This is a genomic window from Bradyrhizobium sp. ORS 278, assembly GCF_000026145.1.
GTDB lineage: Bacteria > Pseudomonadota > Alphaproteobacteria > Rhizobiales > Xanthobacteraceae > Bradyrhizobium.
The window spans coordinates 453,715-510,049 of sequence record NC_009445.1 but is presented as its reverse complement, the minus strand read 5'-3'; the positions used below and the strand labels follow the sequence as shown (position 1 = coordinate 510,049).

52 protein-coding genes, 2 tRNA genes and 3 pseudogenes (1 of these 57 cut by a window edge) are annotated in these 56,335 nt (G+C 62.5%); 24 read left to right on the top strand and 33 right to left on the bottom strand.

Going from position 1 to position 56,335, the window contains the following annotated elements; genetic code table 11:
• Nucleotides 1-22 precede the first annotated feature (22 nt).
• Nucleotides 23-1,399: a cytochrome P450 gene (locus tag BRADO_RS02365; RefSeq protein ID WP_041756024.1), complete on the top strand. Its 1,377-nt coding sequence runs from the start codon at nt 23-25 to the stop codon at nt 1,397-1,399.
• A gap of 149 nt (nt 1,400-1,548) precedes the next feature.
• Here BRADO_RS02365 and BRADO_RS02360 read toward each other — a convergent pair whose 3' ends face one another.
• Entirely contained in the window at nt 1,549-2,391 is an 843-nt protein-coding gene (locus BRADO_RS02360) for an SDR family NAD(P)-dependent oxidoreductase (RefSeq protein ID WP_011923714.1), read from the bottom strand.
• 178 nt (nt 2,392-2,569) lie between these two features.
• Between BRADO_RS02360 and BRADO_RS02355 the strand changes: the two genes are divergently transcribed.
• From BRADO_RS02355 to BRADO_RS02310, 10 genes are all read left to right on the top strand, one after another.
• Nucleotides 2,570-3,538, top strand: coding sequence for a sensor histidine kinase (locus BRADO_RS02355; RefSeq protein WP_011923713.1), 969 nt, complete (start codon nt 2,570-2,572; stop codon nt 3,536-3,538).
• A 191-nt stretch (nt 3,539-3,729) separates the two neighbouring features.
• On the top strand, nt 3,730-5,508 hold the full coding sequence (locus BRADO_RS02350; protein ID WP_011923712.1) for a bifunctional diguanylate cyclase/phosphodiesterase: 1,779 nt from the start codon (nt 3,730-3,732) through the stop codon (nt 5,506-5,508).
• A gap of 142 nt (nt 5,509-5,650) precedes the next feature.
• Entirely contained in the window at nt 5,651-6,859 is a 1,209-nt protein-coding gene (locus BRADO_RS02345; RefSeq protein WP_011923711.1) for a substrate-binding domain-containing protein, read from the top strand.
• Between the two features lie 78 nt (nt 6,860-6,937).
• A complete protein-coding gene (locus BRADO_RS02340) occupies nt 6,938-7,702 on the top strand; it encodes an ABC transporter ATP-binding protein (RefSeq protein WP_041756023.1) in 765 nt (254 codons plus the stop codon).
• Nucleotides 7,699-8,421, top strand: coding sequence for an ABC transporter ATP-binding protein (locus BRADO_RS02335; protein WP_011923709.1), 723 nt, complete (start codon nt 7,699-7,701; stop codon nt 8,419-8,421). Before BRADO_RS02340 ends, BRADO_RS02335 begins: the two co-directional genes overlap by 4 nt.
• Complete coding sequence (locus tag BRADO_RS02330) at nt 8,418-9,428, top strand: branched-chain amino acid ABC transporter permease (protein WP_041756022.1); 1,011 nt, start codon at nt 8,418-8,420, stop codon at nt 9,426-9,428. Before BRADO_RS02335 ends, BRADO_RS02330 begins: the two co-directional genes overlap by 4 nt.
• Entirely contained in the window at nt 9,425-10,495 is a 1,071-nt protein-coding gene (locus BRADO_RS02325) for a branched-chain amino acid ABC transporter permease (RefSeq protein WP_011923707.1), read from the top strand. The genes BRADO_RS02330 and BRADO_RS02325 overlap by 4 nt, the downstream gene beginning before the upstream one ends.
• A gap of 198 nt (nt 10,496-10,693) precedes the next feature.
• The gene (locus tag BRADO_RS02320; protein ID WP_050780941.1) at nt 10,694-13,798 is read left to right on the top strand and encodes an EAL domain-containing protein; all 3,105 of its coding nucleotides are present in this window, start codon (nt 10,694-10,696) and stop codon (nt 13,796-13,798) included.
• A 384-nt stretch (nt 13,799-14,182) separates the two neighbouring features.
• Nucleotides 14,183-14,587: a YccF domain-containing protein gene (locus BRADO_RS02315; RefSeq protein ID WP_041756021.1), complete on the top strand. Its 405-nt coding sequence runs from the start codon at nt 14,183-14,185 to the stop codon at nt 14,585-14,587.
• Between the two features lie 119 nt (nt 14,588-14,706).
• Nucleotides 14,707-14,783: transfer RNA gene (locus tag BRADO_RS02310), tRNA-Arg, on the top strand.
• Between the two features lie 322 nt (nt 14,784-15,105).
• Here the strand turns inward: BRADO_RS02310 and BRADO_RS35670 are convergent.
• A pseudogene (locus tag BRADO_RS35670) lies at nt 15,106-15,308 on the bottom strand (DUF2285 domain-containing protein); the annotation flags it as partial.
• Between BRADO_RS35670 and BRADO_RS35665 the strand changes: the two are divergent.
• The 4 genes and pseudogenes from BRADO_RS35665 to BRADO_RS02290 form a co-directional block, all read left to right on the top strand.
• Nucleotides 15,307-15,637: pseudogene (locus tag BRADO_RS35665) on the top strand (SOS response-associated peptidase family protein); the annotation flags it as partial. The pseudogenes BRADO_RS35670 and BRADO_RS35665 overlap by 2 nt on opposite strands.
• A gap of 229 nt (nt 15,638-15,866) precedes the next feature.
• Nucleotides 15,867-17,498 carry a recombinase family protein gene (locus BRADO_RS02300; protein ID WP_011923701.1) on the top strand — a complete coding sequence of 544 codons (1,632 nt, stop codon included), beginning with the start codon at nt 15,867-15,869 and terminating at the stop codon, nt 17,496-17,498.
• A gap of 246 nt (nt 17,499-17,744) precedes the next feature.
• Nucleotides 17,745-18,716, top strand: coding sequence for an aldo/keto reductase (locus tag BRADO_RS02295; protein WP_157872500.1), 972 nt, complete (start codon nt 17,745-17,747; stop codon nt 18,714-18,716).
• A gap of 57 nt (nt 18,717-18,773) precedes the next feature.
• A complete protein-coding gene (locus BRADO_RS02290; RefSeq protein WP_041757274.1) occupies nt 18,774-19,499 on the top strand; it encodes an FkbM family methyltransferase in 726 nt (241 codons plus the stop codon).
• A 149-nt stretch (nt 19,500-19,648) separates the two neighbouring features.
• On the opposite strand, the gene BRADO_RS02285 is transcribed toward BRADO_RS02290, so the two are convergent.
• Nucleotides 19,649-20,422, bottom strand: a complete 774-nt coding sequence (locus tag BRADO_RS02285) for a hypothetical protein (RefSeq protein WP_011923698.1) — start codon at nt 20,420-20,422, stop codon at nt 19,649-19,651.
• 375 nt (nt 20,423-20,797) lie between these two features.
• On the opposite strand from BRADO_RS02285, the gene BRADO_RS02280 reads away from it, so the two are divergent.
• Nucleotides 20,798-21,556, top strand: coding sequence for an SOS response-associated peptidase (locus BRADO_RS02280; protein WP_011923697.1), 759 nt, complete (start codon nt 20,798-20,800; stop codon nt 21,554-21,556).
• A 794-nt stretch (nt 21,557-22,350) separates the two neighbouring features.
• Here the strand turns inward: BRADO_RS02280 and BRADO_RS33620 are convergent.
• The 3 genes from BRADO_RS33620 to BRADO_RS02265 form a co-directional block, all read right to left on the bottom strand.
• Nucleotides 22,351-22,764 (bottom strand): HNH endonuclease, encoded by a 414-nt coding sequence (locus tag BRADO_RS33620; protein WP_083794809.1) that lies wholly within the window; start codon nt 22,762-22,764, stop codon nt 22,351-22,353.
• A gap of 168 nt (nt 22,765-22,932) precedes the next feature.
• A complete protein-coding gene (locus BRADO_RS34880) occupies nt 22,933-23,334 on the bottom strand; it encodes a hypothetical protein (RefSeq protein WP_011923695.1) in 402 nt (133 codons plus the stop codon).
• Between the two features lie 19 nt (nt 23,335-23,353).
• Nucleotides 23,354-23,698: a hypothetical protein gene (locus tag BRADO_RS02265; protein ID WP_041756016.1), complete on the bottom strand. Its 345-nt coding sequence runs from the start codon at nt 23,696-23,698 to the stop codon at nt 23,354-23,356.
• Between the two features lie 77 nt (nt 23,699-23,775).
• Between BRADO_RS02265 and BRADO_RS02260 the strand changes: the two genes are divergently transcribed.
• Nucleotides 23,776-24,021: a helix-turn-helix transcriptional regulator gene (locus BRADO_RS02260; RefSeq protein WP_011923693.1), complete on the top strand. Its 246-nt coding sequence runs from the start codon at nt 23,776-23,778 to the stop codon at nt 24,019-24,021.
• 70 nt (nt 24,022-24,091) lie between these two features.
• A complete protein-coding gene (locus BRADO_RS02255) occupies nt 24,092-24,340 on the top strand; it encodes a hypothetical protein (protein ID WP_041756015.1) in 249 nt (82 codons plus the stop codon).
• A gap of 45 nt (nt 24,341-24,385) precedes the next feature.
• On the opposite strand, the gene BRADO_RS34875 is transcribed toward BRADO_RS02255, so the two are convergent.
• Nucleotides 24,386-25,330, bottom strand: coding sequence for a hypothetical protein (locus BRADO_RS34875; protein ID WP_011923691.1), 945 nt, complete (start codon nt 25,328-25,330; stop codon nt 24,386-24,388).
• A gap of 72 nt (nt 25,331-25,402) precedes the next feature.
• Nucleotides 25,403-25,624, bottom strand: a complete 222-nt coding sequence (locus BRADO_RS02245) for a hypothetical protein (RefSeq protein WP_041757272.1) — start codon at nt 25,622-25,624, stop codon at nt 25,403-25,405.
• Between the two features lie 177 nt (nt 25,625-25,801).
• Here BRADO_RS02245 and BRADO_RS02240 point away from each other — a divergent pair, with 177 nt between their 5' ends.
• Nucleotides 25,802-26,515, top strand: a complete 714-nt coding sequence (locus BRADO_RS02240) for a hypothetical protein (protein ID WP_041756013.1) — start codon at nt 25,802-25,804, stop codon at nt 26,513-26,515.
• A 934-nt stretch (nt 26,516-27,449) separates the two neighbouring features.
• On the opposite strand, the gene BRADO_RS34870 is transcribed toward BRADO_RS02240, so the two are convergent.
• The 10 genes from BRADO_RS34870 to BRADO_RS02185 all read right to left on the bottom strand — a co-directional run bounded on the left by BRADO_RS34870 (nt 27,450) and on the right by BRADO_RS02185 (nt 38,394).
• Nucleotides 27,450-30,476: a hypothetical protein gene (locus BRADO_RS34870; protein ID WP_011923686.1), complete on the bottom strand. Its 3,027-nt coding sequence runs from the start codon at nt 30,474-30,476 to the stop codon at nt 27,450-27,452.
• Nucleotides 30,477-30,494: 18 nt separating this feature from the next.
• Nucleotides 30,495-31,859: a hypothetical protein gene (locus BRADO_RS34865; protein WP_011923685.1), complete on the bottom strand. Its 1,365-nt coding sequence runs from the start codon at nt 31,857-31,859 to the stop codon at nt 30,495-30,497.
• 401 nt (nt 31,860-32,260) lie between these two features.
• Entirely contained in the window at nt 32,261-32,431 is a 171-nt protein-coding gene (locus BRADO_RS35330; RefSeq protein WP_173363477.1) for a hypothetical protein, read from the bottom strand.
• Nucleotides 32,432-32,739: 308 nt separating this feature from the next.
• On the bottom strand, nt 32,740-33,114 hold the full coding sequence (locus BRADO_RS34860; RefSeq protein WP_011923683.1) for a helix-turn-helix domain-containing protein: 375 nt from the start codon (nt 33,112-33,114) through the stop codon (nt 32,740-32,742).
• A gap of 308 nt (nt 33,115-33,422) precedes the next feature.
• Nucleotides 33,423-34,592, bottom strand: a complete 1,170-nt coding sequence (locus tag BRADO_RS02210) for an AAA family ATPase (RefSeq protein WP_011923682.1) — start codon at nt 34,590-34,592, stop codon at nt 33,423-33,425.
• Entirely contained in the window at nt 34,574-35,020 is a 447-nt protein-coding gene (locus BRADO_RS02205; RefSeq protein WP_011923681.1) for a hypothetical protein, read from the bottom strand. Before BRADO_RS02205 ends, BRADO_RS02210 begins: the two co-directional genes overlap by 19 nt.
• Nucleotides 35,017-35,295 carry a hypothetical protein gene (locus BRADO_RS02200; RefSeq protein WP_011923680.1) on the bottom strand — a complete coding sequence of 93 codons (279 nt, stop codon included), beginning with the start codon at nt 35,293-35,295 and terminating at the stop codon, nt 35,017-35,019. Before BRADO_RS02200 ends, BRADO_RS02205 begins: the two co-directional genes overlap by 4 nt.
• Nucleotides 35,292-35,654 carry a hypothetical protein gene (locus BRADO_RS02195; protein WP_011923679.1) on the bottom strand — a complete coding sequence of 121 codons (363 nt, stop codon included), beginning with the start codon at nt 35,652-35,654 and terminating at the stop codon, nt 35,292-35,294. The genes BRADO_RS02200 and BRADO_RS02195 overlap by 4 nt, the downstream gene beginning before the upstream one ends.
• A 574-nt stretch (nt 35,655-36,228) precedes the next feature.
• Complete coding sequence (locus BRADO_RS02190) at nt 36,229-37,032, bottom strand: hypothetical protein (RefSeq protein ID WP_011923678.1); 804 nt, start codon at nt 37,030-37,032, stop codon at nt 36,229-36,231.
• 90 nt (nt 37,033-37,122) lie between these two features.
• Entirely contained in the window at nt 37,123-38,394 is a 1,272-nt protein-coding gene (locus BRADO_RS02185) for an integrase family protein (protein WP_041756006.1), read from the bottom strand.
• A 118-nt stretch (nt 38,395-38,512) separates the two neighbouring features.
• On the opposite strand from BRADO_RS02185, the gene BRADO_RS34855 reads away from it, so the two are divergent.
• Nucleotides 38,513-38,597 (top strand) — tRNA-Ser (locus tag BRADO_RS34855).
• Nucleotides 38,598-39,014: 417 nt separating this feature from the next.
• On the opposite strand, the gene BRADO_RS35965 is transcribed toward BRADO_RS34855, so the two are convergent.
• The 7 genes and pseudogenes from BRADO_RS35965 to BRADO_RS02160 all read right to left on the bottom strand — a co-directional run bounded on the left by BRADO_RS35965 (nt 39,015) and on the right by BRADO_RS02160 (nt 44,953).
• Nucleotides 39,015-39,755 carry a recombinase family protein gene (locus BRADO_RS35965; protein WP_371259349.1) on the bottom strand — a complete coding sequence of 247 codons (741 nt, stop codon included), beginning with the start codon at nt 39,753-39,755 and terminating at the stop codon, nt 39,015-39,017.
• 46 nt (nt 39,756-39,801) lie between these two features.
• Nucleotides 39,802-40,203 (bottom strand): annotated as a pseudogene (locus BRADO_RS35960) (recombinase family protein); the annotation flags it as partial.
• A gap of 18 nt (nt 40,204-40,221) precedes the next feature.
• Nucleotides 40,222-40,569 carry a hypothetical protein gene (locus BRADO_RS02175; protein WP_157872499.1) on the bottom strand — a complete coding sequence of 116 codons (348 nt, stop codon included), beginning with the start codon at nt 40,567-40,569 and terminating at the stop codon, nt 40,222-40,224.
• A gap of 467 nt (nt 40,570-41,036) precedes the next feature.
• On the bottom strand, nt 41,037-42,368 hold the full coding sequence (locus tag BRADO_RS02170) for a hypothetical protein (RefSeq protein ID WP_011923675.1): 1,332 nt from the start codon (nt 42,366-42,368) through the stop codon (nt 41,037-41,039).
• A 413-nt stretch (nt 42,369-42,781) separates the two neighbouring features.
• Nucleotides 42,782-43,009 carry a DUF2892 domain-containing protein gene (locus BRADO_RS33605; RefSeq protein WP_085972762.1) on the bottom strand — a complete coding sequence of 76 codons (228 nt, stop codon included), beginning with the start codon at nt 43,007-43,009 and terminating at the stop codon, nt 42,782-42,784.
• 137 nt (nt 43,010-43,146) lie between these two features.
• Complete coding sequence (locus BRADO_RS02165; protein WP_041756004.1) at nt 43,147-44,049, bottom strand: HNH endonuclease; 903 nt, start codon at nt 44,047-44,049, stop codon at nt 43,147-43,149.
• Between the two features lie 109 nt (nt 44,050-44,158).
• Nucleotides 44,159-44,953, bottom strand: coding sequence for an SDR family oxidoreductase (locus tag BRADO_RS02160; protein WP_011923673.1), 795 nt, complete (start codon nt 44,951-44,953; stop codon nt 44,159-44,161).
• 122 nt (nt 44,954-45,075) lie between these two features.
• Between BRADO_RS02160 and BRADO_RS02155 the strand changes: the two genes are divergently transcribed.
• Nucleotides 45,076-46,044, top strand: coding sequence for a GlxA family transcriptional regulator (locus BRADO_RS02155; protein WP_011923672.1), 969 nt, complete (start codon nt 45,076-45,078; stop codon nt 46,042-46,044).
• 78 nt (nt 46,045-46,122) lie between these two features.
• Nucleotides 46,123-46,941: an alpha/beta fold hydrolase gene (locus tag BRADO_RS02150; RefSeq protein ID WP_011923671.1), complete on the top strand. Its 819-nt coding sequence runs from the start codon at nt 46,123-46,125 to the stop codon at nt 46,939-46,941.
• Between the two features lie 42 nt (nt 46,942-46,983).
• Here BRADO_RS02150 and BRADO_RS02145 read toward each other — a convergent pair whose 3' ends face one another.
• The 4 genes from BRADO_RS02145 to BRADO_RS02130 form a co-directional block, all read right to left on the bottom strand.
• Nucleotides 46,984-49,221: a molybdopterin cofactor-binding domain-containing protein gene (locus BRADO_RS02145; RefSeq protein ID WP_011923670.1), complete on the bottom strand. Its 2,238-nt coding sequence runs from the start codon at nt 49,219-49,221 to the stop codon at nt 46,984-46,986.
• A gap of 12 nt (nt 49,222-49,233) precedes the next feature.
• Nucleotides 49,234-49,683, bottom strand: a complete 450-nt coding sequence (locus tag BRADO_RS02140; RefSeq protein ID WP_041756003.1) for a (2Fe-2S)-binding protein — start codon at nt 49,681-49,683, stop codon at nt 49,234-49,236.
• A gap of 96 nt (nt 49,684-49,779) precedes the next feature.
• A complete protein-coding gene (locus tag BRADO_RS02135; protein ID WP_011923668.1) occupies nt 49,780-50,352 on the bottom strand; it encodes a GNAT family N-acetyltransferase in 573 nt (190 codons plus the stop codon).
• 94 nt (nt 50,353-50,446) lie between these two features.
• Nucleotides 50,447-51,193, bottom strand: coding sequence for a DUF2786 domain-containing protein (locus tag BRADO_RS02130; RefSeq protein WP_011923667.1), 747 nt, complete (start codon nt 51,191-51,193; stop codon nt 50,447-50,449).
• Between the two features lie 299 nt (nt 51,194-51,492).
• Here BRADO_RS02130 and BRADO_RS02125 point away from each other — a divergent pair, with 299 nt between their 5' ends.
• Both BRADO_RS02125 and BRADO_RS02120 read left to right on the top strand, forming a co-directional pair.
• Nucleotides 51,493-52,548, top strand: coding sequence for a sugar phosphate isomerase/epimerase (locus BRADO_RS02125; protein WP_011923666.1), 1,056 nt, complete (start codon nt 51,493-51,495; stop codon nt 52,546-52,548).
• A 12-nt stretch (nt 52,549-52,560) separates the two neighbouring features.
• Entirely contained in the window at nt 52,561-53,736 is a 1,176-nt protein-coding gene (locus BRADO_RS02120) for a Gfo/Idh/MocA family protein (RefSeq protein ID WP_011923665.1), read from the top strand.
• An 89-nt stretch (nt 53,737-53,825) separates the two neighbouring features.
• Here the strand turns inward: BRADO_RS02120 and BRADO_RS35570 are convergent, their stop codons facing one another.
• The 4 genes from BRADO_RS35570 to BRADO_RS02100 form a co-directional block, all read right to left on the bottom strand.
• Entirely contained in the window at nt 53,826-54,245 is a 420-nt protein-coding gene (locus BRADO_RS35570; protein ID WP_244422955.1) for a hypothetical protein, read from the bottom strand.
• A gap of 6 nt (nt 54,246-54,251) precedes the next feature.
• Nucleotides 54,252-54,779 (bottom strand): FAD-dependent oxidoreductase, encoded by a 528-nt coding sequence (locus BRADO_RS35565; protein ID WP_011923663.1) that lies wholly within the window; start codon nt 54,777-54,779, stop codon nt 54,252-54,254.
• A gap of 154 nt (nt 54,780-54,933) precedes the next feature.
• Nucleotides 54,934-56,154, bottom strand: coding sequence for an FAD-binding domain-containing protein (locus BRADO_RS02105; protein WP_011923662.1), 1,221 nt, complete (start codon nt 56,152-56,154; stop codon nt 54,934-54,936).
• Nucleotides 56,151-56,335, bottom strand: the 3' end of a protein-coding gene (locus BRADO_RS02100) for an AarF/ABC1/UbiB kinase family protein (RefSeq protein WP_011923661.1). The gene runs 1,147 nt beyond the window's last position; the window shows 185 of its 1,332 coding nt (coding positions 1,148-1,332); its start codon lies beyond the right edge, outside the window — the gene reads right to left on this strand; the stop codon is at nt 56,151-56,153. Before BRADO_RS02100 ends, BRADO_RS02105 begins: the two co-directional genes overlap by 4 nt.

The following is a 56,335-nucleotide window of genomic DNA, read 5'->3' as shown; positions in this document are numbered from 1 at the left end:
TCAGACGAGAGGAAACCCCACGATGTCGATGCAGCATGTGGTCTCTGAACCGATCAGGCTGACGTCCCCCCGGCGCAACTCGCTGACCCACATTCCCGGCGACGAAGGCTGGCCGATCATCGGCAAGACCTTCGAGGTGCTCGCCGACCCCAAGGGGCATGTCGAGCGCAACGCCAGGAAGTACGGTCCGGTCTACCGCAGCCACATGTTCGGCGAGGTCAACGTCGTGCTGCTCGGGCCGGAGGCCAACGAACTGGTTCTGTTCGACCAGGCCAAGCTGTTCTCATCGGCGCACGGCTGGGGCCACATTCTCAATTTGCTGTTTCCGCGGGGTCTGATGCTGCTCGACTTCGAGGAGCACCGCATGCATCGCAAGGCACTGTCGGTGGCCTTCAAGGCCGGACCGATGAAATCCTATCTCAGCGGGCTCGATCACGGCATCGCCGCGCGCATCGCGCAGTGGCGCGAGAGACCCGGCGAGATGCTGTTCTATCCGGCGATCAAGCAGCTCACGCTCGACCTGGCCGCGACGTCCTTCCTGGGCACCGAGATCGGCCCGGAGGTCGACACCATCAACCGCGCCTTCATCGACATGGTCGCTGCCGCGGTCGCGCCGATCCGCAAGCCGCTGCCGGGCACGCAGATGGCCCGCGGCGTCAAGGGCCGGCAACGCATCGTTGCCTATTTCTCCGAGCAGATCCCGTTGCGCCGCGCGAGGAGCGACGGCGATGACCTGTTCTCGCATCTGTGCCGCGCCACCGACGACGAGGGGGCGCTGCTGTCGACGCAGGATATCGTCGACCACATGAGCTTTCTGATGATGGCGGCGCACGACACCCTGACCTCGTCGCTCACCTCGTTCGTTGCCCAGCTCGCGGCCAATCCGGCGTGGCAGCAGAAGCTGCGCGCCGAGGTCTACAGCCTCGGCCTCGCCAAGGATGAGCCGATGACCTCGGAGCACCTGGAGAAGATGAAGCTGACTGAAATGGCGTTCCAGGAGACGTTGCGGCTGATGCCGCCGGTGCCGTCGCTGCCGCGCCGTCCCGTGCGCGACTTCACCTTCAAGGGGTTCAAGATTCCCGCCGGCACCGGCGTCGGCGTCAATCCGATGTACACCCACCATATGCCGGAGATCTGGCCGGAGCCGCAGCGGTTCGACCCGTTGCGCTTCACCGACGAGGCGCAGCGCGGCCGCCACCGCTTCGCCTGGGTGCCGTTCGGCGGCGGCGCCCACATGTGCCTCGGCCTGCACTTCGCCTACATGCAGGCGAAGTGCTTCGCGCGGCATTTCCTGTCCAACGTCGAGGTCTCACTGGCGCCGGGCTATCAACCAAGCTGGCAGGTGTGGCCAATCCCCAAGCCGCGCGACGGGCTGAAGGTGCAGCTGAAGGCAGTGTGATCGCAATGTGCTGACCGCAGGAACACCAGCGCACGCCGATAGAACTGGATCGCTTCGCTTACGCTCGCGATGACGGAGGTTAGACCACGGCTTTCTCATCACGTCATTGCGAGCGAAGCGAAGCAATCCAGGGTGACGGAGTCCAGGTCCTACTCCACCGCGTCCCCGAGCAGCTTGCGCATGGCGGCATAGCCCTGCTGCTGCTGGCTCCAATTGCGGCCGCCAGTGATGGCGCCGTCGATCACGAGATCATGGCCGTTGATGAAGCTCGACTCGTCGCTGGCGAGGAACAACGCCGCGTGAGCGATGTCGTCCGGCAGGCCGGCGCGCGGAATTGGCTGTGCGGTGGCGTAGGCGTTGCGGATCGTCTCCGGGGTCTTCTCCGCCGCCTCGGTCGACAGGCCCAGCGCCTTTCCGAAGATGCCGGTCGCGATCAGTCCGGGCGAGATCGAGTTGACGCGCACGCCGGATTCGCCGAGCTCCATCGCGACGCATTTCGTCAGGTGGATCACCGCCGCCTTCGCCGTGCTGTACACCACCGACGTCGAATAGCCGGCGAGCCGTCCGGCGATCGAGCCGTTGTTGATGATGCTGCCGCCGCCCTGCTTCTTCATGTGAGGCGCGGCATACTTCATGCCGAGCATTACGCTGCGCACCAGCACCGCCATGGCCTGGTCGAAGCGATCGGCGTCGAGCCTCTCGATGCCGCCGGTCTGCGCCGGGCCGCCCGCATTGTTGAACAGACAGTCGATGCGGCCGAAGCGCTCGACGGCGACATCGATCAACGCGCGCATCTGTGCGTCGACGGTGACGTCCGTTTGACGGAATATGCACGCCGCACCGAGACGGCGAGCCAGCGCCTCGCCTTCGGCGCTGCGCCGGCCGGCTGCGATCACCGTGGCACCCTCGGCGACGAAGATCTCCGCCGTGCGCAAGCCGATGCCGCTGGTCGCACCGGTGATCACCGCAATCTTCCCGTCCAACCGTCCCATTGCCAGATCCTCCCCACCATGTCTGTTACTTGTTGCCGCCCGACGAACCGCGCGCACAGTTCCACCACGGAACCAGCATCGAGCGGACCGAATTACAACATACGCGCGGCAACTTCCATCAACCGGACAAATTACCGCCACGCTGGCCTTAATTTGGTTGCGCGCTTGAGGCTCATGGATGTCCATGACGCGACTCATCGAGGACATCAAGCAAGTCTGGCGCGGCGAGCAGCAGCCATCTCTGGTCTGGAGCTGCAGCTTCGCAGCCGCCTGCCTGCTCATCGCAACCGCAATCCGCTACGGCCTGGCTCACCTGCGGCCCGACGTGTTCTTCACGCCCTACATGCCCGCGGTGTTCTTCGCGACAGCGATGGGCGGCTCCGGCGTCGGCCTGGCGACGGCCATCCTTGGTGCGGGGCTGGGGCTCGCGCTCGACTTCAACCATGGCCCGGTCGATGGCGCGCGGCTGGCGCTGATGGCGATGTATCTCGTCGTGGCGGGGCTGGTGATCTGGGGCGTCAATCACTATCGCGGCCTGGCCGCCAAGCAGCGCGAGATCGCGCGGCGCCTGATCGAGGAGGAGCAGTATCGCAAGCTGCTGGTGGACGAGCTGCACCACCGGCTCAAGAACAAGACGTCCACCATCCACGCCGTTCTGCATCAGGTGCTGCATGACCAGCCGCAGGTCTGGGGCCGCATCGATCAGCGCATCCGAGCGCTCGCGACCGCCGACGATCTCATCGCGCGCGCCGACGGACAGGGCTGCGACCTCAAGGATCTCTTGATGTCGGAGCTCGGGCCTTACGGCCATGTGCGCTTCGAGCTCAACGGCGATTCGCTGTTCCTGCCGGCCAAGCTCGCGGTCAGCCTGGCGCTGATCTTCCACGAGCTGGCGACGAACGCGGGCAAATACGGCGCCTTCGCCTCGCCGCGCGGCTTCCTGCAGGTGTCGTGGACGATGCAGGACGACCGGCTCAAGCTGACCTGGGACGAGGCCGAAGGTCCGGCTCTCGGCGAGATCGGCAAGCCCGGTTTCGGCACCAAGCTGCTCAAGGCCGCGCTGTCGTCGTTCGATGGCAGGACCGAGACCACCTATCTCGCGACGGGTATTCACTGCACCATGCAGTGCCGCGTGCCACCAAGCTGAGGCGGCGGCGACCGGCAAATTTTGCCTACATCTTTCGACGGGGGCGGGCTGCCGGTGTCATCGGTCAAATTGAGGATCCGTTAATGACGCCGCGGCACAAAGCTCTGCTTTTCCCGCGACTTGGCTTCGGCGTTCCGTGTTTCTACGTAGCGCTTAACTAAAATGAAGCGGGAACTTCTCACAATCGGCGCATGTACAGCAGTGACCGATTCAACTTTTCTCCCGACACGAACGACGGGCTGGGCTCGCCCGAGGCCGAACTGCGCTTCCTGCGCGGCGTCCTCAGCCAGCTGCCGGCCGGCGTCACCGTCCAGGACGAGCAAGGCCGGTTTCTGCTCGTCAACGAAGCCGCGGCCGCTCAGCTGGGCACCGCCGCCGACAGCGCCGACCGCATGCCGGCGCCGCATCTCGACGGCCGGCGCCTGGCCTGCCTCGAGACCATCGGCCGGGGGCGCACCGTGATCGCCGAGGAAAAGGTCGTCGGAGGACAGGGCACGCAGACGCTGCTGACCGCGCACCGGCCGGTCCACATCGGCGACCGGCAGTTGGTCATCTCGAGCTCGGCGGACATCACCGAGCAGAAGGAGTTCGAGGATCAGCTGTTCCGCGCCGCCTATTACGACGAGCTCACCGGCCTGCCCTTGCGCCGCGTGGCTCAGCATCGCGCGGATAATCTGGTGCGCCGCGGCCGCGTCGAGGGCCGCTTCGCGCTGGCCTTCCTCGATCTCGACAATTTCAAATACATCAACGACTACTACGGCCACGCCACCGGCGATGCGCTGCTGGTGGAGTTCGCCAAGCGGATCAGCCGCGACCTGCGTGACACGGACCTGCTGTCGCGCATCAGCGGCGACGAATTCCTGCTGCTGCTGCACCCGATCGAGCGGGCCGAGGAGATCGCCGAGTTTCTGCACGCCTTGCTCGATCGCCTCAGCGCGCCGTTCTTCATCGGCGGCGCCGAGGTGTTCGCCTCCGCGTCGGTCGGCGTCAGCCTGTATCCCGAGCACGGCGCGAGCTACGACGTGCTGCGCCAGAATGCCGACCTCGCGATGTATCGCGTCAAGAACAGCGGCAAGGGCACGCTCGCCTTCTTCTCCAGCGCAATGGAGCACGAAGCGCTGGCGCGCATGAAGGTCGAGCAGTCGCTGCGGCTCGCCATTCTCGAGAAGCGCTTCTGCTGCGCGTTCCAGGCCAAGGTCGACATCCGTACCGAGGAGATCAAGGGCATCGAGGCGCTGGTGCGGCTGCGCGACAACGAGGACGTGATCCAGGCGCCCGGAGCATTCATCAATCTCGCGGTCGAGCTCGGCCTGATCGACGAGCTGACGCATCTCGTGCTCGACGAGATCGTCAAGTCAATCGATCTGATCAACGCCACGTTCGGGCCCGACGCGACGATCAGCATCAATGTCGCCGCCAAGCAGGCGTCGAACCCTGAATTCATGCAGCCGTTCGCCAGGGCGCTCGAGGCGACCGGATTCCCGAAGCGCTTCATGGTCGAGGTCACCGAGGATGCCTTCGTGACCCGCAGCCATTTCCAGGACGAGATCGTGCCGCTGCTGCGCGGAATCGGCGTCGGCATCTCGATCGACGATTTCGGCATCGGCTATTCGTCGCTGTCGGCGCTCGCCGACATCACCGCCGACGAGATCAAGATCGACCGCTCCTTCATCACGGACATCCACAAGCGGCCGCGCAGCCAGGGCATCCTCCGCGCGATCGAATCGCTGAGCGAGGCGCTCGGCATGACCGTCATCGCCGAGGGCATCGAGTCCTTCGAGGAGCTTGCCTATCTGCAGGCCGCGACCAAGATCCGCTACGCCCAGGGCTACTACTTCTCGCGCCCGATCTTTCTGGAGGAGCTGAAGCCCGCGGCTCCCTATGCAAGCGAAGCGCGTATCAGCATGGCCAGTCGCGCTGTGCAGGAAAACCGCCAGTCTTACGCACGCAGCAGCCGCTATCGGCGCTGAATTCGGACGGAGCAACGGAGGCCGATTCATCAGCACAAAGTATGAGCCATCCCGAAGCGCCTGCGAAAGCGCCTTGACCCGGCCCGAACCTGCACACTATCAGTTGCAGACAACAGCCGCCGGTAGCTGGGAGGAAGGCTTCGTGAGAACGTCACAAATAGTCAAAAGCCCTATTTTCAAAGGTTTCATTTCAACATTCGCCGCGGCCCTGCTGGCCACCGCCGCCCGGGCCGACGATCTGAAAATCGCTCTCATCTATGGCAAGACCGGCCCGCTCGAGGCCTATGCCAAGCAGACCGAAGCAGGCCTCCGCCTCGGCTTCGAATATGCCACCAAGGGCACCAACATGATCGACGGTCGCAAGATCGTCATCATCACCAAGGACGACCAGGGCAAGCCCGATCTCTCCAAGGCCGCCTTGTCCGAGGCCTATCAGGATGACGGCGCCGACATCGCGATCGGCACGACCTCCTCGGCCGCGGCGCTCGCCGACCTGCCGGTTGCCGAGGAGAACAAGAAGATCCTGATCGTCGAGCCCGCGGTCGCCGACCAGATCACCGGCGAAAAGTGGAACCGCTACATCTTTCGCACCGGCCGCAACTCCTCGCAGGACGCGATCTCCAACGCGGTGGCGATCGGCAAGCCGGACGTCACTGTCGCGACGCTGGCGCAGGACTACGCCTTCGGCCGCGACGGCGTCGCGGCCTTCAAGGAGGCGCTCGCCAAGACCGGCGCGACGCTGGGCGCGGAGGAATATGTTCCGACCAACACCACCGACTTCACCGCCGTGGGCCAGCGCCTGTTCGACGCGCTGAAGGACAAGCCGGGTAAGAAGATCATCTGGGTGATCTGGGCCGGCGCCGGCGATCCCCTGACCAAGCTGCAGGACATGGACCCGAAGCGCTATGGCATCGAGCTGTCGACCGGCGGCAATATCCTGCCGGCGCTCGCCGCCTACAAGCGGCTGCCGGGCATGGAAGGCGCGACCTATTATTACTATGACATCCCCAAGAACCCCGTGAACGACTGGCTGGTGGCCGAGCACCAGAAGCGCTTCAATGCACCGCCGGACTTCTTCACCGCCGGCGGATTCTCCGCGGCGATGGCGGTCGTCAGCGCGGTGACCAAGGCGAAGTCGACCGATACCGAGAAGCTGATCGCGGCTATGGAAGGCATGGAGTTCGAAACACCGAAGGGCAAGATGATCTTCCGGAAAGAAGATCACCAGGCGCTGCAAAGCATGTATCACTTCCGCGTCAAGGTCGATCCGAACCTCGCCTGGGCCGTCAACGAGCCGGTGCGCGAGATCAAGATCGACGAAATGACGATCCCGATCCGCAACAAGCGGTAACAAGAATATCCGTGCCCGGCCCTCGCGCCGGGCACGTCAACTTTGGAAGCAATACTGAGAAGTCATCCAGCTGACGCCATGTCCATCACCCTCGAAACCCGCGACCTGACCATCCGCTTCGGCGGCCATGTCGCGGTCAACAGCGTCAGCTGCAGCTTCCGCCCGGGCGAGCTGACCGCGATCGTCGGTCCCAACGGCGCCGGCAAGACCACCTATTTCAACCTGATCTCCGGCCAGCTGACAGCCTCCTCCGGCTCCATCCTGTTCGATGGCCTCGACATCACCGGCCTCTCCGCGCCGCTGCGCTCCCGCGCCGGCCTCGGCCGCGCCTTCCAGCTCACCAACCTGTTCCCCAATCTCAGCGTCGAGGAGAACGTCCGCCTCGCGGTGCAGGCGCAGAGCGGCACCCATTACGATCTGCTGCGTCCCTGGATGGCGCGCCGCGACCTGATCGCGCGCGCCGATGCAATCCTCGACCAGGTCGCGCTCGGCGGCCGCCGCAGCGTCACCGCAACCACCCTCTCGCATGGCGACCAGCGCAAGCTCGAGGTCGCGCTGATGATGGCGCTGGAGCCGAAAGTCTTCATGTTCGACGAGCCCACCGCGGGCATGAGCATCGACGAGGTGCCGGTCGTGCTCGATCTCATCGCCAGGCTGAAGCAGGACACGAGCAAGATCATCCTGCTCGTCGAGCACAAGATGGACGTGGTCCGCTCGCTCGCCGACCGCATCATCGTGCTGCATAACGGGCAGCTCGTCGCCGACGGCAAGCCGGCCGAGGTCATCGCCTCGCCCATCGTGCAGGAAGCCTATCTCGGCGTGGCGCCGCGGAGCGCCGCATGAACGCGCTGCTGAAGCTTGCTGATGTCGAGACCTATATCGGCCGTTATCACATCCTGCAGGGCGTCGACTTCGAGGTGCCCGAGGGCCAGACCACGATGCTGCTCGGCCGCAATGGCGCCGGCAAGACCACGACCCTGCGGACCATCATGGGCCTGTGGCAGGCCAGGACGGGCACCATCTCGCTGACGGGAGAGCCGATCGAAAAGCTGTCGACACCGGACATCGCCCAGCGCGGCGTCGGCTACGTGCCGGAGAGCATGGCGGTGTTCTCCGACCTCACCGTCAAGGAAAACCTGGTGCTGGCGGCGCGCAACGGTCCGCTCGATGATGCCCAGCTCGCCTGGATCTTCGGCTTCTTCCCGGCCCTGAAGAAGTTCTGGCTGTCGCGCGCCGGCAGCCTGTCGGGCGGCCAGAAGCAGATGCTGTCGATCGCGCGCGCGATCGTCGAGCCGCGCAAGCTGCTCCTGATCGACGAGCCGACCAAGGGGCTGGCGCCCGCGATCGTGATGTCGCTGATCGAGTGCCTGAAGGAGATCAAGCGCCGGGGCGCCACCATTCTCCTGGTCGAGCAGAACTTCCATGCCGCGCGCGAGCTCGGCGACCAGGTGCTGGTGATGGACAACGGCACCATCGTCCATCGCGGCGAGATGGCCGCGCTCGCCGCCGACGTGCCGCTGCAGGAACGCCTGCTCGGCCTCAGCCTGGAGGCGCATCAATGAGCGACATCGCGGCTATCGACACGTTGCCCAAGCCGAAGCGCGACATCGCGCCGTTGCTGCTGCCGGTCGTGCTGGCACTGTTGATGATCCCGCTCGTTGGATCGACGAGTTCTTGGGTCACCCTGACGGTCGCGAGCCTGGCGATGGGGATGATGATCTTCATCATGGCCTCCGGCTTGACGCTCGTCTTTGGCCTGATGGACGTTCTGAACTTCGGCCACGGCGCGTTCATTGCCGTCGGCGCGTATGTCGCCACGCTGGTTCTGCTGCCGCTGGCGAGCTGGGCGCAGGCCGATTCGCTGCTGACCAACCTCGCCGTGCTCGTTCCGGCCGCGCTGCTGTCGATGGGCGTCACCGGCGCACTCGGCCTCGTGGTCGAACGCGTGCTGGTGCTGCCGGTCTACGGCCAGCACCTCAAGCAGATCCTGATGACAACCGGTGGCCTGATCGTCGCCGAGCAGACGCTGTATGCGCTGTTCGGCCCGCAGATCATCCCCATGCCGCTGCCGGCGGCGCTGCGCGGCTCGTTCATCCTCGGCGATGTCGCGATCTCGAAGTACCGGCTGCTGGCGCTGCTCATCGGCCTCGTGATCTTCGTCGCCATCGAGCTGGTGCTGAACCGCACCAAGATCGGGCTCCTGATCCGCGCTGGCGTCGAGAATCGGGAGATGGTCGAGGCGCTCGGCTATCGCATCCGCCGCCTGTTCCTTGGCGTCTTCATGACCGGCTCGGCGCTGGCCGGCCTCGGCGGCGTGATGTGGGGCCTCTACCGCGAGCAGGTCCATGCCTCGATCGGCGACGAGCTCACCGTGCTGGTCTTCATCGTCGTCATCATCGGCGGACTTGGCTCGATCACAGGCTGCTTCATCGGCGCGATCCTGGTCGCGATGGTTGCCAATTACGGCGGCTTCCTGGTGCCCAAGCTCGCCCTCGTCTCCAACATCCTGCTGATGGTCGCCGTGCTGATGTGGCGGCCGCGCGGCCTCTATGCGGTGACCAGCCGATGATGATCCTGTCCGGCGATCCGCCCCGCAGCCGCGCGCTGTCGATCCTGCTCGTCGTCATCGTGCTGGCGCTGCTGGCGACGCCCTTCATCTTCCCCGGAGCCAAGGCGCTCAACGTCGCCGCCAAGATCTGCATCTTCGCGGCGCTGGTCGCCTCCTATGACCTGCTGCTCGGCTACACCGGGTCGGTGTCGTTCGCGCATACGATGTTCTATGGCATCGGCTCCTACGCGATCGCGATCGCGCTGTATGGACTCGGCCCCAATTGGACCTCCGTGGCGGTCGCGGTCGCCGCAGGGCTGCCGCTCGCCTTGCTGCTGGCGCTCGCGATCGGGCTGTTCTCGCTGCGCGTCGAGGCGATCTTCTTCGCCATGATCACGCTCGCGATCGCCTCCGCCTTCCTCGTGCTGGCCTCGCAGCTGTCGTGGTTGACGGGCGGCGAGGACGGCCGCAGCTTCCAGCTGCCCGAGCTGCTGCGCCCCTCCACCGTGTTCATCGGCAAGGAGTGGTTCGGCTTTCCCATCAATGGCCGCATCCTGACCTATTATCTGGTGCTGTCGGCCTGCGCCTTGATGATCCTGGCGCTGCTGCGTGTCGTGAACTCGCCGTTCGGCCGCGTGCTGCAGGCGATCCGCGAAAACCGCTTCCGCGCCGAGGCGCTGGGCTATCGCACCGTCTTCCATCTCACCTATGCCAACTGCATCGCGGCGGTGATCGCGGCCTGCGCCGGCATGCTGAACGCGCTGTGGCTGCGCTATGCCGGGCCTGACACATCGCTGGCGTTCTCGATCATGCTCGACATTCTGCTGATGGTCGTGATCGGCGGCATGGGCACGATCTACGGCGCGATCATCGGCGCCGCGATCTTCATCCTGGCGCAGAACTATCTCCAGGCGCTGATGGGTATCGCCTCGAGCGCCGCCGCGGACGCCGGGCTTCCGCTGCTGCCCGGACTTCTACACCCCGACCGCTGGCTGCTGTGGCTCGGTCTGCTGTTCATCGCCAGCGTCTATTTCTTTCCCACGGGGGTGGTCGGCCGCCTTCGCAACACGCCTGGCAGCCCGCGCTGAGCTGCAATTACCCTTAAAACTCTCCGCAATCTGGCGATCATCGCCGCCCTGATGCGGTACTCGAATGTAGAAATCACTGGCTCCGACGACCTTTCGCGATTGGCTTAAGCCGCGGATAACCTCGTTTCCTAACCGCTCCGGTACCAGTGCCTTGTAGCCTCATTGGAACAGGTCATTTCGTTCCGGGTCGATCAAGGCATGCAAGGCGCAGCAGACACGTCAGAGGCCGGCGGTACCGCGCCGGAACGGATCGCTACGGCCCTTTGGCGTGGCCCGGTGCTGGGGCTGATCGCCTGCTGCACGCTGTTGATCGCCGCGATTGTCGTCGGCACCATCGTCATGGCCAACGGCTTCCGCGCGCGCACGATCGACAACCATCAGCGCGAGCTCGAGAACACGGTGCTGCTGCTGACCCGGCATTTCGCCCAGCAGTTCGAGGACGCCGAGACCGCCGTCGCACATGCCATCCAGCGCATGCAGCTCGGATCAATCTCCTCTCCGGACGCGCTCCGGGCCCGAGTGACGCAGGACGACATCCGCGAAATATTGCAGTCGCAGGTCAATGGCCTGTCCTACATGGGCGATCTCACGATCATCGATGCCGACGGCAACTTCGTGAGCTGGTCGTCCAGCGATCCCCTGCCGTCCGTCAACGTCAGCGACAGGCCTTACTTCAAGGAGCTCAAGACGGCCTCGCAGCCGAACGCCTTCGTGATCGCACCCGTGGTGAGCCGCGTGACCAGCGGCTGGGCCACCATCGTCGCTCATCGCCTCAGCGGCGCGAACGGGGAATTCCTCGGTCTGCTGACCCGCCGTGTCGATCCGCGCACCTATGAAACCTTCATGGAGTCGATCGCGCTCGGCAACAACGCGGCGATCACTCTGTTCCATGCCGACGGCACCGTGCTGGCGCGCTATCCACATATCGCATCCGTGATGGGACGCCGGATCATCACCGGGAATTTACACGAGTCCGTCGCCGACGGCGGCGTTCGCACGGGCGTGGTGAAGAGCCCGGTCGACGATATCGACAAGATCGTCGCGGCAGCCCGGATCAGCCGCTTTCCGCTGACCATGACCGTGACCAAGACCATCGACGATGCGCTGGCAGATTGGCGATCGCAGATGGTGCTGCTGGTCGGGGCCGCCGTGCTCGCCGTGTTCGTCATCGCCGTGATGTTCAGCCTGATGATCCGTCAGATCGTGCAGCAGAACCAGGTCGCGAGGAGCAGGCTGGAAAACGAGAAGCAGCGCGTCGAAACCGCGCTCGACAACATGACTCAGGGCCTGATCTCGTTCGATGAACACGCCTGCGTCGTGATGTTCAATCAGCGCTTCATCGACCTGCTCGGACTCTCCGCTGACGCCATCAGGCCCGGCCTTCACCTGAGCGAGGTCGTTGCCCATTGCAAAGCAAGCGGAGCCTTCGTTGGCGATGTCGCGAGCTTCTGTTCCGGCGTGATCGAAAGAGCCACGGGCCGTGACACCTCGCAGATGATCGCGGAGGGAAGCTCAGGCCGCTTCTTCAACGTCATCGACAAGCCCCTTGCATCCGGCGGCTGGGTCACGACAATCGAGGACATCAGCGAGCAACGCAGGCTCGAGCAGGAGCGCGATCGCAATTACGCGTTCCTGAACGAGATCATCGATCACATCCCCTCTCATATCATCGTCAAGGATGTGCGCGATCGCCGCTATGTGCTGATCAACCGATCCTCCGAGCAGGGTTTTGGCCTGCCGCGCCAGGATATTGTCGGCAAGACGGTCTTCGACCTGATGCCCAGACCGTCCGCCGAAAAGATCACGGCCGACGACGACCGCGCGCTGGAACAGCCGGACGGGTTGTTTCTCGGCGAACACGCCTGGCAGACGCCGGGTCTCGGCCTGCGCTATATCACCTCGCGACGCATCACCATCGAAGACGAGGCGCAGCGGCCGCGCTACCTCATCAACGTGATGGAGGACACGACCGAGCGGCGGCTCGCGGACGAGAAGATCGCCCATCTCGCGCATTTCGACGCGCTGACGGAGCTGCCGAACCGCGTGCTGTTCCGCGAGCGCATCGACGAGGAGATCGAGCGCGTCCGTCATGGCACCTTTTTCGCCCTGCTATACATCGACGTCGACGAGTTCAAGGGCATCAACGATTCGCTCGGACACCATGTCGGTGACGAGCTCCTCAAAACCATCGCGCGGCGGATCGAGAGCTGTCTCGGCCCCGAGGACATGGTGGCGCGGCTCGGCGGCGACGAGTTCGCCGTCCTGCTCACCACCGCCGCGGACCAGGACGAGGTCGTCGTCGTGGTGACGGAGATCCTGGACACGATCCGCAAGCCGTATCGCTGTCTCGGCCACCAGCTGTCGACCGATGCGAGCATCGGCATCGCGCTCGCGCCGCGGGACGGCACCGAGCGCGACCAGCTGACCAAGCATGCCGATCTCGCGATGTACGCAGCCAAGGCGGGCGGCCGGCGCACATTCCGCTTCTTCGAGCCATCGATGGACGAAAACGCGCGCGCCAGGCTGCAGTTGCAGCAGGATCTGCGCCGCGCGATCGTGGAGAACCAGTTCGAGCTGCACTATCAGCCGCTGCTCGGCTTTACCCAGAATGTGATGACCGGGTGCGAGGCGCTGCTGCGCTGGCGCCATCCGGAGCGCGGCATGGTTCCGCCGCTCGACTTCATTCCGCTGGCCGAGGATACCGGCCTCATCAACGAGATCGGCGACTGGGTGATGCGCACCGCCTGCGCCGAGGCGGCGAACTGGCCCGCCGATATTCGCGTTGCCGTGAACGTGTCCCCGGTACAGCTGAAATCGCCGACTCTGGCGCTGCGTATTGCGGCGGCCTTGTCGGCCGCGGGCCTCCCGCCTCAGCGGCTGGAGATCGAGATCACCGAGGCCGTCCTGATCAGCGACGACGATGTTGCGCTCAACGTGCTGCATCAATTGCACGATATGGGCGTGCGGATCGCGCTCGACGATTTCGGCACCGGCTACTCCTCGCTGAGCTACTTGAAGCGCTTCCCGTTCGACAAGATCAAGATCGACCGCTGCTTTGTCAGCGATCTCAATGTCGGCAGCTCATCCGCGATCGTCCAGGCGGTGGTCAGCATTGCCGCAGCGAGCAACATGACCACGACCGCCGAGGGGGTCGAGACCGGCGCGCAGCAGTCGGCGTTGCGTCAGCTCGGCTGTACCGAGATGCAGGGCTATCTGTTCAGCGCGCCGAAGCCGGCCGCCGAGTTGCGCAAGCTGTTCGCGCCCGAGACGGGGACGGACGAGGACCTTCAGGCCGCCGGCTGACACGGGGCAGCCGGCGATCCGAACCGCGCCCCATAAGGCGATCACCGGCCGAACGCCGGATGGCGCGAATTGCACGCGATGTTGATCGAGTCGTGGACTTCGCGGTCGTTCCTGTACTGCGGCAAGAGCTGCGCGTTGACTTCGTTGACACACTTTTTGTAGCGCAGGTTCATGCAGTCGAGGAAGCTGAGATCGATCGCAGCCGCCGTCTGACCAGACCCGATCAGTCATGCACCACGCGCCTTTTCGTGACAGACGTCACAGCAGACGACCTGTTCCCGGCCGCCTCTGCGTCATCTCGATCCACCGCCGTTCCGCGTGCCTGCCTTGAGCTGGACGGAAGGCAACCTATGTAGACGGCGTCGGAACCCGCGCAGGTGGCCCATGCAGCCCATCTCATTGCTCCTCAATATCCTCTGGATCGTCTTTGGCGGCGCTTACATGGCGTTCGGCTGGCTGGTGGCGTCGGTGGTCATGGCGATCACCATCGTCGGGCTGCCCTGGGCGCGCGCCGCCTTCAACATCGCCGCCTATACGCTGCTGCCGTTCGGCTCCCGTGCCGTCCGCCGCGACGAGGTCACCGGCATGGAGGACGTGGGCACTGGACCGCTGGGCCTGCTCGGCAACATCATCTGGTTCGTCCTGGCTGGCTGGTGGCTCGCACTCGGCCACCTGCTGACAGCGGTGTTTCTGGCCGTATCCATCATCGGCCTGCCGTTCGCCTGGGTCCACCTGAAGCTCGCCGGACTGGCGGCGTGGCCGATCGGCAAGACCATCGTGCCGGCCTGAGCCCGCCTGGCGCCCCTGGATCGGGCCAGGGATCCTACTGCCCCCCTCAGAACGACCCTCGCCGGCAACCGGTCAAGGCCGTTGCCGACCACGAGCCGATCGGCTAAACGAAGTCGCACGCACCCGTAGCTCAGCTGGATAGAGCGTTGCCCTCCGAAGGCAAAGGTCACACGTTCGAATCGTGTCGGGTGCGCCAAGGAAATCAATAGCTTGGCTAGTTTGGAGCTTTGTTAAAAAGCTCTTGGGTAAGCAGGGGGTAAGCACCCGTTCCGCTGAGATTTCCTGCCCGCTCGCCGGTGCGGCAAGCCTGCTTCCAGATCCGTCCGATAAGCACGGGCCGCCTGACAAAGAGCCGGCCTACACTCCACCTAGAGAACCGAAGATCGGCGAAGTTTGTCCGCGGTGCGGCTACATCCTGACGATCGTCATGCTCTACACCTGCTCGGATAAGCAATGTCCGTACCCTGACTTTCCAGGAAGGGAGTAGTCGCGAGGCGCGGCTTGCTCAGCTTCAGGCAGCCTCGCAAAGGCGGCAGATGCCCAACCTCTGAGAGCCATTTTCCCTCGCTAAGTGGCTGTCAAAGGCCTGCCGAGCTTTGTCCGGCTCCGCATCTGGGTCACGATGAAGCACGATGCGAGACACCTCTCGCCAGTCGGCTCCCTCCTTGGCGGCATCTAGCAGCCGAAGGTACGTGACGAGATGCTCCTCATCATACTCGGTCCCGGAGCCGAATCCGGAGACGAAGAAAAAGGACGTCGTCTGGTTCGCGCTATCGGACGATCGGCCGTTGACCTGCTTCGCCGGCATCTGGACCGAGTTCAAGGGCGATCGCGGCACCAAGTCAAAGCCTGTGACGGGACCTCATCTGGTCTATGGGTTCTTGACGACAGAGCCCAATGCCGTTCTCACACCGCTTTCTCGGGAGGCAATGCCGGTTATCCTGACGACGGACGAGGAGAGAGGTCTGGCTGCGCGCGCCGTGGGATGAGGCTAGAGCGCTGCAGCGGCCCCTGGCGAACGATGCGTTCAAGATCGTGACCCGGATCTGACAAGGACGACAAGCCTACGGCCTAGCCTTCTACGGCGGGCGGGAACCAATCGCCCCCCCCCGAATGACCCGTATCGGCTTGAGCGCGTTTACCTGGGCAAAATGCCCATTGGGTCTATGAGCCTCATCCAGACCAGTTCCTGCCGGGTTGCGCGAAACACCGGCAGCCGTTCTGAAGAGGGAACGACCCGCGCGGTCGCTGGACCGCAACGCTCAATGAGGACGGAAAGATGATCAAAGCCAGACAAGCCGTCATTACGACTAAGGTGCAACGAGCTGCACAGTACCTGCGTGTGTCCACGGAGTCTCAAAAATATTCAATTGAAAACCAAGCTGCAGCACTTGCTGCATACGCTGCTCGTCGCGGGATTGAGATCATCGAGACCTATGCCGACCGAGGTCGCAGCGGACTTAGTATATCTGGCCGAGAAGCACTGAAAAGCCTGATCAAGGATGTCGAGCTCTCGCGCGCCCTCTTCGATTGTATTCTCGTCTTTGACGTAACCCGTTGGGGCCGCTTTCAAGATGTCGATGAAAGCGCCTACTACGAATTCATCTGTAAACGAGCCGGCATTCAGATCCACTACTGTGCAGACGAGTTCGAAAACGACGGAAGCCTTGCCTCAGTGGTTTTGAAAAACATAAAACGGGTTGCGGCTGCGGACTACAGCCGTCAGCTATCGAAGAAAGTCTTTCTTGGCCAAAGTCGTGTCGCGAGCGAAGGCTTTTGGCGGGGTGGGCCAGCACCTTTTGGTCTGCGACGACTGCTGGTCGACGAACGGGGCCGGGTCAAAACGGTGCTCCAGATAGGAGAACGAAAAAACCTCAAGAGCGAACGAACGATACTTGGCCCCGGCCCTAAGCACGAGATCGCAATTGTTCGGCGCATCTTCGAGCATTTTGCGACACGAACGAAGACCCGCACCGAAATCGCAGCTGACCTTAACGCGAAGCGTTTCCGAAACGCTCAAGGAAAGCTATGGACTATGCTGACCATCAGCAACGTCCTTAGGAACGAAGCCTACCTGGGTCATATCGTTTATAATCGACGGTCCATGAAATTGGGCGAGCGAAACGTCCGAAACCCGCCCGAAATGTGGATCCGGCACCAGAACGCGTTTAAGCCGATCATCGCACCGGCCCTGTTCCTCAAAGCGCAAAACGTGATGGCTGAGCTGGAATCTGGGCGCACGCGTACTGACAAGGAGCTGCTTGAACTCCTGAAGGGCTTGTTGCTGCGTGACGGTCGTTTGACGATGAAGAGCATCACCCTGGCCAAAGACATGCCGAACGCTTCTGTCTTTACGAAACGATTCGGGTCGCTCGATGAAGCCTACAGGCTCATCGGCTACCGGCCGGCGGCGCGGTACAGGTTCAAAGAGGTTCGGGCGAACATCGATCAGATCATTCGCTCGGTTGCCGATAAAGTCAGCACCGACTTAGAAAGACGAGGTCGGCGCGTATCTTTCCTGCCTGAACTCTATCTTTTGACGATTAATGGCGCTGTGACTTTGACGATCGCCGTGTCGCGCGCAGTCAAAGATGGGACGAATGGGGCTCGGCCAGCCCGCCGCTGGGAACTGCGAAAGACGCGCTTTGCGCGATCCGATCTCACCCTTGTAGTTAGAATGAATGCCATCAATACGATGATACAAGACTATTTTTTGCTTCCAACCAGTAGCCTGCCGGCGTCAACAGGTGAGAGCCGCGTTAGAATCTCGGAACGATACTTCGGCGACTTCCGTTGTTCGGACCTTGCGGAAGTTACGGCGCTTCTGCACAGCCGTTTCCAAGAACAATTTACCACTGGAGACGACGTGCCTAGCGAACGCGCGGCCCGCCGCGCCAGTTCTGTCCGCTGATCTGGCGACAGTCGGCAGACAACCTCGACCGTCTTCGAATGAGGTTTTGCGCCACCAATAGACCAGCGGACACCTCAGATCCCGGTGAGCGTGGCTTGCAGCCTACGGCTGACATTAGCGGCAAGGCGGGCGCCCAGTCCGGCGAGGTTGCAGAGGCCATCAGATGCATCCACCCGGCATTTGGCTCTTGCCGATCGCGAGGTTGCGTGATTTTTGTTTCAGGATACTTCAATTGGTGTCTACAAAATGAAATATCGGATGATTGGCGACTTGAGCGTTTCAGAAATCGGGCTGGGGTGCTCCGGTTTTTGGGGGAATCGACGTTACGGTGAACGTCAGGCCGTCCAGATTGTGCATGAGGCCTTCGATCTTGGCGTGAATCTTTTCGACACTGGGCACAATTATTGCGATTTCAACGCGGAGCCCCGGCTTGGTCGAGCTTTAGTCGACATCCTAAAGCGCTGTGATCGCTCAAAACTCGTCGTATCGACAAAAGCGGGCACATTACGGAGTAAGCCGCTGCTGCCCGGCACGAAGGCGAAAACTCAAGATCACAGCCCTGATTACATCGAGCGAGCCTGCGCGCAGGCGATCAAGAACCTTGGGACTGGCTATATCGACATATTTTATCTTCACAACTTTGGGCCCGCTTCCCTCACCGACGAGCTTCTCTCCAAACTCGACGCGATGCGCCGGAGGGGCATGTTCCGGCTACTCGGTATCAATACTCATTCGGAAACCCATATGAGATACATCGCCGACCTCGATGGGGTTTTTGATGTTGCACTGATCGATTTCAACGTTGCTCAGTTGGATCGCCTTCCGGTCGTCGAATATTTGCACAACGCCGGTGTCGCAGTGGTGGCTGGAACCGTCTTAGCGCAAGGTCACCTTATCCAGGGAAAACTCAGCCATATCAGACGTCAGGCAGACGTCTGGTACTTGGCGCGGGCAGTCTTGAAGCCAGACTCAAGACGGCTTGCGAGAGCCGCTCACAGCATGCGTGCGGCACTGACCGGTGTAGAGGGGATGTCTTCCGCACAGGCCGCAATGGCCTATGTTTTGGCTGTCCCGCAGATCGCGTCATGCATCTTCGGTACCACGAGCCTGACGAATCTTCGCGAGATCTGTGAGTCCCCTCACAAATCGCTATCTCCTCTTGATTCGGAGCAAATACTCTATGCTTTCAAAGAGAGCGCGCGGAGCATCAGCTCTTAGAATTGCCTTGAGATTTGATTTCTGAGTTTCACGTTGAACGAGAATGAGGGAAATAGGATGTCTGCACGTGACTCTTCTCGGTTCGTTATTCGCGTCCTAAGATCAAGGCTTCGAGACCATAAGGTCGAACTTTCAGAACTGCGGCGCTACATTCGACCTGGCGATATCGTCTGTGACATCGGCGCCAACAAGGGGAGCTTTCTTTACTGGCTAGCGCGCTGGGCGAAGCCCGGGAGGGTTGTGGCATTCGAGCCCCAGCCGCAGCTAGCTAAACAACTGGCCGGTCTATGCGCCACTTTTTCGATCGACAATGTCACCGTCGAACAGGCCGCAGTCTTCTCTTCGAGTGACAGACGAAACCTATTCATTCCGGACGGACATCAACCGGCCGCCTCGCTGCTCAAGCCAGACGGGCCATTCGAAGCCGTGAGCACGCGAACGATTGCGCTCGATGACTACTTCACCGAGGCCGACAAGGTGGCGGCCATCAAAATTGACGTCGAGGGTGCGGAGTTGGACGTCCTTCAAGGTGCGAGGCGAACCCTCGCTCGCTGCATGCCTCTGGTCGTCTGTGAGTGCGACCGACACAACAGTTCGCTCGACCGCATCAATGCCACGTTCTCGTTCTTTTCCGATCTCGGATACGCCGGACGCTTCGTAAGCGGCTCGACGCTTCTTCCGCTATCCGAGTTTCGGGCCGATATTCACCAAAACACTCACGGCGAATGGTTCTGGAAAAAAAAGGGATATTGCAACAATTTTATATTCCGGATGCCCACCTGATCCTTGTCGCTACCACGTGATCAATTCCGCTTTGGCCATAGTATTAGCTCCAGCACTAGTCCAATGGCTTCAACAAGCGTCAGCTCCGGCGCAAGGCGCCGTCGCCCGAGGCTTACGCTTCAACAGGCGAGCTGGTATTTATGCAAGCTCTAGTTTTCTGGCTGCCCGATCTTTGCAGTCAGCTCCGCGATCCTCTTTTTATCGTTCGCCTTAATCGCCTTACGAAGCTCTTTCAGATCGTTTTGATCAAACTTCCGACTCCTGCTTTTTTGTGGAGCGGGAGCAACATCCATTTTTAACTTAGTCGGTAAGCTATCTTGCCTTTCGGGAGGTGAAGTTGGCGAAACACGCTTACTGCCCTTGGCCGGAGCAGGAGCCGAGTTGCGCTGCTCAGCCCAGAACTTCCTCAGGTGTGCATCGTGCGCTTCGTTGTAGGTCCGCAAGCCGTCGTGAAACTCCCGGTCACCAGCACTCTGTTGAGTCGCTTGTCCAAGCATTTCCGACGCTACGATTTGAAGCACTCCGCGATAAATTGTGTGCTCAGCGTCCATCATTTCGAACGAACCATCGCGGGTCCATCGATCGAACGAGGCTTGGTCAAGATGGCCTTCGCGCAGGCGACGATTCCACATCTCCGCCTCGCTTTCCAAATGCAAGACTTTGGCTAGAACGTCTTGGGGCCAATAGCCATGAACCTCGTGAAAGCTGAGAGACGTGCGGATCACTTCTTGCATTTGGCGAACAAGATAAAATGGACTCCCCGCACCGCGGATAATCCTCAGCATATTTGCGGCGCACTCTCTCAGGGCATAGGAGAATTCGGCTTCGGCCTGTTCGCGCTCCCAGGCCTTCTGCCGCTCCTTTTCGACTCGTTCGCGGTCTTCCTTATCAGGCCCGCCACCATCGATAACCTTGAAGGACATAGCTCCTCCGTCAGTTTGGCGGCCAGCCTGCCGCTCCTAGCCCGATTTTACCACTGGGGAATTTGTTGCCGGGTAATATTGGAACTCTTGACTTCTCTCGCGCTCCCCTTTGGGTCTTCGGCCCCGTTTGCTCCGAAACAGTACAAAAACATCGGTGCTCGTCTGGACGTCCCAACTTCTCTCCGAATCTTCTGCTGACCGCGGCCTCCCGCTCGGATCCAAGCCGGCAAGCCATTCGTCCAGCCGAGTGCGCAGTAGCACAGGCCTTAGCCGCCTCGGCTCTGGCGCAGCCTGGTGTGTGGCGGGCAATCGCCGGACGCGAGCGACGCTGTTACAGTTCGCGCATCATCACCGCTAGGCCGCTCCGGAGCCACTATGTGCAATCTCTACTCGATGACCAAGAATGCCGACGCCATCCGGCGGCTGTTCCGAGTAGAGCCCGAAAACGACCGGACCGGCAATTTGCCTTCCATGCCGGGCATCTTCCCGGATTATCCGGCACCAATCGTGCGCACCGGCGCCGATGGCCGCGAACTCGTCCTGGCGCGGTGGGGGATGCCATCGTCACAAAAGGCGCTAATGGACGCGACGAGGCGCCGCGCTGCCAAGCTCGAAGAGAAGGGCAAGCCGGTCGACTTCAAAGAGCTTCTGCGGCTCGAGCCCGACAGCGGCACGACCAACATCCGCAACGTCAACAGCACTCATTGGAAGCGCTGGTTGATGCCGGCGAACCGCTGCCTGGTGCCGTTCACCTCGTTCAGCGAATACCACACCATCGACGGCAAGAAGGTGCCGGTTTGGTTCGCTGCCGACGAGAGCCGGCCCCTGCTCTGTTTCGCCGGCCTGTGGACCAACTGGACCTGTGTCCGCAAGGTCAAAGAAGGCGAGATCACCTGCAACCTCTACGGCTTCCTGACCACCGAGCCGAACGCCGTCGTGGCGCCAATCCATCCCAAGGCCATGCCGGTGATCCTGAGGACCGTCGATGAGTACGAAGTCTGGCTGCGCGCGCCTTGGGATGAGGCGAAGTTGCTACAGCGGCCACTACCTGACGATGTACTAAGCATCGTCGCCAGAGGATCGAAGGAAGACAAGGGCGCACGCTGCGGGAGTACCTGCCAGATGAGCGCTTGAGGCTGACCGACGTCCGAAACCTGATGGATGCAATGATCGAGGGTCTGAACTTTTAGGTTGTTTTTTCCGTTGACATACCCTCTGATGGTATTAAGATGCCTTCATCAGACGGGCCGAATGAGATTGAGGTCAGCCCAGAGCAAAGGGCGTCAAAGAGATACATTCGAGGTCGCATCCCGGCGCCAGCGTAAACCCCGCCCTCACTTGGCGGGGTTTTCCAGTTAGATCAACAGCAGCTCGCGTGCGACCGGTAGCGGTTGGCTCGACGGTCCCATCACCACGATCTCGGCGACCTCGGTTTGCTGAACGATTGGCCCCGCGGGCTCTCAGGCCGGCCGAATTGGCTGAGAATAGCTTGGACCTAGGATACCTTGGGCGGTTCGCGGTGGTATGATGCGTACCACACAACTAACCCGCCGCGACGTCGCTCCAGAACCCGGGGCGACCAAGCGTCCACTGGAACAGAGATGCAGACACGTTGCCCCAACTGCAGCACGATCGTGAGGACGCTGGAAGGCGAGGATTGGGTGGTATTGGGCGGCCCCTGCCCCGAACTGTCCGGTACGCGTTGGGCGGACAAGGCGGAGTTCTGTCCGACTCTCTCTCAGGTAACACGGCCTGACGTCGTCCTTCCCGGTGTCACAGAACGACAGGCGGTTCTGACCGAAATTCAACACGTCCGCGAGCGGCGTGCCGTCCTTCGTAGAGTGTGAGTCCATTTGAGCCGGAAATCAGGCCCGGAGTTTTTCCCGAAGCCCCATCGGGCCATAGACAGCGGCGTCGCCCCGCCACGGTCATGTGCCCGCGATCTTCGCTTGTCTGTCCAATACCAGTTGTCCAACGACGGAAGCACGGCAGTCACCCGACCTCTGCAGCCAAACGAGCCACGAAGCGAGCGAACGGCTGCCTTTGTCCATATTGCAGCGTTCGCATACGATCGCCTTGTTGCCAGGCTCCAGCTTGCCGCCCTTTGATCGGGAGCGATGCACATGGTCCCGGGTCGGGTTTTCCATCGGCTTTCCACAGTAGAGACAGGGCAAGCCGATGGAACCGACCAATTCCGGCCGCTGGACGAGGTAACCTGAACTCAACCCAACCAGCGGCTCACGCATCATTCGCACGCTCCCCCCTGTATCGGGCGTAATACCGATCGCGGAAATCGTTCGCCGTTTTGACAGATAGCTGCGCAAGCAAAGCAGCGTGGCCATGCGCTCGGGTGTCTTGAAGATCGGAGAGCGCCCCCATGACGTGCATGAACACCAGTTCGGCCATCCGCGCCAAGTCGCAAACCTCGCTCTCCATGTCACGAAATGCGGCGGCGTGGGCTTGATCTGCGGTCGACTCGGGCTTGGAGCGGGGGAATTCTACAACCTCGCTCATGCCAGCCCCCGCACATTCGCGACGCCTTGAGACAGAGACAGCACAAGGGTGCGGTTCATATGGTGGTCGTCCAGCGTCCAGCTGTCGAGGCGCTGAAGCGTGAGGATCAACGCAAAAAGCCCTTCAAGCGTTGTGGGGGGTGTTGCGATAAGATCGGTCGCGCGGTCCAATTCGTCCGAGGAAAGCTCGTCGTCGAGATCCTCGCCAGTCCCCTTGATGCGGGCCATCTCAGCATCGAGCGCAATGCGCGCCTCCTGCCACAGGTCTATAGCCCGCCATACCGGGTCCGGAGCTGCCGACGCGCTAGATGCCAGAGCCGGGGCTGCACATGAGCCGGTAAGCGCTGCAAGAGGAAGAGCCGCAAGGGATTTCAGGGCTGCTCTACGATTGGTGGTCATGAATCTAGCTCCTTCGAGTTTAGATGGCGGTTTCGAGTTGACGGATTTCGTCGCGATACGCGGTGACGGTGCGGCGCCATGCCGGGCCGCTATCGATGAAGCCAGCGCGTTCAATGAGCGCGTTGAGGCAGGAAATGCAGTCCTGGCGCTCCTGCGCGGGAATGGCGCTCAGACGTGCCGCCTCGCGAGCCTCGGCCCACGCCTTTCGCAGCGCCCAGGCGAAGCAATTGCGACCGATGTCCGAGAACTTGATCTGCGGATATTTGTAGACCTCGCGGAAGATTGCCCAGGCGCGTCGCATAACGGCGGACCGATCGATTTTGGGCATAGCTCCGCCGTTCACCGGAGAGGCGCTTTTGCTCATTGGGGTTGCTCTCGATATGAAGTCTTGATACAAAATGGATCATATCAATGATCCAAAAAGTGTCAAGGCGAATTCGAATGATTTCGATCGAGCAGATCCGGGCGGCTCGCGGCCTACTCGGCTGGTCTCAAACACAGCTGGCTGAAGCGTCGGGCCGCTCTCTGCCAACAATCAAGAGACTGGAGCGCGAGGACGGTGACGGCCCCGCGGTCTCAAACGACGTGCGAGCGGATGTTGAGGCCGCGTTGGAAAAGGCCGGTGTCGAGTTCATCCCAGAGAACGGCGGGGGTGCTGGGGTGAGACTAAAGAAGCGGAAGCGCTAGCAATGCCCAATTCCCCGTACGAGAGAACTGTGCTCATATGCCAGCGCAACGACGATCGTGGCTGATTCCTATGACGATTAATTTTGAGTACGATCTTGATGAGATTGTTCAAATGGCGGGCAAGCCGATCACGTTGGCGGGCGCATTGAGGCGGATGCCAGACCAAGTTGGGCCACTCGCCGTGCTGTATCGCGATGCCGGCAAGCAACCGGCCCTCTTCGACGCGGAGCAGATCCAGGATCTTTTGGACAAGCACCGTTCCGAGCTTGAGGCGGGTAACCCACAAGGGCATCGCGAGGCAGATAAATACGACAATTGAGGCACTTGGCCCGCTTGTGGCATCAGTGGTTGCGGGCAGTTCGTGTCAATCCCAGAGGCCGCGCACGATCGTGTCGGCCCGCGTCATGTTGCCATCCTCGAAGATCGGGGCGTCAAGCGATAATGGGCTACGAAGGTCGCCATGAGAGACACTGGGATAGTCGCGATTATGTTTTGCGACGTAGAACTTGACCCGTCCCGGGATGTCATCTCGGTGAATCAGCCGCTCGCTCAACTCAAGGAACAGATCTCCAACAATTTCTTCACGCGCAAATTTGGGCCATGTCCACGGCGTCAAACCATAGAGCCACTCAAAATCACCGGGTCGAAACTCATAGATTTCGATCTCATCCGCTCGGCGCGGGAGTCTGATGATCTGGGCCATTCTGCCGTCAAGCCGAGCGATTCCCATCGGACCTATAAGCGCTTTACGGCTACGCCAGCTATGCACATTCTCTATGATGAAACGATTGAGATTATCGCATTCAATGCGCACGCGCTTCAACTGGGCAAAGCTCAGAATTGGCTTGCGTTTGCCGTTAGATCTCGTGATGTCGCTGATGTTCATGCCGGTCAACACAGCGCGACGAACCTTCTCGATCTGCTGCTTCGTGACCGGACCGCCTCGACCGATAGAGGCGAGTGTGCAGGCCTTACATTGGCGGGTGCCATTTGTCGACTTAAAATAGAGGTTGTCTAGCGTGAGAGCGTGACCTCGGAGACAGTGCGTGCGGAGCTTAAAGCTTTTGCTCATACCCTTGCGGGCGTTGGCGGCCGCTGTGCTCTTTGCAAGCAACGCATTTGCCTCTCGGGCGTACTCCGGCTTGGCCGCGCAATACGCGCGATAAGGTTCGTAGTACGTAATACGTGGATATCGTTCACCGTTCTTTGGTCGTCCGCCGCAAATCGAAAACAGCGTCTGTCCTGACCGCAAAGCTTGCAGAACTTGCGCCGCAACTTCATCACTCATGGTGCCAGTGGACTTCGGCATAGTGATCGCTCCCTGCGCAGAAATTGCGCAGCGGCATCGGGCGCCTGAGTCGGGGCAGACGTCAATACGCAGCTAATTCTCGTCGGACGCCAAGAATTCCGCTGCCTTTTCCGCGGCGATAGCCAGAGCGCGGGAGAGCTCCATCGTTTGTTCGGGCGTGAGCTGGAAATTCACCGACACAACACTCGCGATGGACACCGTGATCTCTTCATCGATCTGCTCGACAACAACCGCGGCCGACTCTTCGATCTCGATCTCATCGACGAATCCAAAGACGCTAAGCTCATCCGGCATCGCAGCTTTCTCCAAGATACACGTGACGGCACATTGCGAGATTCTTACGGAAGTTGCGATTGCACCGATGTTTGGTGGCGGCAACACACCAGCAATGACATAGATTTTTGGTTGCTCTCGCGCGGAAGCTGCGGAATCCTTCGGAGTTGAGACTAAAAGTATGCCGCTGGAGGTTGTATGCTCAAGGTGCTTATCACGGTTCTGTTCTCGATAGTTCCTCTTTCGTTTGCTCATGCTGACTCTTGTAAGTCCATCAATGATAACGTAAAGCGTCTCGCCTGCTATGACACTCCGACCGGCCTGGAATACGTAATTCGGGAAGTGGAACAGAATCCCCAAGCCGTTGCATCCATTGTAGCGGCTGCGTTCGCTCTGGTAAGCGGTGTCGGCGGGCCGCTCGTCACTCTACTCATAGGCCGGCGCCAAGCAGCTGCTGCACAGACGTCAGCAGATGCGGCCAACTTGACCGCCAGGACCGTCGGCTTTCGCGAGCTGGCAAAGGTTCGCCTCGACTGGCTCAAAGCTCTTCGGGATAATCTCTCCGAGTATCACTCCATCCTAATGACCTCGGAAGATCCAGATCCCGACCTTGAAGGCGAGGCTGCTAAGGAAGCGAGAGAAAAAGACGAGGCGGATGATCGCCGGCTCTCTTACCTTGGTACTCAGCTAGATTTGCTCCTCAACCAGAAGAAGCCACTTCAGAAGGCGCTTTGGGGTATCAGCGACGAAATTCTTGCACTCGATACCAAAGAGGAGAGACAGGCTCGCGATCAGGCGCTTGTGGAGGCCGCTCGCGCCGTACTAGATTTCGAGTGGCAGAAAATAAAGCGAGAGATGCGGGGTGAAACTTCGCAGGTTCACCCCGCTGTGGACCGGGGTATTCGACTTTGACGCGAAGCATTCGTCTTCAACGGTCTTCTTTTCTCTTACCCCTCGAAAGCTCGGCAATGCCTGCGCTTTGCAGCGTGGATCGAACGACCGGTAAGCCCGTCAGGTTGCGACTCGCCCGACCGAATGGTTGTATCTCCCCGTTCATAAACCATGGGGAGGTAAACTATGTTAAAATCGTTTCTCGCCGCCGCCGCTGCAATTCTGATCACCGCGCCTGTGATGGCACAATCGTATGGCTACGGTACCGGCTCAAATCCCAACAATCACGGGGTCTCTGGTTACACGCGGAACGATGGAACCTACGTGCAGCCCTACCACGCCACCAATCCGAACGGCACTCAACGCGACAACTACAGCTCAAGTGGCAACATGAACCCGTATACGGGCTCAACGGGTCATCGCACACCGCGATATTGAGTGACGCACCACCGGGCCAGGGCGCGGGGGCATAGTCGCAGGCCGGATCAGTTTCAATATATCAAAAATGGGGCAATCCATGCGAAACCAGCGCCGGCTCGCTGCCATCCACGCTCTGCTCGCCGTCATCCTTGGCGCCTGCTCCGTTGCTACGATGAAGAGCTACGAAGGTAAGACGGTCCTTGACGTGATCCTGGACTATGGCCCTCCCTCCGCCGCGTACGATACAGGTGATGGACGCCGCGCCTTTGTCTGGACCATGAACTACGCCTACGGGCTTCCCGCACAGGCAACTACGATTGCCTCTGTTGCCAATTATGGAAATCAAAGCTTCTACTCAGCCTCAACGCTTGTGAGCCCAGGCGCCACCTTCAGTCAGTCCTGCAATTATGCTCTTTTCGCTGTCCGCAAAAATGGGGCTACGGACGGGCCGGCTGCCTGGCAGGTAGTCGATTTCGCTAAGCCGCGATTAGACTGTCTGTGATGGACATCCCGCAAGTGCCGTCAGGTGTCCGTCCTATTTGATGTTGCTTGCGACTGCGACGGAGATTCGTTTGAGGGTCTTAACGATCCTTTCGACTCCACCGCCTGTCGGCTGAGCCGGGGCCTTCTTCATCAACTCCCTAGCTAGTTCGGGATGCAGCATGGCTTCCTTGATCAGATCGTCTACGTGAGAAATGCCTGCGTCTCGCAGTGACGAAGCTATGCGGGTCCCAAGCCAACCAAAAACGCCGCCGCTGATGCTGTTGGTGACGGCATGACCTGCGGCGGCGGCTCCAGCCTCAACGGCAAGCTTGTTCAAGATCGAACCCTGAGGAGCGGCGTTCGCTAGATCCTGTGCCGTGTTCGAACCGCCCGGAAGCTTCGTTGCGTTTATGCTGCGATTGGCGCGCTGAATGTCCTGAGCAACAGCCCGGAGATTGCCAATTTCGTCGGGCGTGAAAACCTTGCCGAGAACGTCGGCTTTGTTTTTGATGAAAGTCTGAAACGCATTCGCGTTGATGAGTGCTTGTTCGGATGTCGCGGCCTCTGTGTTGCCGATGTACTTGGATTGAATGTATTCGACAACAGATCGGCGTAGTCCTTCCATGGCGCTTGGATTGCCTCGTGCATTACGCACCAATTCACCCATTTGCGCCGCAGCGTTTTGCTTTTCGAAGACAGAACCAACTTGACGCACGACGTCGCCGCTTTCAGTTCCCATGACCTTGGCGATAGCCGACCGATCGAACGTCTCTAACTGCTCTTTCCGAGCTGCAGACGCTTGCGCCAAAACCTCTTCTGCGCGGCCAGGATTGGCAAATCGCGATCGGATGGCGGGCGGCAGTTCGGCCAACGCGGCATCGTGCTGTTTTGCCCAAGCCAGCGCCTTGGCGGTATCGACTGAGCCATCGGGACGGACAGCGGCTCGACGCAGTGAAGACGCGGCATAATCGGCAATGATCGGGATCGCCCGGTCTTCGCCGACGGCAGCCACGAAATGCCGCACGTCCTCGCCGCCATTGGCGCCGGGATGGAAGACCTTGGAAGGGACGAGAGAGTCGGGAGTGCGGTATTCGCCAGCGCGGGCGCCGGGACGCAGAACGTTACCTGTGGCGCCTTGGTCGAAGGTAGCTGCCCGTTCGCGGGTGGCCGCTGATGCGGCCCTCAGCCGCTCGGCTGCCGCTTCGTCTAAGGGCGAAGCTTCTTGTACTCGCGAATTTCCCTCAGCATTTCGAAGTCGGTTCGGTACTTCTGTTCCAAATGCTGCAGAAACTGAGCCTTCTCGGCGCGGTCCCATCCCTCCAACACCGCTTCCAACGACTTCCCCGGCTTGACGGGTGCGTGCCCACTCGGTGGCTTCTCGTTGAAGTCTTGCACCGATAGTGTCCTCTGCAGGAAGGCGACCTTGTGCGACCGCTCTTTGGTCTAGCCGCACCTGGCGCTCAATCGCACCGTCTATCGACTCTTCGACCGAGCGTCTTAGCTGACTCAGCCTGGCATAAACCGGGGTGCGCCCATTGGTTCGAAGCTCCTGAAACATGGCAGTCGAAATCCGGCTGCGCAAGTCCTTGACCTCCTGAAACGGCGTGTTCGGTCCATAGGACTGCGCCACCTCGAAAATGTCCCGCTCTTCGCCCGTCATCGGCTTGGCCGAACGGGTCATGGCGCCCTGAACATTTCGCGCCGTGTTGGCAATCGGACCCGCTGGCATGGTGAGATCGCGATGAGGGTCTACAGCCTCCCACAGGCGATTTTCGGCTTCCTTGGCTGCATCCCTGGCCTCTTGAGCTGGAGCGCGCATGGCGGCTCCGTAGCCCTCTTCGCGGCCCATCCCGCCAAGTTCTGCGGTCGCCTGATTGCGAAGATTGGTGGCGTTGCCGACTTCGGCTTCCGTCACTCGGTCGAGAGATTCCCGCATACCCCTAAAATGGGCAGAGACGGCCGTTGGGTTGCCTGTCGCCTGCACCCCCTCAATGGCACCGCGGCGCGCGGAATTCTGCTCAGCGGCCCTTTGCAAGAAGTCGTCGGGGTTGTTCGTGCGAACCCGGCGCTCAAGTTGCCCAAGACCCATGTCGCCAGTCTGCTGAAACGTCGTCGGCTTGGACCCGGCCACCAGCTCATTAGGGCCGTTTTCAAGGTTGTTCATTACCTGGTACGGGTTGCTGGACGATCCCCGGAGGGTTTGGCCGGCAAGCTGTTCTTGGCCCGCTTTGGTAAACGGCCTCGCTGCCTGCGCTGCGGCGTTGACCGCAAATTTGCCGCCTTCCCACGCGACCCGAGCGGCTGCAGGAACGACGCCACCAGCCAGTCCACCGGCTAACGACCCCACGCCCTTATAACCCTCTGGCGCAGCCTCAGCGCCGGCAGCAGCGCCAGCACCAACGGCCGCACCCGTCGCCGCCGTGGCAGGCGTCGGCCCACCGAACAGGCCTTCAAGCGCCTTGTAGATCTGCGGCGCACCCTCAGCTAATTTGAAAAGCTTGTTGACGACCGCAAGCTCGGCCGCCCCGGCCACGAGACTGCCAGCCCCTTCGCCCGCCCCTCGCGCTATACGCTCCGCGGCATTGTTGGCCTCCACGGTTTCACCGGTCGCGATGCCCAGCCTCGACATGCCACGTCGAATGCTCTTGGAGCCCCCAAACGGATCTTCAATCGGTCGAATGTTTGTTCCGAAAACCGAGTTGATATCGTGGATGTCGCTATTTAGCCCCTTGGCGATTGCATCCGCCGGAGCGCCCAAAGTGTTCGCGATGCCTTCGTTGAGGCCCGAAACCGCATTCCAACCAAGCGACGAAGAGGTGGCCTGCTTCGGCGAAGACACGTCGTATTTGTCAAACGGGTTCTTCCCTTTTACCTCTCGCGAGGGCAACTCGTCGTATTTATCGAACGGATTGGAACCAGACTTCTTTTTTGATGAGTACCCGTCGAACTGATCAAAAACATTGTCGATCGATCGAACAACGTCGCGGAAGCCACCCTTAGAGATCGCGCGCGGCGGACGCTTAGACGTGTCAGGTTCTGCGCCGCTATCAATCGAGGCGATAACGTCAGCGAAGCTCATGTTCTGCGCCACTCACGATCAAGACGCTCCATATATCTTGATTGTACCACTGGTTATGTTCCCAGATGAGAATTGGATCTGAACGCCAGTGACCGCGGCGTTGCTATTCCAATAGCCTGATGTCAGGGCAGCCCTTGAATTTACGCCACCGGAATTATTGAACATCATTCCCGATACCGCTTTTGGGAACGTTGTAGCGGAAGGATTGTAGATCCGAATGGTCCCACTGACACCAGCGCCCGTGTTTCCGACGTCGTTCGTGTTTGAGAGTGGGATGAAGGTCGTTGGCGCACCTGTGCTTGGAGTGAAATTCGTCGTTGCGATGCCCCAAACCAAGGTAAGATAACTTGTGTTCTGAAAAACGCCGGCACTTTGTATCTGAAGCTGAAGCGTAACCGCATTCGTGGCCGGCACAAGATTGATGAAGACGAGGTCGTAAGCGGAATATGCGTTCGTGAGACTCGACGTATCAGAAAGCGCGGCGGATGCGCTTGCAGTCAGCGTGTTGAGAAGCACATAGTTTGATGATGCCGGCGCGGCCCACGTCCCGTCTCCTCTTGCAAAGTTGGCGTTCGTGGGCGATCCGGTGAAGCCGCCAAGGTTTGAGACACCAAGCCCCGTAACGGTATTAGAACCTGCAGCGATCGTCTTGTTTGTGAGCGTGTCTGTAGTGGCGCGGCCCACTAACGTATCAGTCGAGTTTGGAAAAGTTATCGTCGCGACGCCCGATGCGGCAGTCAACGTGTTGCCGTTGATCTTGACCGTATTTGGAGCGGCCGTGTCGATCGTCTTGTTCGACAGCGTGTCGGTTGTACCACGGCCGACGTAGGTATCCGTTCCCTGGAACGTAATTGTCGTCGCATCAGTGCCAGAGAATGCAATCGTGTTGTTCAACGTCAGCGTTTTGCTGCCGTTGATGGTGATGGTTCCACTCCCGGCCGTCCACGTGTTGCCGTTGAACGTCTTGTTTGTCAGCGCCTGCGTGGCATCGGTCAGGACGGATTTGCCCTCGACGCTTACCAGATCAAACGCCGACGTCGCCGTGTTGAATTGAATGACGGCAACGCGATTTTGAACAAGGTCTCCCGTGCTCGCCTGAGAACCGTCGCTTCGGTTGACAGCAAGCGCAGACAGCAAGCCGACGGCCGCCGTAACCGGCCCTGACGTGGTTGACGGAACCACGAACGAGAATTGCAAGCCGGCTTGGTACGCAAGGATGTTAGGTGGGAACAACGATGCGATCGGCGTCAAAATGAAGGCATTCGTTCCTGTCGCCGTGCATGGGATCGTGCCGAGAAGTCCCGTATCTGCAAAAGCCTGATCCCATAGGCTCATGTTCTGCAGTCCGTCCGAAAGGTTGACGAATGTGGTGCGGGGGGCCATTAGCTCGCCCTTCTTTTAACTAATATCGCTGCCCCGCCGGGACGGCCCTGCTTATTTTCAATATGAACCCTTGATTCCTGCAGGCCGCTCTTCGAGCCAAAGACTTCGACGGCTGAAGCTTGAGCGGAGGCTACAGGCGCCTCGGACACAATCATTCCTCCAGCGCACGACGGGCTGGCATCATTTTCAGGGGAAGGAGAAGGGAGCCTAATTCGATTGACCATTGTTCTCTCGTCTCTCAACGACGCACGCGCGCGCGGCCTCGTTGTGTGGCGCCGGATTGAGCAAACGGAAGGGATTGCCGGACACCTCGTCCGGTCAAAAGCGGCTCTGCCTAAGGTCCGCCAACGTCCTGCCTATGGGCTAAGCCCCGCTACCGGCATTCCTAGCCGGCTGCGCACTCAAGAGCGCGCGACCATGTCGAATTGCACGCCGTCAGCTCGCAACTTCTCTACGATGCTTTGACGGATGTATTCCGACTTGGTCTGGAAATTCCTACTCGCCGCCTCGTCGATGACTCTCGACAGGCGATCCGGAGCGCGAAACTGCACAATCTTCATTTCCTCAGTCATGTGCAAAAGCGTCCCGAAGACTTCCTTATCTTGATATCTACCGCGAAGACTAACATGCGCATGACCGAAACGGAATCCGGGAGTGGCCGCTATGGCCGCTATGGCCGCTCTACCTGATTTTCTCGCTAAACGCCTCGTGGCGATTGACGAGACGACTGCTCAGAACTGAGCCGCCGGCAGGCATACCGGCTTCCACCCACTCCCCTCGCGCGCGTACTGGTCTCGAAATGGCCTAGCAGCGGTTCTAGGAGCACTCTCGGCAAGCTGTGAAATGATCACCAAAGTCGCGAATTCAGCATTCGCCTCAATCAATTGAACGCCGGGAGCCTGAGCAGCCTTGCGAGCCCTTCGTTGCGATAGTAGCGGGCGACAGATTCCTCTTGGCGGATACCTAAGTGATAGGCAGCCAGAGCGTCCCGATCGCCTGCCAGGTGCATGGCGAGCGCGATGCGGCTGAGCGTCCACGGCCGGACATGCCCCCCAACGCGGCGACCTAGGCCGTGTTCGCGTGTCCAGCGGCGCAGTGTGGTCTCGGGCACGCCTGTCGCTCGCGACGCCTCCGGTACTGAGATCGCCTCCAGGCCGTTGAATGGCTCCAGGATCTTCAGCTTTCCAAGAGCCTGAGCGCCAACCGGATTTGCGGGCTGACTGGTTCGGCTTTTAGGGGCTGCAAAAACCGTCATGGCTCTGACGTCGTTATCGTTCCCGAATTTATCCCTCTCGCCGTCCCTCTGGTCTTGAATACTAGAATTGTTATCGACTGGGTTGCTGTCGGCTTTGCGGTGGCTTTCAACTCGGGGCGAAGCCTCAGCGCAGCCCGAGTTGGAAGCCTGGAAGCGCCCCGTTTGGGCGCCTTCCAACGCCCGGGGGGTATGGGGGGTTGGAAACCCATGGTTGGTAGGGGGGTTGGAAGGCTTTGGAACGCGGTTGGTAGTGGCGTCGGCATGGGGGTTGGAAGGTGAAAAAACCGGTTGGTAGGGGGGTTGGAAGGTCATCGCCCGTCCCTTTCCAGATGCTGCCGGCGCTTGCTGGCCGGTCCGGTCTCAACGGCCCTGATGGTGCCAGCAGTAAGCAGTCGCTCCATTGAGGAGCGGAAGGCGTGCGCTGTGACGCCTGCCGCTTCGGGGTCTTGGGCGAATTCCGATGGGGCGTTGCCCTTCGCGTTGCTCGCATGAACGCGGCGCCCCTGAGCGTTGCGCTTGTCGAGGAGGCGCAAGAAAAGCTCGTCAACCTCCCGTTCAGCTGCCGCCTGACGAGGCGACCCGGCCGACAAGGCGGTGCTAAATGTTAGTCCAGCCCATTGGATGCGTGTCTTCTCTCCCGTGCGACCGCGATTACTTTTCTTCACTTCCAGATACCGTGCGTCGGGATCGTCCTTATCAGGGTCCGAAAGGTGCAACATGCTCCGAACCGAATTCCGCCAGTCGACGGAGTTTGCCGTACCACTGCCGTCCGCCATTCCCCGCACGCTCGGGTGATCAAGCAACAGGATCGCGGTTTCCTGTTCGCGCGCCAGCTTGCGCAGCATCGCTAGGAAAGCTCGAACTTGCCGCCGCTGGATTGCGTCGCCGTCGAAAACCGCCGCCACGCTGTCTATGGCAACGAGCGCCGGCTTGTTCTGGACAATCCAGGACTCAAGCTGCTGCAGCAAATGCGTTCGCTGGACTTTCCCGCTCTTGTCGACGTTGCAAAGCCACGTCTGATCAAGGTCGGGAAACACGAGATGCAAACTGTCGATGCCGTGAGGATCAATATTGCGGTGTTTGGCGATACGTTCGACGCGGTCCCGAACGTTGTCTTCCGGCTCCTCGCACGAAAGGAAGAGCGCCGGCCCCGTCTCGGCGACGCAGCCAAGCCAGTCGCCAAGCCCTGCGGCAACAGAAACCAGCAATTGCGCGGCAATCTCGGTTTTGCCAGAGCCTCCGTTGCCTGCCAGGATGGTGAGATCTCCCAGAGGAATTCGACCTTCTGCAAGCCACCGTTGCGGTGTCGGCTCGATACCGCGCCACGCAGCCGGTGTAATCGGCGCGAACGGAGCGATAGGCTCTGCGGGGGCTGGAGCGGGCGCGACGGAATAGCCGTAATCCTCCGGTCCGCTCGGAAACGGAGGCTCGTCGTTCATCACCACGGAGAAGGCGCGGCTTACTTGCTCTTGCAGCATCGAGCCTCCCAAAGCTTTCGGAGGTACGGTGCATCCGCCGGATGATCCAACAGCCACTGTCTCAGCGTCGCTTCATCTTCGTTGTGCACCGTGTACCAAAACGCAGCGATGGTTGACTCCGGCGTCTGGTACGGCCGCTTTGCCGGGATCTTTGGCACGATAGGCGGCGCCTCGATTGGCGCGAGCACGGCCATGTTGAAACCTTCCGAAATGGTTTCTTGAACCACGTCGGGGCCATGCCGATGGACAAGCCCGGCTGCCTTAGCGGCCGTAAAGGCAATGTCCGATGCCTGCTGCTTCGTCAGGAAGCCCTCCAGAGCCATTTCAGCAAGTTGGGTGGATTGGGCTTCCAGCTCGGCAAAGGGCGCGTCAGCCAAGCTTACAGCCACGCCAATTGCCAGCTGTTGAATGTCGGAAGCCAGCATCATGAGAACGCCTCCGCTTGCGCGAGGGCAACTGCCACCGGCCCGGAGACCGAATGCACGATATCCGCAACCTTCGCTCCATGCTGCAAAAGAAGGCTTGCCAGCATTGCGGCGTTTTCCGCATTCTGCTGCAACGGAGTATCGATCAAGCCGGTATCGAGGAAGATTTCGGCGAGGCGCCCGTCATCGAAACGCCCGATGCTGGCGCGGTATTTGTACCCCTCATGATTGAATTCGAAGGCGAGGCTTCCCCGCCGGTTGGGCAATCTTTCCCTCATCGATTGCCCTCCGCTTTGGCCGCGATTTCAGCGGCAAACCGCAGCGGAAGGACAACCAGCGGCTCGGCCCGGTCGGCTTTGACAATGAGAAGGTCGCGACCTTCAAGCCACCCGTACAACACGCGGAAGCCATCGGCGCGGACTTTCACCTCTGCGCAACGATCCACTCCCAACAGCAGAATAGTGATGTCGCCGACGAATGACCCGCCCGCTGAGCCGGACAGCGGCACGCGCTCGGCCGCAAACCCACGATGCTGCAGGAATTTGGTGATCGCCCGCTCGGCTCGGTTGCCCTTGTCGCGCGAGCGGCGCCCGCCTTTGGATTTCTTCAAACTCTCAATTTGAGACTTTGACATCATGCCGCCTCCCCGTAGTGAAGGCGCGCAACGGTCCGCGCAGTTGCAGGCGCAAGCGAATAGGCAATTGATAGCCGACAAGCTTGCCGATTGGTCAGAGTGGGAGTAAATTCTGGAACGATCGAGCCGCCAAGCTGATCAATTCTGGCCCCGTCCAGCGTCCCAATCGCTGCGGCGGGGCCTTCTTCTTTGAAGACCATACTATGCCGCAGCCCCCATCGCGACAGTCTCGCTGGTTGAGCGGACTAGAGGACCGATCTTGCCTCGCGCCCAAGCGTCGAGACCCGAAATCGGGTATAGCGGGAATGGCCCTGCTTTTCGAAAGGGAGGCCCCTCCGAACTGACACAAGCCAGCTTCGCAAGTGTCTTCGGAGAACAAGGGATGTTGTATGTGTCCGTAACGTACTTTGCCGCTTCTGAGCGGCGAAGGTGGCGCTCGAGCTTAGTAGTTTCCGTGTCGCTCATTCGACTCTCGCATCATCACGGATTAATTTCCGTGGATGCCAAGTAAATGGAGCATCGGAAAATGAGCGGTCCATATAGGCGGGGTGATTTTGCCGCCTATTTGAGCCGCCTATTAGGGATCGGTCCTGGAGCACTTCTTTTCGCCTCGCTCACGCGATGGGAAACTCTTACGAAGCTCCCTAACCCTCTCGCGGCTCACCCCATATTGCCTCATGTGTTCGATATCCTCATCCCGCGTGGGGATGTAGCCGGTCGGTTGCTGACGCCTCCATTTCTCAAACATTGGAAGAATCTCGGCCTCCGCGATCCGCTTTGTCGCTGTCGAACGGGACGTAGTCTTGGCTTTGGCCGGCACTGTTGAGAGCCAAGCGGGTACTTCCCAGCCACGCTCGTTAAAAACGCTAAGAAGATCCTCCCTGCGCACCCAGAGACAGGAAACGAACGCGCGGGCAATGTGGGGATCGCGATACATCGTTGTATCTGCAGCGGCGGCAATATCGCCGAAACCTAGGCGCCCAAGCTTCTGAGAGGCGTCAAGCATGAAAACGCGAGGGGCCCAATTCTCGCCGATCTTGCTGCTAAAGCGGTGTGTGAAGAGCGCGTTGAGAAGCGCAGTCATAAACCGATAGGCCGTCGGCTCCTCGGAGTTGGGCCGTCCGGCCCGAATCACCGATCGCTCGGTTAGCCAGTCCAGCGTTTCACCAAGGGAAATCCAGCGCCGGCAGGTTCGTTGCGTTTCTGCAAACCTCGCGATGCGACCAAGACGGTCTTGCTTTTCGATTGCCGACCGACGCAAGCGCGCTCGTTTCGCAATTGCAATCCTCTTCCTATTCCGCGGCGCTTGTTTGGCGATCAGATTCAAGCGGGCTAGCCGCCTTCCGCGAAACGGCAAAATGCCGCTGTCGTGAGTGCTCATTGCCCCTCCGCTTGGAGCATTCCGCAAAGGACGACGCGGCAGGCTGGTGCGGGCCAGCTTTTCGGGAGCTACCCTAGCCGCGCCGATGGGTTAAGCCTGCCTGAGCTGGACTACCTTTTCGGTCGAGCGGCCGGTCATTGCGTTATCGATGTGACTCGCGATGCGATCTGCAGCCGCCAGCAAGGCTGAATCGATTTTATGGATATACCCCTCCGTGACGCTCGCGCGAGAATGACCGATCAGCGCCTTAATTGTCGGGATTGAAAAGCCGAGATCCTCGGCGGTCGAGCTGTACGAATGCCGCAACCCGTGACTGGTGATGCCAGGCACTGCTTTTCCAGCAATGTCTTGGAGCCACCGGGTCAGCCCTGTGTGGTGCTTCGCGTCCGACGTGATCGAGGGAAACACATACTTCGACTTGGATTTGTCTGACGCCGCGACGAGCACGGCAACAGCCGCCGATCCGATCGGCCGAACGCTTTTCCCGGTCTTGCTGTCCCCGAGTCGGAGCGCCATGCCCTTCGTGTCCAATTCCGACTTCAATAGACCTTGGATCTCGTCCAAGCGACAGCCAGTCAGAGCTGCAGCACGGCACGCAAGAACTCGTTGCCAGTGCGCTCCATTCGCCTCTGCTGTCTCCAGGGCTTTGCCCAAGCGTCTATAGCCCTCGTCATCGAGGCGCCATTCGCGGGTTTCGTCTTTCGGCCTACGCAGGCCGCTGACCGGATTGTCGGGGCGATATCCCTCCGCAACGGCGTAGCTGAAGATGCCGCCCAACAGTCCAGCCGTCCGCGCGGCAGTGCCTTTGCCGCCCGTAACGATCGCCCGCCCCCGTTTCTTCTCGGTTTTGACATCCGTCGCGGACTTGCCGGCGATCACATCCCGAAGGAACCTCCCCGCATCGGAGGCCGTAAAGTCTTTGATGGTCCGCTTGCCGATCAGTGGAATGATGTGGCGCTCCACGCGCCCGCGATCCGTGTAAAGCGTGGTTTCGCTCTTACCTTTGCCGCCACGGGTCAGGATCAGGCCGCGCTCGGCCTTTTCAAGATACTCGCGGGCGAGATCCTGGATCGTCATCGCGCCACGGGCGAGCTTTCTCGCCTCAGCCGGGTCCGAACCGCGCACGACATTCCCAAGGGCCAATTTGGCTTCCTTGCGTGCCTCCTCGACCGTGAGGACCCCAAATCGCCCGATCGTGAGCCGCCGGCTGCGGCCGTTGGCGTTCCGATATTGGACAAGGAAGGATTTTGCACCGCTCTTCTTCACCCTCAGGCCGAAGCCGGGCAACTCGTCATCCCAGATGAAGAGGTCGGCGCCGCTAGTCTCGGCCGCATCCACGGCCCGCTTGGTCAATTTTGCCATCGGAGTACGGGTAAGCACCGGGTAAGCACGTGGCGGAAATCACGGGTAATCCTGAGAATGTCCGCTGCCCTCGAAAATCGCTGCGAAATAAGGTATACGGAGCACGCGGAAATTCAAAGCAAAACAGGGTAAGCACAATGAACATATCGACATCTGCCCTCCGAAGGCAAAGGTCACACGTTCGAATCGTGTCGGGTGCGCCACTTCGGTACAGAACTGGGCACTCCAAAACCTGCCGCTTTTGCGCTTGAACCCGGCGGCCAGCGTGCGCAGGAGCACGCTTTTGTCTCCCATAATGCGCACCTCTTTCGCGTTCACCTTGACGCGCTGGGCGAGCGCGCGGAGGTGATCGCGACGGTAGCCGCCGCCCTCGGCCCTCATCCCTTTCCGGGCGGCTCTGGCAAACACCTTCAGTGTCTGCGGGGTGATCGCTGGCCCCGAACGATTCAGCGCTTCTTCAGCCCGCTCTGCGTCCTGGCGGGCCTGGTCCCGCGTGGCCTTCAACTCCGCAATCCGGTCCTTCAGCATCGGGTCTGTGAGCTCCGCAACGCCGCTCTCGACGGCGTCGTAAAGGCGCTTGAGCCGGGCCTCCGCCTCGGCCGAGCGTTTGCGCAGATCGGTCATGTGGCCGCGCCTGCGCTCGGCCCGCTCTTGGCGGCGATGAAGCACGGCCGAGAGGATTTTCTCCAGGCGCTGCGGCTGCAAAAGCCGCTTCTCGATGTGATCGGCCACCAGCGTATCCAGCTTCTCCATCGGAACGGTGTGGCCGGGCAGCCGGTCTCGCCCTGGCGGGCCTTGGTGCAGCAGGTGTAGTAGCGATAGCGTCCGCTCTTGCCCGTGCGCAGCGTCATCGCCCCGCCGCAGGCCGCGCAAAAGCAGATGCCGGTAAGCAGGGTCGGACCGCTGACGACGCGCGGCGCCGTCATCGCCGGGCTGCGGCTCTTGAGCAGCGCTTGCACGGCCTCGAACTCGCCCGGATCGATGATCGGCGGCACCGCCATCTCGACCACGTCGGTTTCAGGCTTGCGCTCACGGGTCTTCCAGAACTTGGTGTTGAAGCGGTGCCGGCCGATATAGGTCGTGCGCGTCAGCACCTTGTGGACCGCGTCCACGCCCCAGCGGCCACCATTGCGGGTGCGGATGCCAGCAGCGTTCAGATGCGTGGCGATCGACTTGACGCCGAGCGGTCCCGAACTGCCGTCGCCCTCGCGTGCCAACCGGAAGATGCGCCGCACGGTCTCGGCCTGGACGGGATCGATCTCCAGCGTCTTCTTGGTCCGGTGCCCACGCTGCTCGGGCGAGGTGACGATCCGGTAGCCGATCGGCGGCCGCGCGCCGTTCCAAGAATCCTTGCCGAGCATTTTCGTTCATGGCGCGGAGCGTGTGCTTGGCGTTCTCCTTGGACTGGTATTCGTCGAACAGCGCCATGATCTGCCGGATCATGTTGCTCATGGGATCGTCGCCCAGCTCCTGGGTGATCGAGACCAACCGGACGCCGGCCTTGGCGAGGCGACGAACGTAGAACTCGAGCTGGAACTGGTCGCGGAAGAAGCGGCTGAAGCTGTGGACCACGACCACATCGAAGGCTGCCGGCGTCGTCGTCGCCGCGTCGATCATACGCTGGAACTCGGGCCGCCGATCATCAGTAGCCGTTGCGCCCGGCTCGACGTAATCGGCCGCGATCTCCCAGCCGCGCGAGGCGCAATAGGCCCTGGCCTGCCGCCTTTGATCCGGGATCGAGAGATCGTTCTCGGCCGGCCGGCCGGTCGAGACTCGCAGGTACAGTGCGGTACGAATCGGCGGGGTCATCGCAATCTCCAAAATCGGTCAGAATGGTCCGAACAATTCGTCGAGCAGCTCACCGAACCAGGCCTCGAACACCTCGACCTCGGTCAGGGTCACCGGCACTTCGTCCGGCCAGTCGTCGCGGACCTTGCAACCGGTTTGCAGAGCCTTGGCGGATCGGACGCGACGCCGCTGCACAGGCTGAGCGTAGTCACGAAGATCTTCCGGCAACGAGCCGGTTGATGGCGTGTGCGACCCCTTGCATTTCTGGCGATGGCCCATGGCGCCAGTGTGGCACGGGAATATCGATCCATCGAACGGACCAAGCATGCGCGGTTGTGCGATCTTCTTCTCTTCCCGGCCCGTCGATTCAGGCGCAGCAAGCCGCATTCCAGGCGCTCAGGAGTGAGCATCCCGATTCCTCGCAAAGTCATGCTATCTTTCGATTGGTGCCGTTCGGCACACTGATAAGTTGGACCTTTCTTCTTCGAGTAGCACTACGGGTCTCGAGACGGTGCCAGATCGCTGTCAGCCCACACAAAGACTTACGACCGCCGATTCTACGCCGCGGAGAGGCGCTTTTATCTTGCCGGCGTAATCGGGCACGGTCTCCGCCCCCGCTAATCTCAATGACAAAGTGCGCCGCTCGCGGTCGGTAAGGTCGAGTATTGTCGATAGCGGACGAGAAGGCGGACTTGGCGATATCGACGCGAACGACCCGAAGCAGAAAGTACGCGCCTACCGCAACCCCGGCACGCGTCAGCCGAAGCGCGGGGCCGAGATAGCGGCCCCAGGTGGGAGCGCGCGCAAATCATGAATAGCGACGGCGCCCGTCCCGAAAATCCGTGTTGGTGAACTCAGTTCACTCTTCGCAGCCGCTGTTGCAGAAAACGGCGCAAGGCTTGCTCCGCCGCCTCCCACGACGTCGCTGGATCGACAGACCTAAGCCAGAACTCCAACTCGGGATAAGCGTCTGAGCGTAGGCCGACCTCACGCTTGAAGCCGGACTCGCGCCTCACTACTACCTCCTGCCCCGGCTGTGCCGCGCGCGCGGCCTGCTCCAGGTCACCGTGGCGCTCCGACCAGAAAAGGTCGCTGAGTCGTATCGCTTTGGCCCGAAGGATAGCAACACTAGGAACATGTTTGACCGTCGTCACACCGTAATCGGCCGGCAGGGTGATCCGGACGAAATCGTAACCGCCCGTGGCTTCGGTAGGCTCCATCATCGTCGTTCGATCGTTGAAGGGAACGTCGACCCGATAGCCCGCGACCTCGATCACTGGCGTCGGCAGCATTCCGATCGCGCGGAAGGCTGGACGCACATGGTCGATGTACAGACCGGAGAGGTTCGGCATAACCGGCCGAATGTATCCGGGCATCACCAGAACGAGGGAGAAATACTGAATCGGGTTCGGTGCGAGCAAGACCAGTGCCGAACAGCAAACAGCGGCTGCCAGCCAGGTCCTTAGCCTGTTGCCATGGGGCATCTGCTCCCGGCGTACGCCATGAACCAGACGCAGATGCAGGCATATCGAAGCCAGCGCCAGCACAAGGGCGGCCAACAGCGCCGCTGGGCGCGGCATGACGTAGCCGAGAACCCGTGGCGCCATGCCGACGGCCATGCCGCCTGGGAGCCACACCATCGCGGCCGCCATGTTTGGCCAAAGATCGCGGCGAGCATCCGGCGTCAGCAGAGGAAGGCGGGCCACGATCCGGCTCGCCAGCGTGACGAACAATGCCGCGAGAGCCGCCAATAGCGGCACCACCGCCAGCGCGCCAAATACTAAAGCCAGCATTTCGCTGCCGGCCGGCCCACGCGGCACGGCTGCGGCTGCGAACGCTCCGAGCAGGATTGCGGTGCCCAGCCATGTTAGCGGCTGAACGATCAAATCGGCGATAACGTATGCGGCGACGAGATGGGCGAACGGGATGAGCAGAAACAAGCCGTACCAAGGCGTGCGCGACCGGCTGGCGATGTCAACCACCAGGAAGGCGGCAAGGTAGGCGGACGCGAACCGCGCGATCGTGTACAGGAAGCAATCGGTCGTTTGCCCAACGCGTGCAAGATCAGTCGGCGAAGGCCACGATTGCCATGCGAGATCGACGGCGACGTACCCGACAGCGGCGAGCGGAAGGGCCGCCCACAGCGGGGTTGGGATGATAAATTCACGCTGGCCAACATAGATCATGGGTTGGCTAGTAGCAGCGCTTCGTTAAGCTTTTGTTCTATGCAAGGTAGCGGCGTTCATCAATTACACGTCCGAGCCGAAACGGTCGCTTGCGGAATCTCGTTGACTAGCCGGCCGACGACCGCGTCTGGCCAATCGCGCCGTTCCTGGGACGGGGCGAAATGCCGCAATCGACGGGTAACCGGGCCAACGACGAAATCGAGAGGGGCAGCTGCACATGAGGCGTGGCGCAAGATCGCAGTCCGTCGCAGGTGATCCGGTCGGATCGCGCGGCCGGCCGCAACGTCATAGCGTCACGGCGAACGAGTAGTACCCATCTTCATCGGCCGCGGTGCGCCAGTACTAACCAGTCAGATTGATTGGTTTTTTGGTCCGGCGCTCTTAGGCTCTGATCACCTGCGAACGCCAATCCATCACAGCCATGTCACAGCTGGACGGATAGACGCAGTAGTAATATTCGTGCCTACGGTCAGACGAGAGGCGCCACTTGGCAGGTCCAAGTGCGTCGCGCAAGCCGGACAATGGCCGACAGCGCCTGTCACGGCGAAGCCAAGCCCGGCGGCCGCCAACAGCCACGCACCAGGCCCGCTCAAGGCGTCAAGAGCGACGATCGCCGTGCTGACCCCAAGTACGGTTCGCATCACATGATGCGACCTTTAAAGATTGTGGCGCAGCCATGCCATGTTATCCCGGCCAATGCCGATCCGGGATGTGTCGTCCCGGATGTCAGGAGGCAGCGACGGCAGCAAAAGGATTCGCTGAAGGAGACTTTTTCGACTTAGTGTTTGAAACAATGCTCGCGATGCCATTGCAGAAAATGCGGGTGAGGCCGGTCACCAGCGCGCTCGGGAGAAAAAGCGAATCCCGAGGGATTGATGAACCCGCGGATTCGATCGGCGTCGTTGATCTGCCGAGACAGCAGAATGGCGAGATCATCGCTCAGACTGATCAGTCCACGGTCGAACATCCAATGAACCGTACCCGAAAGCGCAAGGCCGTTGGTCACGAGGTCCGGTCCATTCGCCTCGACAGGCCGAATATGGGCCGCATTCACCTCAGCGCGCCCGCCGCCATTGATGAGCTTGAGCCCGGTGATCGCGCAGCGCTCGCCATAAGCGCGGAGCACGATCGTCCGAAACAGGCGATCGCGCAAGACGCGCGACGTGAGGCGCTGAATGCGTTCGCGCAATTGCTCGACAACAACCGGCGACTGCTCTTCCGCAAAACCATCCGGCGGGTGGACCACGTCTGGAACGCGCGGCAGGATCGGGTCGTGATCGTCCAAGCCGCGCTCGATGATGCGCTGGAAATCCTGCGGCGAAATCGGTCGAACGGCCGCCTGAGCCCGTCCCGATAACCTGCCGGCCTCATTGCGCAGGCCGCGCTCGATCGGACCGTCCAGTTCGCTGAATGGAACGGCGTTGACGAATTCGAGATATGAACCGGGCTGAATAAGCGCGAGATACATGCCCGACGCCTTCGGATCTGGGATGATCCGCTCGACCCGCGCGATCGCGAAATAACCGCGCGTGGCCGCCACCTTCGTCGGCTCGAGGTAGACGATCCAGTCACCGACGCTGCCCTCGGCCCGGCCGAGATATTGCTTGGGAAATTGGTACTGCTCCGCCGGACTGTCGTCGTAGATCGAGTCGGTCCGATGCATGAAGACGCAGTAGCTCATCGGCAAAGTCTAGCCGATTGGCCTCCGCGAGCAACAGAACGACACCGGGTCGGCGGACGCTCGCCGGTGCCGGCGGCTTGCAACCGCGATCGGCACCAGCCCGAACGCTTCACGCCCGATAGCGCTCGGCGACCGCGGCGCTCGACAGATGCGGCAGCATGGTCTGGCGGGCGGCTTCCCACGCGTCGAACTCGGCGCCGTCGGCGAGCGAGGGCACGGTGGCGAACTCGCCGCGGTCGAGGCCGCGCAAGGCGGCGTCGACCAGATCGGCGGCCGACATCACCCACTCCTTCGGCAGGTTGCTGGCGGGCAGGCCGGCGATGTCCCAGAATTCAGTGCCGGTCGCGCCGGGCAGCACGACCTGGACATGCACGCCGGTGCCGGCGAGTTCCTTGCGCAGCGACTGGCTGAACGCGAGCACGAAGGATTTCGTGCCGCCGTAGACGCCGTTGAGGACCTCGGGTCCGATCGCGACGATCGAGGCGATGTTGATGATGGTGCCCTGCTGGCGCGCGACGAATTGCGGGACCGCCGCGTAGGTCAGCCGCAGCGGCGCGGTGACGTTGATCGCCACCATTCTCTCCATCTCGTCGACATCGGCCTTGGCGAGCGGCGCGGCGCTACCGAAGCCCGCATTGTTGACGAGGTGAGTGATCGAGGCGTCGCTCTTCAGCACGGCCTCGACCCGGGCGAGATCGTCCCGCGCGGTGAGGTCGGCGACCAGCGTCTTGACCTTCACGCCATGACGGGCCGTCAGCTTGTCGGCGATCGCGTTCAGACGGTCCTGATTGCGGGCGACCAGGATGAGGTCATGGCCGCGTGCAGCGAAGCGCTCGGCATAAACTGCGCCGATGCCGGACGACGCACCGGTGATGAGGACGGCGCCCTTGGTTTGGCTGGTCATGGCTGAATTCCCTTCTCGTGCCGCTGCGGGCGCTCGGTCTGTTGCGTTACGAGAAAGTAGAGCTGGATTTCCGCGTCTCAAATGCCATATAAACGTCAAATCGGGACAAGGATGGTATCGCCATGCGCCAAATCGGGTTCATCATGGAGGACGGCTTCCAGATCATGGGCGTGGCTGCCGCGACGGCGTTCGAGTTCGCCAACATCCAGTTGGGCGAGAAGGCCTATCGCGTCAGGATCATGTCGGAGAAAGGCGGCCCTATCCGCTCGACCCTCGGCATGCATGTCGAAACCGAGCCGCTCGGCGACTTTCCCGACACGCTGATGGTCGTCGGCGAACTGCTGCCGAAGCCGTCCACCGCCGGCCTGCGGGCCTACATCGCGGAAGCCGGGCAGAAGTCGCGCCGCGTCGCCGGCGTCTGCACCGGCGCGTTCCTGCTCGCCGAGGCCGGCCTGCTCGACGGCCGCAGCGCCACGACGCATTGGGCGCATGCCGCCGAATTGCAGCAGCGGTTTCCGTCCGTCAAAGTCGACGACGACCGCATCTTCATCGCCGACGGCAACATCTGGACATCGGCCGGCATGACGGCCGGAATCGATCTCGTGCTGGCGCTGATCGAGGACGACCACGGCGCGGAGATGTCGCGCGCGGTGGCGCGGCGGCTCGTGGTGTATCATCGCAGGCCGGGAGGCCAGTCGCAGTTCTCGGCGCTGCTGGAGCTTGAGCCGCGCTCCGACCGGGTGCGGCGGGCGCTCACCTACGCCAAGGAGAATCTGCGCAATCCGCTCAGCGTCGAGGAACTGGCGGAGGCGGCGAGTCTCAGCCCGCGTCAATTCAGCCGGATCTTCCGCGAGGAGACCGGGCAATCGCCGGCCAAGGCGGTTGAGCGGCTGCGGCTGGAGGCCGCCAAGGTGATGCTTGAGGACGGCCGGCATTCCCTCGACATCGTCGCCCGCGACACCGGCTTCGCCGACCGCGACCGCATGCGCCGCGCCTTCCTGCGCTTCTTCGGCCAGCCGCCGCAAAGCCTGCGCCGCAGCCTGCGGCTGATGGAAGGCGAGCCTGGCGAAGCGGCATACGAGACGACCTGATTCGCCGCCTCTGTGTCATTTGAGACATTTCTATCACCTCTTACGCTCTCCCCATCGGATAGTCCGAGGAGAGAGATGATGAGCAACGATGTCACCATTCACCGGCTGCAGACATCCTACGGCGAACTGGCCTGGCGCGAGGACGGAGCCGCCGGTGGCGTGCCGCTGCTGCTGCTGCAGCGCTTTCGCGGCACGATGGATGACTGGGACCCGGCCTTCATCCAGGCGATCTCCGCCGATCGCCGCGTCATCCGCTTCGACAGCGCCGGCATCGGCCGCTCGGAAGGCGCCGTGCCCGATAGCATCGGCGGCATCGCCGCCGTCGCAGCCGAAGTCATCAGCTCGCTCGGCCTCGGTCAGGCCGATGTGCTCGGCTGGTCGCTCGGTGGCGTCGTCGGCCAGCAACTCGCGCTCGATGCGCCACATCTGGTGCGCCGGCTGATCGTGGCCGGCTCGAGCCCGGGACCGGTGGCGGACGGGCCGCAGGCGCATCCGCGCGTCGCGCAGGTGATGACCAAGCCGGACAATGGTGCGGAGGATTTCCTCTTCCTGTTCTATCCGGAGACCGAGACCGCGGTGGCCGCCGGCCGTGCCTCGCTGGCGCGCATCGCCGCGCAGCCGCAGCTCGGGCCGAAGGTGACCGCGGCATCGTTCATGGGACAGGTCAAGGCGATCTCGAGCTGGCCCGGCGTGCTGCACCGGGCCAACGAGCTGCGGCTGCCGATGCTGGTGGCCAATGGCGCGCATGACGTGATGCTGCCGGCGTACCGCTCCTACGTGTTGTCGCAGCAGGCGCCCAACGCCAAGCTCGTGCTCTATCCGGATGCCGGCCACGCTTTCCTGTTCCAGGAGATCGACGACTTCGCCGCCGAGGTCGACAGGTTTCTCAGCAAGTAATCGAGCGGCATCCCGGCAGGCTTGTGCCGGGATGCTCTCGTCTCAGACGCCGAGCTTCGCCTTCGCCAGCGGCAGGCTGCGCACATGCCGCCCGGTCAGCGCGGCGACCGCGTTGACGACGGCCGGAGCGATACCGGGCAGGCCGGGCTCGCCGACGCCGCCCATCGGCGCGCCGCTCTCGACGATCTCGACATCGACCTTCGGCATCGAAGCGCGCGACAGGATCGGATAGTCGTCGAAATTGTGGGACTGCCGCTGGCCGTCCTTGTAGACGAGCTCCTCGAACAGTGCCGCAGACAGACCGAGCGCGGCCGCCGATTCCACCTGCGACTTGACGATCGCCGGATTGACGATGCTGCCGGGATCGAACGCGATCCATAACTGGTGGACGCGCACCTCGCTTTTCTCCAGCGAGACCTCGGCGATCGTCGCGGTCTCCGAACCGAACGGCGAGGCCAGCGCGACACCGCGGGCGCGCTTGCCGCCGTCGGCGTCATAAGGCCCGCGCCTCCAGCCGCCGGACATCTTGGCCACCGTCTCCAGCAGCTTGAAATGGCGCGGTCTGTCCTGCAAAAGCGCGAGGCGCAGCTGATAGGGATCCTGCTTGCCGGCATCGGCGAGCTCGTCGAGGAAGCCCTCGTAGAAATAGTCGTTCATGGAGTGGCCGACCGAGCGCCAGAACGCGATGGTCACGGGATGCGCGAACCGCGCATACTCCATGCTGCGGTTGGCGATCGCATAGGGCTTCTCGACGATGCCCTCGACCGCGGAGCTGTCGACCTTGCCGCCGGCGGTGACGCCGAACCAGCGGCCCATCGGCCCCTCGCCGACGGTGCGCACCTGGATCGCGGCGGGCTTGCCGTCCTTGTCGAGCGCCGCCTTGAAGCGGCTGAAGCTCAGGGGGCGCAGCGCGTCCATCTTGAACTCCTCCTCGCGCGACCACAGCACCTTGACCGGCCGCTGCGTCGCCTTCGCGAGCAGGATCGCCTGCTGGAACGGATTGGACGAGCCATAGGCGAAGTGGCGGCCGAAGAAGCCGCCGAGCATCGGCGAATGCAGGATCACCCTGTCGGGCGTGACGCCGCCAACCTTGGCCGCGATGCCCTGGAACAGCTCCGGCATCTGGTTGGGCACCCACAGCTCGAGCGTGCCGTCGGCATTGAAGCGCGCCATCGAGGACGGCGGCTCGAGCTGGCCATGCGCCAGGTAGGGCGCGTCATACTCGGCCTCGACGATCGTCGCGGCGCTGGCAAAGGCCGCGGCGACGTCGCCCGCCTTCTCGGCGGACACGCCATTGGCGTCGGAGGCCTTCAGTGCGGCGAGCAGGTTGGCCGAGGAATAGTCGGCCGCCACTGCATCGAAGCCGCTTGCCGGCGCCTTCGACCACGCCACGTCCAGCGTCTCCACCGCCTTGCGCGCGCGATACCAGCTGTCGGCGGTCACGGCGACGGCGCCCGGCAGCTTGTGGACCGCATGCACGCCGGGCATCGCCTTGACGGTCGCCTCGTTGACCATGCGCTCCGGCTCGGTGCCGAGCACCGGCGCATGCTGGATCGCGGCATACAGCATGCCCTCGATCTTCTGGTCGATCGCATAGACCGCCTTGCCGGTCGATTTGGCGCGGACATCGAGCCGCGGCATCGGCTGGCGGATGTAGCGGAAGGTCGCGGGATCGCGCAGCGCGACGGTGTCCGCCGGCGTCAGCGCGAGCGCCTGCTCGGCGAGCTCGCCATAGGGCACGCGCCGGTTCGACGCGGCGTGCACGACTTGCCCGTCCTCGGTCGTCAAGGTCTCCGGCGTTACGTCGAGCTTGGCCGCGGCAACGCGGATCAGCATCTCGCGCGCGCTGGCGCCGAGCCGGCGCATCACCTCATAGCTCGACCGCGTCGAGAAGCTGCCGCCGGTCAGGCGCAGGCCGTTGATGATGGCGTAGTCGGCGCCGGGCGGCGCGCATTCGACCTCGAAGCGGTTCAGATGAACATCGAGCTCCTCGCCGACGATCTGCGCCAGGCCGGTGTTGATGCCCTGCCCGCCTTCGACGAACGGGCTGAGCAGCTTGACCGAGTTGTCCTTGCCGATCACCAGGAACGCCGGCACGCGGGTGCCGGGCTTGACCGCTGCAGCCGTGGCGGCGCGCGCGCCGGCGGCTGGCAGCAGCGCGCCGAGGACGAGCGCGCCGGCGCCGAGCCCGAGCAGGCGGCGGCGCGACAGATTGGTGATGCCCTGCGGCCGCAGCAGCGGCAGCGCATTTGCGAGGTCGGTCTTGAGAAGCGCGTTCATGAGCCGGTCTCCTCAGGCCTGCGCCGCGCGGCGGATCGCCGCGGCGATGCGGTTGTAGGTGCCGCAACGGCAGAGATTGGTCATCGCGTCGGCGATGTCGGAGTCAGAGGGCTTCGGATTTTGCGTCAGCAGCGCGGTCGCGGCCATCACCTGGCCGGACTGGCAATAGCCGCATTGCGGCACCTGGTCGGCGACCCAGGCCTCGACGACCTTGCGGCCGGTTGCATCCTGCTCGATCGCCTCGATGGTGCGAATCTCGGCGGAGCCGATGCTCTCGATCGGAACCTGGCACGAACGCGTCGCCTGACCGTCGATCATGACCGTGCAGGCGCCGCATTGCGCGATGCCGCAGCCATATTTGGTCCCCGTCAGCCCCAGCGTGTCCCGGAGCACCCAGAGCAGCGGCGTATCCGCCTCCACCGCAACCTCATGGTCGCGGCCGTTCACGCGAATTGTCGTCATGGCACAGCACCTCGATTGGAAGCGCACAGGCTACATGCAATTGCGTCGCAACCGGATGACGAAAGTCCGGCAGTTTCGGACATGGTTGCGGCTCGGTTAGTGACCGTCATCAGGACCCGGCGGCATCGGATCCGACGCAAGCCGCGCGAACAGACGCACATCGTGAAGCACGCCTCTGAACGATCCCTTCTGACGCTGAACCCCTTCGAGCACAAAACCGGCCTTCTGGAGCACACGATCGGAGGCGCCGTTTCCTGGGACAGTCCACGCCTCGATACGGTTCAGGTCGAATATTGCGTGCCCGGTGCTGACGACGACCCGCAACGCTTCGGTCATAACGCCACGCCCCCAATAGCGCGGGTGGATCTCGTACCCGACGCCACCGACGCGCGCATGCTTGAAGAAATAGTTGAACCGAACGGCGCCCACGAAATCGTTCGTCACAGCATCTTCGATGATCCAGGAACATCCGGTACCGGCGTCGAACATCTCAGCCATTTTTTTCAGCATGTCGCTGGTCTGCTCTTCGTTTGGCGCAAAGGCAATGTTCGCGTAGCGCGTCACGTCTGGGATCGACAGCAGGTCCTGATAGCGCTCCCGGTCATCCAGCGCGATGGCGCGCAATCGCAATCTTTGCGTCGCAAGGACGGGGAACGGAGTCTGTGTCACGGTCGTCTCCTTGGAGAGATGGGAATGCAGATCATCGAACCCGCAAGGGCGGATATCCCATGCCTGCACACCAGCCCCATGAGCAGCCACGCGCTCAGCCGCCTCTTCCGCCGCCGCGGGACGAAGTGCCAACGCCCGGACTGATCGCCACCGTGGCTCCCGCCGCGCCGCCGGCCTCATACGCCGTCATCGACACCGTCCGGCTGGTGCTGCGGGCGGAGCGCAGGTTCAGAGCGAGCTTGCCGAACTCGGCATCGACCACCGAGGTCTTGAGCACGACCAGGCCGCGGCCGGTCGAGGCGTTGGCCTGGTCGCGATCCTTCTTCATCGCCACCAGCCGCTCGGCGACCGAGGCGACCATGCCGAGCGCGAAGGAGGCATTGGCGAGGTGACGGTCCTGGTGACGGAAGCGGGCGTAGTCGATCGAGGTCTTGTAGCGGCCGAGCTCGGCGCGCACGGAATTGTCGATCAGCTCGGTCAGATAATGCGCGACCTCGACATCGGCCGGCAGCCCGAAGAACACGTAGATGTTGTCACCGGCGGCGTTCTTCTCGCGCCACACCCGGCAATCGCAGAACAGCGCGATGGCGCCGATACAATCGTCGATCGGAATGCGCTTCTTGCGATGGGTCTCGTAAACCTTGCGCTCGCAGGACGAGGCCTTCAGCTCGAGGTCGGACAATGACAGATCGTGGCGGTCGAGCAGCTCGGCCACCTTGGCCGCCGCCGCCAGCGCCTCCTCCTCGGTGCAGCCATTGGCGATGGTTTTGGCGCGAAGGGCCTGGATGCGCCCCTTCAGCTTATCGAGCGCGGCAGGATCGGAAGTGGAGGTCTGGTTCACTGGTCAGCGTCCGTTACAGCAGGTCTCGAAGCGGCCTCTCGCGCCTTGCCCGGCCCCGGAGCGAGCTCACGAGCCTTGCGACCGCGATCGACTTGGCTCCTTATATCCTGGCTGATCAGATCCCGGGTCCCCGGATCGCCGCAATCAACGGCCTTTTCCCCGTCGTCCTCGGCGACCAGTGCTGCAAATTGAGACTGGCCGTGAAATGCGCGGCGGTTCCGGCATGGCGGACGCGCCGGAGCGGTGGCACCATCGCGCCCCGCCAGCACGCGCCAATCCACGCGAGAGGAGAGCATGCGATGAAGCCGATCAAGGGACCCGCGATCTTTCTCGCCCAATTCGCCGGGGATGCGGCGCCGTTCAATTCCTGGGATTCGATCTGCGGCTGGGCGGCCTCGCTCGGCTATGAAGGGGTGCAAATCCCCAGTTGGGACGGCAGACTGTTCGATCTGCACAAGGCGTCGGAGTCGCAGGATTATGCCGACGAGGTGAAAGGCATCGCGGCGCGTCACGGATTGGCGATCACCGAGCTCTCGACACATCTGCAAGGCCAGCTCGTCGCCGTTCACCCGGCCTATGATGCGGCCTTCGACGGGTTCGCGGTGCCCGAGGTGCGCGGCAATCCGGCGGCGCGCACGGATTGGGCGGTCGACCAGGTCAAGCGGGCGATCCGGGCATCCCGGCGGCTCGGCCTCACCGCGCATGCGACGTTCTCCGGCGCTTTGGCGTGGCCCTATATCTATCCGTGGCCGCAACGTCCGGCCGGTCTCGTCGAGGCGGCGTTCGACGAGCTGGCGCGGCGCTGGCGGCCGATCCTCGATCATGCCGAGGAGCATGGCGTCGATCTCGCCTACGAGATCCACCCCGGCGAGGACCTGCATGACGGCGTGTCCTACGAGATGTTCCTGTCGCGGGTCGGCAACCACGCGCGCGCCAACCTGCTGTACGATCCCTCGCATTTCGTGCTGCAGCAGCTCGATTACCTCGCCTACATCGACATCTATCACCAGCGCATCAAGGCGTTTCACGTCAAGGACGCCGAGTTCAATCCGACCGGGCGCCAGGGTGTCTATGGCGGCTTCCAGAACTGGGCTGACCGGGCCGGCCGCTTCCGCTCGCTCGGCGACGGCCAGGTCGATTTCGGCGCGATCTTCTCCAAGCTGACGCAATACGGCTATGGCAGCTGGGCCGTGCTGGAATGGGAGTGCGCCATCAAGCATCCCGAGCAGGGCGCGCGCGAGGGCGCCGGTTTCATCAGGAGCCACATCATCGAAGTGACCGAGAAGGCATTCGATGATTTCGCCGGCTCGGGCGCCGACGACGTGGCCAACCGCAAGATGCTCGGCCTGTCCTGAGCGGAGGAGCAGATGGCCATCACAGCAAGCCAAGAGGCCGGCCGACATGATCGCATACGCCTCGGCATGGTCGGCGGCGGACAGGGCGCGTTCATCGGCGCCGTGCACCGCATCGCCGCACGGATCGACGACCAGTTCGAGCTGATCGCAGGCGCGCTCGCGTCCGATCCGGCCCGCGCCAAGGCCTCGGCGAAGGAGATCGGCATCGCCGACGATCGCGCCTATGGCTCGTTCGAAGAGATGGCCCGGGCCGAAGCCGCGCGCGCCGACGGGATCGAGGCGGTCGCGATCGTCACGCCGAACCACATGCATGCTCCCGTTGCGAAAGCTTTCCTGCGCGCCGGCATCCACGTCATCTGCGACAAGCCGCTGACGACGACTGTCGCGGAAGCCGAGGAGCTGGTGGCGCTGGTCCGATCGACGGGCAAGGTGTTCGTCGTGACGCACAACTACACCGGCTATCCGATGGTGCGGCAGGCGCGCGCGATGGTCGCGAGCGGCGAACTCGGCGACATCCGCCTGGTGCAGGCGGAGTACCTGCAGGACTGGCTGACCGAGCGGCTGGAGCAGAGCGATCACAAGCAGGCGGCGTGGCGCACCGACCCAGCGCGCTCCGGACCCGGCGGATGCATCGGCGACATCGGCACCCATGCCTACAATCTCGCCTGCTTCGTCAGCGGCCTCGCGCTCGATGAGCTGCTCGCGCAGCTGACGACCTTCGTGCCGGGGCGGCGCCTCGACGACGACGTCCAGATCCTGCTGCGCTGGAAGGGAGGCGCCAAGGGCATGCTGTGGGCGAGCCAGGTCGCCGTCGGTCACGAGAACGGCCTGAGTTTGCGCATCTCCGGCAGCAAGGGCGGGCTCGAATGGGCCCAGGAGAATCCGAACCAGCTCTGGTTCACGCCCTATGGTCGGCCCAAGCAGCTGCTCACCCGCGGTGGCGCCGGCGCGATCGGCGCGGCCGCGCGCGTCACCCGCATCCCCTCCGGCCACCCCGAGGGTTATCTGGAAGGCTTTGCGACCATCTATGCCGAGGCCGCGCACGCCATCCGCGCCGCGAGAACCGGAGACAGGCCCCATCACGAGGTGCTGTTCCCGACGGTCGAGGACGGCCTGGCCGGCGTGAAGTTCATCGATGCGGCGGTGAGGTCGTCGGCAGCGAAGGGCGCGTGGATCCGGATCGGCTGACGCCTTCCCGGACCACCCTGGTGATATCGATCTTCTTCGCCGCGCGGCGTGGAGGCGCGCCGCGCGTTGCGCGATGTGCAAGGCCGCTTTCATGCCGTGGCCAGCAGCGCATCGGCGATGGCGCATCCGCTGGCATGGGCGGCCTCGACCCGCGCAGCGAGGCACCAGTCGCCGCCGAGATAGAGCGTGCCGGACTCATCGCGCAGGAACGGCGTGCCAAGCGGCGTGGTGACCCGCGCAAAGCGCCAGCGATGCGCGGCGGCGAAGCGCACCGCGGAGACGTCACTGCCGATCGCCGACAGCAGGGATGGCAGCATCAGCGCCCGGACCGCCTCGGGCGCGCGCTCCAGATGCGTGATGCTGAAGGCTTCGCTCGCCTGCGCCACCCAGGTCGAGATCCCGTCCTGCGCGGAGCGGCCGGGCTTGGCGCCATCATGCGCGATCCAGGCGAGGTCTGCGGCGTCATCGCGCCGGACCACGAAGGGCGCAGGCGCGCTCACCGCCGCCATCAAGGTCTAGCACGGCGCGATCCGCACCGGCGCCAGCCGCGCCGCCAGGGGATCGTCGCCGAGCAGCGAAGCCGCCTGCGGCGCCGGCAGCGTCAGCACCACGCGGACCGCGCGATGCGCGGTCTCGCCGACCTCCAGCCGCCAGCCATCGGGTGTGCGCGTCAACGCCGTCACCGGTGTGCCGCAGTGGATCGTCAAGCCGGCGGCGAAGGCCCGCGCCAGCGCCGACATGCCGGGCGTGCCGACCCATGCGCCGGCGGCGCCAGCCTCCCAGGGAGCTGCTGAGCCGCCAGCAGCGAGATTGGCGAGATCGGCCGCGAAGCCGTCGTCACGGGCCGTGACATATTGCGCGCCGTGGTCGAACTGAAAGTCCTCCGCGCGCCGCGTTGCCAGTCGTCCGCCTGGCGCGCGGCCCTTGTCGAACAGCACCACCGCCTGCCCCGCGGCCGCCAGCCGCCGCGCGCAGGCGAGCCCGGCCATGCCGGCGCCGATGATGGCGATGGGGTGCAGCGGTGTATCGGCAGACAAGCTCATATCAGGTCTACAGCGAGGCCGGCCCGATGCCGCCCCTCTTTGTCAATCCGCGCGTGCCGCCGCGCGGCGGTTGTCTGCGCGAGCGCGCCGGGATCGCTCGCCGGCCCCGCCTCGACTTGACGACTCCGCCGCACAGCCATCACGGCATCAGCACTCAATCAATTCCCATGTCCGCCAGCAGCCGTGGAATCCGCTCCCGCACCTTGAAGAAGCCCGCCGTCGCGAACGGCCACAGCGTCGCGTCCCACGGCCGGCGCCATTCGGCGAGCGTCAGCCCAGCAGCCGCAAGCGCAGGCGCCGCGGCATCGAGCCAATCACGCAGCGGCCCCTGCGGCACCTCGGCGGTGACGATCTGCGTCGCGCCGGCGTCCTGCGCGCAGGCGACCAGCGCCGCCGGATCCACCGCCTTCAGCGCGGCGGCGGTCAGTCCAATACGGGTCGTGCCATCGCGCAGCGCAGCCGCCTCGAACGCCGCAACCTGCTCCGCGACCGGACGCGGCGAGCGCAGCTGCGAGGCCGCCAGCGTCGCCGCGCCGCGCCAGGTGAAGCCGTCGGAGTCGAAATCGGTAAGGCCGCAATCCTCCTCCGTGATGAGCCACAGCGACGGCACGTCGCGCCGGGGCGCGATAAGCACGCGCAGCGGCCGCAGCGACGGCAGGCCCTCCGGCTCCTCGGCTTCCAGTCCTTGCGCCGGGATCACGATGTCCTCCGGCCGCGGCGCGAAGCGGCCGGCGCTGTACTGCGCGATGTTCGAAGCCGTCGCCGCATAGACCTTGCCCCTTGTGTGCAGCCCGGCCACCCAGCGCCAGCCCAGCGTGTTCGACGCCGGATCACCGTCGAGCAGATGACGCAGAAAGAAATCCGCGCCGAGCCGCCAGGGCAGGCCGAGCGTGAAGATCCACAGCGAGGCGAACCACATCCGCGCATGGTTGTGCAGCATGCCGGTGGCGACGAGCTCCTGCGCGAAGGCGTCGAAGCATGCGAGGCCGGTGCGTCCGGCCTCCGCCGCCGCCACGCGCGCCTGCAGCGCGCCGTCGCTATCGAGGCGCTCGAGATCGGCGTCGCGGCCGCGTAGATAGCTCGTCCAGACCTGCGGCCGCCGCTCCAGCCAGCCCTTGAAATAGCCGCGCCAGATCACTTCCTCGACGAACTTGTCCGCCGCCCCGCCATGCGCCGCCACGGCGGCGCGCACCACCTCCTCCTCGGTGACGAGCCGCCGCCGGATCCAGGGCGACAGTCCCGACACCGCCTGCGGCCGGCCGGGCCCATGATCATGGTTGCGTCCCGCCGCATAGGCGCGGCCGAGCCGCGGCAGCACCGTCTGCAAACGCGCGAGCCCTGCCGCGCGGGTGGCGATCGGTAGCTTCCCCGTCATGCGCGGTACGGCGCGACGCAGGCCGCGCAATCCACCTTCGCGCGCAGCTGCGTCGCGAGCAGATAGAGCCCGCCGATCTTGCGGTGGAGGAACAGCGTGTCCGCCGGCGGCACATGCATGAGGTCGCGATCGAGGCCGAGCGCAAGGCCGCGGTCGCGCAGCTCCGCCAGCAGGTCCTGGC

Coding starts and splice junctions, on each gene's coding strand:
- BRADO_RS34865 (WP_011923685.1), bottom strand. CDS start 31,859: ATGGCCCCCCGCACCACATTCGTCAACCTTTCGGACGGACTGCAGAAC.
- BRADO_RS02320 (WP_050780941.1), top strand. CDS start 10,694: ATGCAAGGCGCAGCAGACACGTCAGAGGCCGGCGGTACCGCGCCGGAA.
- BRADO_RS02150 (WP_011923671.1), top strand. CDS start 46,123: ATGAGCAACGATGTCACCATTCACCGGCTGCAGACATCCTACGGCGAA.
- BRADO_RS02360 (WP_011923714.1), bottom strand. CDS start 2,391: ATGGGACGGTTGGACGGGAAGATTGCGGTGATCACCGGTGCGACCAGC.
- BRADO_RS34870 (WP_011923686.1), bottom strand. CDS start 30,476: ATGAGCTTCGCTGACGTTATCGCCTCGATTGATAGCGGCGCAGAACCT.
- BRADO_RS02340 (WP_041756023.1), top strand. CDS start 6,938: ATGTCCATCACCCTCGAAACCCGCGACCTGACCATCCGCTTCGGCGGC.
- BRADO_RS02185 (WP_041756006.1), bottom strand. CDS start 38,394: ATGGCAAAATTGACCAAGCGGGCCGTGGATGCGGCCGAGACTAGCGGC.
- BRADO_RS02290 (WP_041757274.1), top strand. CDS start 18,774: ATGTCTGCACGTGACTCTTCTCGGTTCGTTATTCGCGTCCTAAGATCA.
- BRADO_RS02140 (WP_041756003.1), bottom strand. CDS start 49,683: ATGACGACAATTCGCGTGAACGGCCGCGACCATGAGGTTGCGGTGGAG.
- BRADO_RS02295 (WP_157872500.1), top strand. CDS start 17,745: ATGAAATATCGGATGATTGGCGACTTGAGCGTTTCAGAAATCGGGCTG.
- BRADO_RS02315 (WP_041756021.1), top strand. CDS start 14,183: ATGCAGCCCATCTCATTGCTCCTCAATATCCTCTGGATCGTCTTTGGC.
- BRADO_RS35965 (WP_371259349.1), bottom strand. CDS start 39,755: ATGCTCGGCAAGGATTCTTGGAACGGCGCGCGGCCGCCGATCGGCTAC.
- BRADO_RS02350 (WP_011923712.1), top strand. CDS start 3,730: ATGTACAGCAGTGACCGATTCAACTTTTCTCCCGACACGAACGACGGG.
- BRADO_RS02105 (WP_011923662.1), bottom strand. CDS start 56,154: ATGACGGGGAAGCTACCGATCGCCACCCGCGCGGCAGGGCTCGCGCGT.
- BRADO_RS02280 (WP_011923697.1), top strand. CDS start 20,798: ATGTGCAATCTCTACTCGATGACCAAGAATGCCGACGCCATCCGGCGG.
- BRADO_RS02300 (WP_011923701.1), top strand. CDS start 15,867: ATGATCAAAGCCAGACAAGCCGTCATTACGACTAAGGTGCAACGAGCT.
- BRADO_RS02195 (WP_011923679.1), bottom strand. CDS start 35,654: ATGATGTCAAAGTCTCAAATTGAGAGTTTGAAGAAATCCAAAGGCGGG.
- BRADO_RS02265 (WP_041756016.1), bottom strand. CDS start 23,698: ATGAGCAAAAGCGCCTCTCCGGTGAACGGCGGAGCTATGCCCAAAATC.
- BRADO_RS02170 (WP_011923675.1), bottom strand. CDS start 42,368: ATGATCTATGTTGGCCAGCGTGAATTTATCATCCCAACCCCGCTGTGG.
- BRADO_RS02175 (WP_157872499.1), bottom strand. CDS start 40,569: ATGCGGCTTGCTGCGCCTGAATCGACGGGCCGGGAAGAGAAGAAGATC.
- BRADO_RS02200 (WP_011923680.1), bottom strand. CDS start 35,295: ATGAGGGAAAGATTGCCCAACCGGCGGGGAAGCCTCGCCTTCGAATTC.
- BRADO_RS02160 (WP_011923673.1), bottom strand. CDS start 44,953: ATGACCAGCCAAACCAAGGGCGCCGTCCTCATCACCGGTGCGTCGTCC.
- BRADO_RS02330 (WP_041756022.1), top strand. CDS start 8,418: ATGAGCGACATCGCGGCTATCGACACGTTGCCCAAGCCGAAGCGCGAC.
- BRADO_RS02255 (WP_041756015.1), top strand. CDS start 24,092: ATGACGATTAATTTTGAGTACGATCTTGATGAGATTGTTCAAATGGCG.
- BRADO_RS35565 (WP_011923663.1), bottom strand. CDS start 54,779: ATGAGCTTGTCTGCCGATACACCGCTGCACCCCATCGCCATCATCGGC.
- BRADO_RS02260 (WP_011923693.1), top strand. CDS start 23,776: ATGATTTCGATCGAGCAGATCCGGGCGGCTCGCGGCCTACTCGGCTGG.
- BRADO_RS34875 (WP_011923691.1), bottom strand. CDS start 25,330: ATGCCGAAGTCCACTGGCACCATGAGTGATGAAGTTGCGGCGCAAGTT.
- BRADO_RS02155 (WP_011923672.1), top strand. CDS start 45,076: ATGCGCCAAATCGGGTTCATCATGGAGGACGGCTTCCAGATCATGGGC.
- BRADO_RS02335 (WP_011923709.1), top strand. CDS start 7,699: ATGAACGCGCTGCTGAAGCTTGCTGATGTCGAGACCTATATCGGCCGT.
- BRADO_RS02120 (WP_011923665.1), top strand. CDS start 52,561: ATGGCCATCACAGCAAGCCAAGAGGCCGGCCGACATGATCGCATACGC.
- BRADO_RS02165 (WP_041756004.1), bottom strand. CDS start 44,049: ATGAGCTACTGCGTCTTCATGCATCGGACCGACTCGATCTACGACGAC.
- BRADO_RS33620 (WP_083794809.1), bottom strand. CDS start 22,764: ATGGCCACGCTGCTTTGCTTGCGCAGCTATCTGTCAAAACGGCGAACG.
- BRADO_RS34860 (WP_011923683.1), bottom strand. CDS start 33,114: ATGACGGTTTTTGCAGCCCCTAAAAGCCGAACCAGTCAGCCCGCAAAT.
- BRADO_RS35570 (WP_244422955.1), bottom strand. CDS start 54,245: ATGGCGGCGGTGAGCGCGCCTGCGCCCTTCGTGGTCCGGCGCGATGAC.
- BRADO_RS02205 (WP_011923681.1), bottom strand. CDS start 35,020: ATGATGCTGGCTTCCGACATTCAACAGCTGGCAATTGGCGTGGCTGTA.
- BRADO_RS02125 (WP_011923666.1), top strand. CDS start 51,493: ATGAAGCCGATCAAGGGACCCGCGATCTTTCTCGCCCAATTCGCCGGG.
- BRADO_RS02190 (WP_011923678.1), bottom strand. CDS start 37,032: ATGAGCACTCACGACAGCGGCATTTTGCCGTTTCGCGGAAGGCGGCTA.
- BRADO_RS02145 (WP_011923670.1), bottom strand. CDS start 49,221: ATGAACGCGCTTCTCAAGACCGACCTCGCAAATGCGCTGCCGCTGCTG.
- BRADO_RS33605 (WP_085972762.1), bottom strand. CDS start 43,009: ATGCGAACCGTACTTGGGGTCAGCACGGCGATCGTCGCTCTTGACGCC.
- BRADO_RS02365 (WP_041756024.1), top strand. CDS start 23: ATGTCGATGCAGCATGTGGTCTCTGAACCGATCAGGCTGACGTCCCCC.
- BRADO_RS02355 (WP_011923713.1), top strand. CDS start 2,570: ATGTCCATGACGCGACTCATCGAGGACATCAAGCAAGTCTGGCGCGGC.
- BRADO_RS02210 (WP_011923682.1), bottom strand. CDS start 34,592: ATGCTGCAAGAGCAAGTAAGCCGCGCCTTCTCCGTGGTGATGAACGAC.
- BRADO_RS34880 (WP_011923695.1), bottom strand. CDS start 23,334: ATGACCACCAATCGTAGAGCAGCCCTGAAATCCCTTGCGGCTCTTCCT.
- BRADO_RS02325 (WP_011923707.1), top strand. CDS start 9,425: ATGATGATCCTGTCCGGCGATCCGCCCCGCAGCCGCGCGCTGTCGATC.
- BRADO_RS35330 (WP_173363477.1), bottom strand. CDS start 32,431: ATGACTGAGGAAATGAAGATTGTGCAGTTTCGCGCTCCGGATCGCCTG.
- BRADO_RS02245 (WP_041757272.1), bottom strand. CDS start 25,624: ATGCCGGATGAGCTTAGCGTCTTTGGATTCGTCGATGAGATCGAGATC.
- BRADO_RS02285 (WP_011923698.1), bottom strand. CDS start 20,422: ATGTCCTTCAAGGTTATCGATGGTGGCGGGCCTGATAAGGAAGACCGC.
- BRADO_RS02240 (WP_041756013.1), top strand. CDS start 25,802: ATGCTCAAGGTGCTTATCACGGTTCTGTTCTCGATAGTTCCTCTTTCG.